The sequence below is a fragment of the Tessaracoccus luoxuelianae genome (genome assembly GCF_055326245.1).
The window spans coordinates 1-57671 of the sequence record NZ_JBUZNO010000010.1 but is presented as its reverse complement, the minus strand read 5'-3'; the positions used below and the strand labels follow the sequence as shown (position 1 = coordinate 57671).

General features: G+C 69.4%; 43 protein-coding genes (1 of these 43 running past the window's edge). 10 read left to right on the top strand and 33 right to left on the bottom strand.

The genetic code is table 11. From position 1 onward, the window contains the following. The 3 genes from ACZK39_RS14225 to ACZK39_RS14215 form a co-directional block, all read right to left on the bottom strand. On the bottom strand, positions 1 to 203 hold the 5' portion of the coding sequence (locus tag ACZK39_RS14225) for a type II toxin-antitoxin system VapC family toxin (RefSeq protein WP_345580393.1). 193 nt of this gene lie to the left of the window's left edge; the window shows 203 of its 396 coding nt (coding positions 1-203); it begins with the start codon at positions 201 to 203; its stop codon lies beyond the left edge, outside the window. After that, positions 200 to 460 carry a type II toxin-antitoxin system Phd/YefM family antitoxin gene (locus tag ACZK39_RS14220; protein WP_459056080.1) on the bottom strand — a complete coding sequence of 87 codons (261 nt, stop codon included), beginning with the start codon at positions 458 to 460 and terminating at the stop codon, positions 200 to 202. Before ACZK39_RS14220 ends, ACZK39_RS14225 begins: the two co-directional genes overlap by 4 nt. 111 nt (positions 461 to 571) lie before the next feature. After that, positions 572 to 2389 carry a phosphoenolpyruvate carboxykinase (GTP) gene (locus ACZK39_RS14215; RefSeq protein WP_459056079.1) on the bottom strand — a complete coding sequence of 606 codons (1818 nt, stop codon included), beginning with the start codon at positions 2387 to 2389 and terminating at the stop codon, positions 572 to 574. 132 nt (positions 2390 to 2521) lie between these two features. Between ACZK39_RS14215 and ACZK39_RS14210 the strand changes: the two genes are divergently transcribed. Then, positions 2522 to 3952 carry a helix-turn-helix domain-containing protein gene (locus ACZK39_RS14210; protein WP_463613674.1) on the top strand — a complete coding sequence of 477 codons (1431 nt, stop codon included), beginning with the start codon at positions 2522 to 2524 and terminating at the stop codon, positions 3950 to 3952. Between the two features lie 28 nt (positions 3953 to 3980). Here the strand turns inward: ACZK39_RS14210 and ACZK39_RS14205 are convergent, their stop codons facing one another. Together ACZK39_RS14205 and ACZK39_RS14200 are read right to left on the bottom strand one after the other, a co-directional pair. Next, entirely contained in the window at positions 3981 to 4409 is a 429-nt protein-coding gene (locus ACZK39_RS14205; RefSeq protein ID WP_187720431.1) for a type II toxin-antitoxin system VapC family toxin, read from the bottom strand. Next, positions 4406 to 4693: a type II toxin-antitoxin system Phd/YefM family antitoxin gene (locus ACZK39_RS14200; RefSeq protein WP_226965871.1), complete on the bottom strand. Its 288-nt coding sequence runs from the start codon at positions 4691 to 4693 to the stop codon at positions 4406 to 4408. Before ACZK39_RS14200 ends, ACZK39_RS14205 begins: the two co-directional genes overlap by 4 nt. A 120-nt stretch (positions 4694 to 4813) precedes the next feature. Here ACZK39_RS14200 and ACZK39_RS14195 point away from each other — a divergent pair, with 120 nt between their 5' ends. From ACZK39_RS14195 to ACZK39_RS14185, 3 genes are all read left to right on the top strand, one after another. After that, positions 4814 to 5305, top strand: coding sequence for a DUF456 domain-containing protein (locus ACZK39_RS14195; RefSeq protein WP_463613673.1), 492 nt, complete (start codon positions 4814 to 4816; stop codon positions 5303 to 5305). A 22-nt stretch (positions 5306 to 5327) separates the two neighbouring features. Next, positions 5328 to 5945 carry a phosphatase PAP2-related protein gene (locus tag ACZK39_RS14190; RefSeq protein ID WP_463613672.1) on the top strand — a complete coding sequence of 206 codons (618 nt, stop codon included), beginning with the start codon at positions 5328 to 5330 and terminating at the stop codon, positions 5943 to 5945. A gap of 61 nt (positions 5946 to 6006) precedes the next feature. Then, positions 6007 to 6891, top strand: a complete 885-nt coding sequence (locus ACZK39_RS14185) for a 2-oxo acid dehydrogenase subunit E2 (protein WP_463613671.1) — start codon at positions 6007 to 6009, stop codon at positions 6889 to 6891. A gap of 71 nt (positions 6892 to 6962) precedes the next feature. On the opposite strand, the gene ACZK39_RS14180 is transcribed toward ACZK39_RS14185, so the two are convergent. The 4 genes from ACZK39_RS14180 to ACZK39_RS14165 form a co-directional block, all read right to left on the bottom strand. Next, complete coding sequence (locus ACZK39_RS14180; RefSeq protein ID WP_463613670.1) at positions 6963 to 7889, bottom strand: peptidoglycan-binding domain-containing protein; 927 nt, start codon at positions 7887 to 7889, stop codon at positions 6963 to 6965. 96 nt (positions 7890 to 7985) lie between these two features. After that, positions 7986 to 10391 carry a glycoside hydrolase family 2 TIM barrel-domain containing protein gene (locus ACZK39_RS14175; protein ID WP_463613669.1) on the bottom strand — a complete coding sequence of 802 codons (2406 nt, stop codon included), beginning with the start codon at positions 10389 to 10391 and terminating at the stop codon, positions 7986 to 7988. A gap of 4 nt (positions 10392 to 10395) precedes the next feature. Next, positions 10396 to 10971, bottom strand: a complete 576-nt coding sequence (locus tag ACZK39_RS14170; protein WP_463613668.1) for a TetR/AcrR family transcriptional regulator — start codon at positions 10969 to 10971, stop codon at positions 10396 to 10398. A 36-nt stretch (positions 10972 to 11007) separates the two neighbouring features. Further along, on the bottom strand, positions 11008 to 12267 hold the full coding sequence (locus ACZK39_RS14165; RefSeq protein WP_463613667.1) for an MFS transporter: 1260 nt from the start codon (positions 12265 to 12267) through the stop codon (positions 11008 to 11010). A gap of 472 nt (positions 12268 to 12739) precedes the next feature. Between ACZK39_RS14165 and ACZK39_RS14160 the strand changes: the two genes are divergently transcribed. After that, positions 12740 to 14497, top strand: coding sequence for an HNH endonuclease signature motif containing protein (locus ACZK39_RS14160; RefSeq protein ID WP_463613716.1), 1758 nt, complete (start codon positions 12740 to 12742; stop codon positions 14495 to 14497). Here ACZK39_RS14160 and ACZK39_RS14155 read toward each other — a convergent pair. The 16 genes from ACZK39_RS14155 to ACZK39_RS14080 form a co-directional block, all read right to left on the bottom strand. Then, positions 14483 to 14779, bottom strand: a complete 297-nt coding sequence (locus ACZK39_RS14155) for a WXG100 family type VII secretion target (RefSeq protein ID WP_459056070.1) — start codon at positions 14777 to 14779, stop codon at positions 14483 to 14485. The genes ACZK39_RS14160 and ACZK39_RS14155 overlap by 15 nt on opposite strands. Before the next feature lie 80 nt (positions 14780 to 14859). Further along, complete coding sequence (locus tag ACZK39_RS14150) at positions 14860 to 15435, bottom strand: hypothetical protein (RefSeq protein WP_463613666.1); 576 nt, start codon at positions 15433 to 15435, stop codon at positions 14860 to 14862. Further along, positions 15428 to 16096 carry a hypothetical protein gene (locus ACZK39_RS14145; RefSeq protein WP_463613665.1) on the bottom strand — a complete coding sequence of 223 codons (669 nt, stop codon included), beginning with the start codon at positions 16094 to 16096 and terminating at the stop codon, positions 15428 to 15430. The genes ACZK39_RS14150 and ACZK39_RS14145 overlap by 8 nt, the downstream gene beginning before the upstream one ends. Continuing rightward, positions 16093 to 17373, bottom strand: a complete 1281-nt coding sequence (locus ACZK39_RS14140; RefSeq protein ID WP_463613664.1) for a hypothetical protein — start codon at positions 17371 to 17373, stop codon at positions 16093 to 16095. The genes ACZK39_RS14145 and ACZK39_RS14140 overlap by 4 nt, the downstream gene beginning before the upstream one ends. Continuing rightward, positions 17370 to 18866 carry a hypothetical protein gene (locus tag ACZK39_RS14135; protein WP_463613663.1) on the bottom strand — a complete coding sequence of 499 codons (1497 nt, stop codon included), beginning with the start codon at positions 18864 to 18866 and terminating at the stop codon, positions 17370 to 17372. The genes ACZK39_RS14140 and ACZK39_RS14135 overlap by 4 nt, the downstream gene beginning before the upstream one ends. A gap of 64 nt (positions 18867 to 18930) precedes the next feature. Beyond that, complete coding sequence (locus ACZK39_RS14130; protein WP_463613662.1) at positions 18931 to 23334, bottom strand: type VII secretion EssC family protein; 4404 nt, start codon at positions 23332 to 23334, stop codon at positions 18931 to 18933. Further along, positions 23331 to 24050, bottom strand: coding sequence for a hypothetical protein (locus tag ACZK39_RS14125; RefSeq protein WP_463613661.1), 720 nt, complete (start codon positions 24048 to 24050; stop codon positions 23331 to 23333). Before ACZK39_RS14125 ends, ACZK39_RS14130 begins: the two co-directional genes overlap by 4 nt. Before the next feature lie 8 nt (positions 24051 to 24058). Beyond that, a complete protein-coding gene (locus ACZK39_RS14120; RefSeq protein WP_463613660.1) occupies positions 24059 to 25681 on the bottom strand; it encodes a serine/threonine-protein kinase in 1623 nt (540 codons plus the stop codon). A gap of 1 nt (position 25682) precedes the next feature. Beyond that, positions 25683 to 26975, bottom strand: a complete 1293-nt coding sequence (locus ACZK39_RS14115) for an FHA domain-containing protein (protein WP_463613659.1) — start codon at positions 26973 to 26975, stop codon at positions 25683 to 25685. Then, entirely contained in the window at positions 26957 to 27754 is a 798-nt protein-coding gene (locus ACZK39_RS14110; RefSeq protein ID WP_459056061.1) for a PP2C family protein-serine/threonine phosphatase, read from the bottom strand. The genes ACZK39_RS14115 and ACZK39_RS14110 overlap by 19 nt, the downstream gene beginning before the upstream one ends. Next, a complete protein-coding gene (locus ACZK39_RS14105) occupies positions 27751 to 29001 on the bottom strand; it encodes an FHA domain-containing protein (RefSeq protein ID WP_463613658.1) in 1251 nt (416 codons plus the stop codon). Before ACZK39_RS14105 ends, ACZK39_RS14110 begins: the two co-directional genes overlap by 4 nt. Further along, entirely contained in the window at positions 29001 to 31406 is a 2406-nt protein-coding gene (locus tag ACZK39_RS14100) for a transglutaminase TgpA family protein (RefSeq protein ID WP_463613657.1), read from the bottom strand. Before ACZK39_RS14100 ends, ACZK39_RS14105 begins: the two co-directional genes overlap by 1 nt. Continuing rightward, positions 31403 to 32623, bottom strand: a complete 1221-nt coding sequence (locus ACZK39_RS14095; protein ID WP_463613656.1) for a DUF58 domain-containing protein — start codon at positions 32621 to 32623, stop codon at positions 31403 to 31405. The genes ACZK39_RS14100 and ACZK39_RS14095 overlap by 4 nt, the downstream gene beginning before the upstream one ends. 3 nt (positions 32624 to 32626) lie before the next feature. Continuing rightward, positions 32627 to 33592 (bottom strand): AAA family ATPase, encoded by a 966-nt coding sequence (locus ACZK39_RS14090; RefSeq protein ID WP_463613655.1) that lies wholly within the window; start codon positions 33590 to 33592, stop codon positions 32627 to 32629. Between the two features lie 40 nt (positions 33593 to 33632). Further along, positions 33633 to 39704, bottom strand: coding sequence for an Ig-like domain-containing protein (locus ACZK39_RS14085; RefSeq protein ID WP_463613654.1), 6072 nt, complete (start codon positions 39702 to 39704; stop codon positions 33633 to 33635). A gap of 224 nt (positions 39705 to 39928) precedes the next feature. Next, positions 39929 to 40474 (bottom strand): N-acetylmannosamine-6-phosphate 2-epimerase, encoded by a 546-nt coding sequence (locus ACZK39_RS14080; protein WP_463613715.1) that lies wholly within the window; start codon positions 40472 to 40474, stop codon positions 39929 to 39931. 166 nt (positions 40475 to 40640) lie between these two features. On the opposite strand from ACZK39_RS14080, the gene ACZK39_RS14075 reads away from it, so the two are divergent. Together ACZK39_RS14075 and ACZK39_RS14070 are read left to right on the top strand one after the other, a co-directional pair. Next, the gene (locus ACZK39_RS14075) at positions 40641 to 42158 is read left to right on the top strand and encodes a DUF1593 domain-containing protein (RefSeq protein ID WP_463613653.1); all 1518 of its coding nucleotides are present in this window, start codon (positions 40641 to 40643) and stop codon (positions 42156 to 42158) included. Positions 42159 to 42345: 187 nt separating this feature from the next. Continuing rightward, positions 42346 to 42951, top strand: a complete 606-nt coding sequence (locus ACZK39_RS14070) for a GNAT family N-acetyltransferase (RefSeq protein WP_463613652.1) — start codon at positions 42346 to 42348, stop codon at positions 42949 to 42951. Between the two features lie 13 nt (positions 42952 to 42964). On the opposite strand, the gene ACZK39_RS14065 is transcribed toward ACZK39_RS14070, so the two are convergent. Beyond that, positions 42965 to 43540: a TetR/AcrR family transcriptional regulator gene (locus ACZK39_RS14065; RefSeq protein WP_463613651.1), complete on the bottom strand. Its 576-nt coding sequence runs from the start codon at positions 43538 to 43540 to the stop codon at positions 42965 to 42967. A 4-nt stretch (positions 43541 to 43544) separates the two neighbouring features. Further along, a complete protein-coding gene (locus ACZK39_RS14060; protein WP_463613650.1) occupies positions 43545 to 44342 on the bottom strand; it encodes a CPBP family intramembrane glutamic endopeptidase in 798 nt (265 codons plus the stop codon). A 176-nt stretch (positions 44343 to 44518) separates the two neighbouring features. Between ACZK39_RS14060 and ACZK39_RS14055 the strand changes: the two genes are divergently transcribed. Beyond that, a complete protein-coding gene (locus ACZK39_RS14055) occupies positions 44519 to 45700 on the top strand; it encodes an MFS transporter (protein WP_459056045.1) in 1182 nt (393 codons plus the stop codon). A gap of 242 nt (positions 45701 to 45942) precedes the next feature. Here the strand turns inward: ACZK39_RS14055 and ACZK39_RS14050 are convergent, their stop codons facing one another. The 5 genes from ACZK39_RS14050 to ACZK39_RS14030 all read right to left on the bottom strand — a co-directional run bounded on the left by ACZK39_RS14050 (position 45943) and on the right by ACZK39_RS14030 (position 52595). After that, positions 45943 to 47268, bottom strand: a complete 1326-nt coding sequence (locus ACZK39_RS14050) for a serine hydrolase domain-containing protein (RefSeq protein WP_463613649.1) — start codon at positions 47266 to 47268, stop codon at positions 45943 to 45945. Between the two features lie 182 nt (positions 47269 to 47450). Next, complete coding sequence (locus tag ACZK39_RS14045) at positions 47451 to 49073, bottom strand: alpha-amylase family protein (protein WP_463613648.1); 1623 nt, start codon at positions 49071 to 49073, stop codon at positions 47451 to 47453. Between the two features lie 219 nt (positions 49074 to 49292). Next, a complete protein-coding gene (locus tag ACZK39_RS14040) occupies positions 49293 to 50684 on the bottom strand; it encodes an ABC transporter substrate-binding protein (protein ID WP_182783306.1) in 1392 nt (463 codons plus the stop codon). Positions 50685 to 50747: 63 nt separating this feature from the next. Next, positions 50748 to 51671 (bottom strand): carbohydrate ABC transporter permease, encoded by a 924-nt coding sequence (locus tag ACZK39_RS14035; protein ID WP_182783305.1) that lies wholly within the window; start codon positions 51669 to 51671, stop codon positions 50748 to 50750. A gap of 12 nt (positions 51672 to 51683) precedes the next feature. After that, complete coding sequence (locus ACZK39_RS14030; RefSeq protein WP_463613647.1) at positions 51684 to 52595, bottom strand: carbohydrate ABC transporter permease; 912 nt, start codon at positions 52593 to 52595, stop codon at positions 51684 to 51686. A gap of 256 nt (positions 52596 to 52851) precedes the next feature. On the opposite strand from ACZK39_RS14030, the gene ACZK39_RS14025 reads away from it, so the two are divergent. Together ACZK39_RS14025 and ACZK39_RS14020 are read left to right on the top strand one after the other, a co-directional pair. Beyond that, complete coding sequence (locus ACZK39_RS14025) at positions 52852 to 55113, top strand: alpha-galactosidase (protein WP_463613646.1); 2262 nt, start codon at positions 52852 to 52854, stop codon at positions 55111 to 55113. Between the two features lie 61 nt (positions 55114 to 55174). Next, positions 55175 to 56182 (top strand): LacI family DNA-binding transcriptional regulator, encoded by a 1008-nt coding sequence (locus ACZK39_RS14020; RefSeq protein ID WP_463613645.1) that lies wholly within the window; start codon positions 55175 to 55177, stop codon positions 56180 to 56182. 137 nt (positions 56183 to 56319) lie between these two features. Here ACZK39_RS14020 and ACZK39_RS14015 read toward each other — a convergent pair whose 3' ends face one another. After that, positions 56320 to 57555 carry an integrase catalytic domain-containing protein gene (locus ACZK39_RS14015; protein WP_463612408.1) on the bottom strand — a complete coding sequence of 412 codons (1236 nt, stop codon included), beginning with the start codon at positions 57553 to 57555 and terminating at the stop codon, positions 56320 to 56322. Between the last annotated feature and the right edge of the window lie 116 nt (positions 57556 to 57671).

Here is a 57671-nt window from a genome sequence, read left to right as displayed (position 1 = left end):
AGCGGCTCCAGGCCGGCGAGTCTCTCGACGGTGGCCAGCCTGGCCACGCGCGTCCGCGTGTCGGGCGCCGCCAACACGCCCGCCTGAAGCTCGGCGAGCGTCACGACGCAGACGTACGCCTCATCGGGAAGCGCGGCGGTGTCGAGTAGCCGACCCACTTCCCCAGCGATCCACACGCTGGTGTCCAGCAGACCGGCGCTCACCTGATGGGCCCGAGGTCTTCCGTGGAACCCGCGGAGATCCACCCGAGGTCCGACTCAAGGGTGACATCTACCCGCTGGGCGTGCACCAGGTCGATCAGGTCGGAGCGCTTCATTGCGACCGGCCTGCGCCTCGCGGGGCTCCGGATCTCGGCAACCGGCTCCCCGTTCACCGTCACGGTGACGACGTCCCCAGCAGCGACGCGGTCCAGCACCGAGCGGGTGTGGTTGCGGAGGTCCCGGGAGGCGACGGTCGACATGTGCGCAACTGTAGCACTATCGCCACAGTCGCCCGGTTCAGCGCAGCGGGCGCCCCTCCACGGAGGGACGCCCGTGCGTTCCGATGACCTGACCACGCGCCGGTCGCGGGGTCAGAGCCGGGAGCGGAACTCCTCGTGCTGCCGCATCACGGCCGATGGCACCTTGGTGCCCATGCGGGCGAGGAAGACGTCGGTGTCGTCGGCCTCGGCGCTCAAGGCGGCGGCGTCGATCGCGAAGAGCGCGTCCCAGTCCTCGTCGCTCACGCCCGCAGCCTGGTAGTCGATCGCTCCATGGACAGGCACCAGACCGTACGGCGACTCCATCGCCGAGGTCTTCCCCTCGATGCGCTCGGTGATCCACGCGAGGGCGCGGGAGTTCTCGGAGAACCCGGGCCACAGGAAGCGGCCGTCCTCCCCCCGGCGGAACCAGTTGACCTGGAAGATCTGCGGCGCGTTGCCCGTCTCGCCGAGCCTCTCGCCGACGTTCAGCCAGTGCTGCCAGTGGTCCGCCATGTGGGTGCCGGAGAAGGGCAGCATCGCGAAAGGGTCGCGGCGCAGCTCGCCGAGGGTTCCCTCGGCGGCGGCGGTGCGCTCCGAGGCGAGCGTCGCACCCATGTAGACGCCGTGCTCCCAGTCCCTGGCCTGCGCCACGAGCGGGACGTTGGTGGCGCGTCGCCCGCCGAAGATGATGGCGTCGATCGGCACGCCCGCCGGGTCATCCCACGTGTCCGCGATCGACGGGCACAAGTGGGCGGCGACGGTGAAGCGCGAGTTGGGATGCGCCGCCGGGGTTTCGGAGTCGGGGGTCCAGTCGCGGCCCTGCCAGTCGGTCAGGTGCGACGGCGCCTCGTCCGTGAGGCCCTCCCACCAGACGTCGCCGTCGTCGGTGAGGGCGACGTTGGTGAAGACGGTGTCGCCCTCGATCGTCGCGATCGCGGTGGGGTTGGTGGAGTGGCCGGTTCCGGGGGCCACGCCGAAGAAGCCTGCCTCCGGGTTGATGGCGCGCAGCCGGCCGTCCGGGCCTTGCGCCATCCACGCGATGTCGTCGCCGATGGTCTCGACCGTCCAGCCGGGGATGGAGGGGCGGAGCATCGCGAAGTTGGTCTTGCCGCAGGCGCTGGGGAACCCGGCGGCCACGTGGAAGGTGCGACCCTCGGGGTTCGTCGCCTTCAGCAGGAGCATGTGGGCGGCCAACCACCCCTCCTCCTCGCCGATCTTCGAGGCGATACGCAGCGCGAACCCCTTCTTGGCGAGGATGGCGTTGCCCCCGTAGGCCGAGCCGAAGGACCAGATCTCGCGGCTCTCCGGGTAGTGAACGATGTACTTGGTCTCGTTGCACGGCCAGACCACGTCCTCCTCGCCGGGCAGCAGAGGCGCGCCGACGGAGTGCACCGCCGGGACCCACTCCGTGCGCGGGCCGATCTGCGCAAGCGCGGCGGCGCCCATCCGGGTCATGATGCCGGTGCTGATCACGACGTAGGGCGAGTCGGTGACCTGGACCCCGAGGCGGGCGAGAGGGCTCCCCACCGGCCCCATGGAGAACGGGACGACGTACATGGTGCGCCCACGCATCGCCCCCCGGAACAGGCCGCTCAAGGTCTCGCGCATCTCCGACGGCGGGGCCCAGTTGTTGGTGGGCCCGGCGTCATCCTCGCGCTCTGAGCAGATGAAGGTCCGGGACTCCACCCGGGCCACGTCGCTCGGGTTGGAGCGGGCCAGGTAGCTGTTGGGGCGCTTGGCGGGGTTGAGCTTGATGAGGGTGCCTGCCGCCACGGACTCGTCGAGCATCCGCTGGCGCTCCTCGGCGGAGCCGTCGCACCAGAGGATGCGCTCCGGCTGGGTCAGCTCGGCGATCGAATCCACCCACTCGACGATGCGGGAGTCGGCGTTATCGGGTGCGTGGCGGGTGAACGTGGCGGTGGCGGTCATGAGATTCTCCAACCTTGTGGGTGTCGCTTCGGTGCGGGATGAGCTTGTGGCTTCACCATACGGAAGGGGAACCGGGGTTCTACTGGTCAGATTGCTGTGAACTTCGGCAGTTCTTCGCGTATCGTGAACTGCATGGCAGATCTCTCCACGCTGGGGCGGCGCATTCGGCATTTCCGCACCAAGGCCGGCCTGACGCTGGAAGAACTGGGAGAGATCACGGGGACGGCTCCCAGCCAGCTGTCCATGGTGGAGAACGGCCACCGCGAACCCCGCCTGTCGCTGCTGGAGGCCATCGCAGCAGCCCTGAGCGTGACCGCCTCGGATCTGCTGGCCGCCGAGCCGCCGTCGCCGCGGGCCGCGCTGGAGATCGAGCTCGAGAGGGCCCAGGCCTCCCCTGCGTACCGGGAGCTCGGCCTGCCAGTGCTGCGCCCTTCGCGGGCGATGTCCGACGCGATGCTGCGGGCGATCGTCGGCCTGCACCGCGAACTCGACAGGCGCGCCCGGATGGCCATCTCAACGCCTGAGGAGGCGCGGCGAGCCAACACCCAGCACCGGACGATGATGCGGGAGCGGAACAACCACCTGCCTGAGATCGAGCTGATCGCGGAGCAGGCAACCAAGGCGGTGCGGCACACGTCTGGCGCCCTGACCCACCGCACGGTCGCGGAGATGGCCAAGCGGGTGGGGCTGACCATCGTGCACACCGACGACCTCCCCCACTCGGCGCGCGCCGTCGTGGACCTCGAGCACGGCCGCATCTACATCCCGCCGGCCTCCATCCCCGGCGGCCACGGGCTGCGATCGCTGGCGCTGCAGGCGATGGCCAACACCGTGCTCGAGCATGAGGCGCCGGCCGACTACGCCGACTTCCTCCGGCAGCGCCTCGAGGCCAGCTACTTCGCGGCGGCGTGCCTGATGCCCCGCGCCGCCTCCGTCGACTTCCTGGAGCGCGCGAAGCGGGAGCGCAACATCGCGATCGAGGACTTCCGCGACACCTTCGGGGTCACCCACGAGGGCGCGGCGCTGCGGTTCACCAACCTGGCCACCCACTACCTGGGGATCACGCTTCACTACCTGCGGGTCAACGGCGACGGCACCGTCGTGGGTGCCTATGAGAACGACGGTCTTCCGCTGCCCCAGGACGCGACCGGTTCGACGGAGGGCGAGGTGGTCTGCCGCCACTGGAGCGCGCGAAAGGCGTTCGCGCGTGCCACCCGCACCAGCGAGCACTACCAGTACACGGACACGCCTGCCGGCACCTTCTTCGAGTCGACGCAGACCGGGACCGGCGCAACGACGGAGTTCTCCATCACCCTGGGCGTGCCCTATGCCGAGTCGAAGTGGTTCCGGGGGCGCGAATCACAGCAGCGCGAGGTATCGACGTGCCCAGACGCGCGGTGCTGCCGCAGGCCGGAGGATGGGCTCTCGGAGCGCTGGAGGGGGCAGGGGTGGGCGTCGCCCAGGGTGCGGACCCACCTGTTCGCTCCCCTGCCGCAGGGGACCTATCCGGGTGTGGACGATCGCGAACTCTACGAGTTCCTGGAGGCGCACGCGCACGACTGAGCCGTCGGCGTGGCCCACCGACGGCACCTCACGTCTGGGCGTTGGCCAGATCCTCCGGGTACACGACGTCGATCTCGTCGATCGTGGTGGCAAAGTCCCTGCGATTGTTGGTGAGGAACCGGTCAGCACCTGACGCGACGGCAGTGGCCAGATGTACCGCGTCCGCCGCCCGTAGTCTGTAGGTGACAGCCAGCGCGACGGCGAGTCGCGCCGTCGCCTCGTCCACCGGGCGAAGCTCCAGCCGACCGAGGAGGCCGGCCAGCGCCTTGACCTCGGCGGAGTCGGGGTCTTCCCTCAGTGGCTTGGTCAGCACCTCTGGCAGGAGCAGGACTGAGCCGATGCCGACGGGCCCCTCACCTTCGACGGCGAACAACGAGGCCACAGGCACCCCAAGAGGGTGACCATCGGCTGCCGCGTAGATGAGCACATCAGCGTCGAAAGCAGTGAGGAGTGTCATCGGCCGGACCGTGCGTCACGGACCGCATCAACGAGCTCCTCCGCCCGCTCGGGCGAGATGACGGGGCGCTGCATCGGCTCGCTGCGGGTCGAGTCCAGGAGGCCCGCGATCCGCTCAGCCTCATCCCATACCTTCGACGCACGGCGCGCTTTGAGCACGTCCGGACGAACCAGGACGGCGACCACCCGGCCGTGCCTGGTGATCGACACCTCCTCGCCGGCCTCGACACGGTCGAGCTGCTCCGGAAGGGTCTGGCGTGCAGTGCTCACGCTGATTCTCGACATGACGAAATTGTACATCTTTGTACATATTTGTCTTGACCTTGTCCCTAGCCTCGAACATCCTCGCCGGCGATCCTCCATCGCTGCAGGGGCCCTTCGCACGGGCACCGTAGGCTGGAGCGTGTGAGCATTGAAGTCATCGCCGCCATCGCGGCCGTCGTTCTGGTCCTGGTGGGCCTCGTGGGCATCGTCTTCCCCGTGCTGCCGGGCAGCATCATGGTCGGCGCCGGGGCCCTCGTGTGGGCGATCTGGGGCGCCTCGAGTTGGGGATGGGTCGCCTTCGGCGTGGCCGCGGTGTTGCTGGTCGTCGGCGGGCTGAGCAGCTGGCTGCTCACAGGCCGGTCGCTGCAGCAACGGCAGATCCCGAAGTGGCCGATCACGGTCGGGCTCCTGCTGGGCATCGTCGGGATGTTCGTGCTGCCGGGCTTCGGTCTGCCGGTCGGTTTCGTGATCGGCCTGTTGCTTGCCGAGTGGTACCGGGTGCGCAATTTCCGCCAGGCGGCGGTCACGAGCTGGGAGACGGTCAAGGCCCTGGGGCTCGGGATCCTGATCGAGCTCGGCTGCGCGATGCTGGCGACTGCGGTCGTCGCGGTGAGTGTCGCGACCGCCTGGTGACGGCGAGCGGCAGACTGGGTCCATGGACCACCGGTCAGACCCCCCTCACCTGGCCCCTGCCTGGGCGACGGCGGTGGGACTCGGCGTGGTGGCCGCCGTCGCGACGTGGCTGGCCAACCAGGTGATCGTCGGATCCTTCGCCGACGCTCCCCGCCCCGACGACCTGCTGTTCGAGCTCCTCCCCTACGTCTCCCCAGCACGCTGGCTCACGGTGGTGGCCCTGGCCGCGGGGATAGGCGTCTACCTGTGGGCGACATGGCGCGCGGCGCCGTCGACGTTGCCCGCTGCTGCCACGGCCGTGGCGCTGATGTACCTCCTGCGGGCGGGAATGATCGTCCTGACCCCGTTGGCGCCGGCCTACGGGGAGGGCATCTTCGTCTTCCCCCAGGAGCAGTTCGGCACGTTCCCCTCCGGCCACACGGCCCTGCTCACCCTGCTCGCCCTCCGGGTTCCCGACGATCGGCCGCGACTTCGTCTCTTCCAATGGGCCATGGTCGCGCTCATGGTCGCCGGCCTGCTGTTGGCGCACGGGCACTACTCCATCGACATCATCGGAGGCCTGCTGCTCGCCTACTTCGTGGCCACCGTCTGGCGGCACGGGAGGCTGTTTTCGCCCATCACGAGAGTTACCGGCCCCTGAGCCCCGCCCCTGACCTAGGGTGAGCGGATCAACCGAAGCCGCCACGCCAACGAAGGACGCGATGATCTCCACCGGGGCACGACCCGCCAAGGGGCGGCGTGACGGCCGCCTGGTCGACGACCTTCCCGCGATGCGTCGCGTGGTGCCCCACCTGATGCCCACCCGGCTCGACGCCACGGTCTACTACCCCCAGTATCTGGAGGTGGAGCGGCTGATGTCCTGGCTGGACGACGTCAATCTCCATCGCCCGGCCGAGCAACAGATCCGCTTCTTCCACGTCTTCCTCACCGCGCTGGCCCGGCTCTTCCACCAGCGCCCGGAGCTCAACCGGTTCATCTCCGGGCGGCGCACCTACGAGCACCGCGACATCTCCTTCGCGTTCACGGTGAAGAAGGCCCTCACCGACGAGGCCGACGAGGTCCAGGCGCAGATCACGTTCACGGGACTCGAGACCGTCGACGAGGTGCGCACCATGGTCGACGAGGCGCTGACCCGGGCGCGCAACCACACCCGCAACGAGAGCGACAGGCTGGTGTCGCAGCTGGTCCGGCTCCCAGGCCCGGTGATCGCCGCCGTCGCCAGAACGGCATGGGCGCTGGACTCCATCAACCGGCTGCCGAAGATACTGCAGGATGCCATCCCCACGTACGCCAGCGCCTACCTCGTCAACATGGGCTCACTGAAGGCCGAGGCGCCGTTCCACCACCTCTATCGCCATGGCACCGCGGGCGTGTTCGTCTCCATCGGCACCATTCGTCCCGAGCCGGTGGTCGACGAGTCTGGCGCCATCGTCGCCCGGCGCCGCGTGGACGTCGTCTACACGATCGACGAGCGGGTCACCGACGGCTTCTACCTCGTGCGGTCGGCCCACATATTGCAGCAGATGGTCGACGACCCGGACGCGCTGCTCCACCCCCCGGCCGAGCGAGTGCCACCTGGTCCGTGACTGGGTGGGGGATCTGGTCGCGACTACGCCACCAGATCCGCCGGTCACCGGGCGGCGCCGCTCTCCACCACTCAGGCGAGCAGAGCCGACCAGGTGACGGGCCCGACCAGCCCGTCGACGGGGATGCCCCGCCACATCTGGAACGCCCTGACTGCGGCGTCGGTCTGCGGGCCGAAGTCACCGTCGACCACTGTCTCGTAACCCCAGTAGTTGAGCATTCGCTGCAGCACCTTCACGCCGTCGCTGTCAGAGCCCTGGCTGAGCGTCGGCAGCAGTGAGGCCCAAGTCGTGTCGTCGACCACCCCGGTGACCGCCAGCCCCTGTTGGGCCTGCCACAGGCGCACCGACCGCTCCGTCGCGGGCCCGAAGTCGCCGTCGGCCAGCGTGCGGATCCCCCTCCACGCGAGCAACTCCTGCAGTGCCGTCACCACCGTGCCCTGGTCACCCCGATAAAGCGGGTAGTAGCGCTCGAACACCTGCGGCGCCGCGGGCGGGGCATCACCCACCGGCTCCTCGACGATGGGCTCGACGGCTGCCTGGGTCGCGGCGGGCGCGGGCAGATCCGGGCTGGATGCGACGGTGGTCGCGGGCGCGGCGACCGGCTCGGGCTCTGGCTCTGACTCTGGCGACGGCTCCACGGACACGAAGACCGTCGTCACGGGGGCGGGTGTCGCGACGGCGGTGTCCGCGGCCAAGTCGGAGTCACCGCCCAGCATCATCATCACCATGCCGACCCCCGCGGCCAGGACGAGCACCACGAGACCCACGACGATGGCCGCCGTTGCCCGGCCAGTCTTCACGGGCTCCGGGGGCGGTGGTGTCGCGGCGGCGTACGCCCACGGCTGCGGGTAGCCCTGAGGCGCCGGCGGCGGGGTCTGTGGGTAGACGAACCCGGGGCCCTGGCCGGGCGATGGCTGCTGGCCCTGGGGCAGTTGGGCGGAGGGCTGCTGGCCCGGCGGACCGAACCCCGCCTGGCACTGCGGGCACAGCTCGCCCACGGTCGGATTCCCACACGATCGACAGCGCCTCATCGTCGCCCCCCTGCTCCCGAGCATCATGGCACACGCTCAGCCGCCCGGCTGGGCGAGGGTGATTCAGGCCACCGTCAGGGTCAGCCGCACCGGCTCCAACTCGTCGGCCGACACCGTCACGGTCACCTCTCCCGCCCCGGAAGGCCGCACCACGGCCAGTGCCCGGCCGTCGAACGTGCGCCACGTGTCGGCGTCGAAGCGCTCGGCCGTCTTCGGGTTTGCGCTGCACATCCCAGCCAGCACCCCGGCCCCCTCCACCTCGACGGTGACCGCCCGGTCCGCCGTCGTGACGAGAACGCCGTTGTCATCGCGCAGTTCGATGGCGACGAACGCGAGGTCGGCGTCGTCGCTTCGCAGGTCGGCGCGGTCTGCGGTCGCGGTCAGGCGGGCGGGCGTCGTCGCGGTGGCGATGCTGGTGCGGCCCGCCTCCTCGCCGTCCCGGTATGCGACGGAGGTCAGCTCTCCCGCCCGGTAGACGGTCTCCAGGGTGGCCATCATCGGGAGCTTCTCCCCCATCGTCGCCCGCGACACCTCCACCCCGTCGAGCAGCAGCGCCACCTCGTCGGCATCGGCATAGACCTCGACGATGATTGGCTTGCCCTCGAAGCCCGGCCACGTCCACGACGAGACCGAATCGCTCCAGCCCCACGGCGACTGCATCGTGATGGTGTGCCCGTGGTGCTCCGGCCGCTGGACGGCGAGGTAGGGCTCGGTGCGGAGGCCGAACACGATCTCGCGGTAGTAGGAGACGGGGCGCCGCCAACCGGTGATGTCGAGGTCGCCGCACCACGCCGTCAGGTACGGGTACTCGCGCTCCAGCCCCGGGACCGCATCGGGGTCTTCGGCGTACGCCGTCGCGCCGATCCCCACCTCGCCGAGATAGTCCCAGCCGGTCCAGGTGAAGTCACCGATCACGTTCGGCGCATCCTTGACCATTGGCCACAAGCGGCCGATCTGGGACGGGAAGGTCTCAGACCCCACGATCACGCGGTGCGGGAACAGGTCCTCGTCGATCGCGTAGCGCGACTCCGCATAGTTGAGCCCCAACACGTCGAGCGGGGCGCTGGACTCCGCCGTGCGCCGACCGGCCGACGCGCTCGCGCTGACGATGGCGAACGGCCCGCCCTCTGCGGCCATCATCTCGTTCAGCCCGCCGGACTCCTCGGCGATGGCGGGCACCTCGTCGATCACGGCGAGGAACGGGTTGATGCCGTTGGTGACGAGGCGGGTGGGGTCGAGGGCGCGGACGTGTTCGGCCATCCGCCTGGCCCAGCGCGCGCCGTGCGGGGTGCCCACCTCGGCGATCTCGTTGCCGATGGAGTACATGATCACGCTCGGGTGGTTGCGGTCCTTGGCCACCATCGCCTCGAGGTCGGCGGCCCACCACTGCGGGAACTCCGCCGCGTAGTCGTACGGGGTCTTGAACCGGGTCCACATGTCGAAGGCCTCGTCCATCACCAGCATCCCAAGCCGATCGCAGGCGTCGAGCATCGCAGGCGAGGCGGGGTTGTGGGCGGTGCGGATGGCGTTGAAACCTGCCTCCTTGAGCAGCTCGACGCGGCGCTCGTCGGCCCGCCCGATGGCGGCGGCGCCGAGCGGGCCGTTGTCGGAGTGGAGGCACGCGCCGCGGAGGAGCACGGGTTCGCCGTTGATGCGCAGGCCCTTGCGGGGGTCGACGGTGACGGTGCGGATGCCGAACCTCACCAGTGTGGGGGCGCCTTCCAGAGAGACCTCGGCGGTGTAGAGCGACGGGTGGTCCGTGCTCCACAGGCGAGGCTCCTGCACGTAGAATCGCTGTCTGACAAGGGCATTTTCACCCGGGGCCAGCGTCGACGGCGTGGCGTCGCGCTCAACCTCCCCGCCGTCGGCGTCGCGCAGCACGGTCTCGACCACGACGGTGGCCGTGGCCATCCCGGCATTCCGCACCGTGGTCACCACGTCGATCACCGCCTGGTCCTCATCCACGCGAACGGTCGTCACAGCCACACCGTCTGGAACGACATGGACGGGCTCGTCGACATGGAGGACGACCGGCCGGTGCAGGCCCGCGCCGGAGTACCAGCGGGAGTCCTGGCCGGAGCGCACCTCGATGCGCAGCTCGTTGTCCTGGCCGTAGTGGAGGTAGGGGGTGAGGTCGACGAAGAAGCGGGCGTAGCCGTCGGCGCGGTTGCCGGCGAACTCGTCGTTGCAGAACACCTGCGCCCGCCGGTACGCGCCCTGGATCTCGAGACGCACCAGCTTCCCGCGCCAGCTCTCCGGAACCTGGAAGGTCTTCAGGTAGGTGAAGGCACCGGCCGGGTAGTAGGCGCCTGCCCCCTTGCCGGGCGCGTCCGGGTGGCGGTCGGTGTCGCGTAGGGCATCGTGCGGGAGCCGGACCGGGGTGGGCTCGGCGCCCTCGCCGTTGGCCGCGGCGAACGGGCCGAGCGGCAGGCGGTAGGACCAGCCGTCGTTGAAGGGGATCGCGTTCATGTCTCTACTCCTGCTCAGGGGCCGACGGCGGGGTGGGGGGCGCGGGGATCAGCGCATCGAAGACGTCGCGGACGTCGGCGTCGGTCAGTTCGTCGGGCAGCAGCCAGCGCTGGAGGCCGAGTCCCTCCTGGACCGCATCGAGGACGCGTGGGTTGACGCCGTCGATCCGGCGGGCGATCGCGTCGCGGGACCTGCCCATCCATTGGCGCAACAGGTCCGCGTAGCGGTCCTGGCGGAAGGCGAGCACGTACAGCTCGGCCAGCAGGATCTTGGTGCGCGGATCGTCGTCGTCCTGGAGCACCAGTTGAGCCAGTGCCTCGCGGGGATCGCCGTCGGCGGATGCCATGGCCCGGTCGAGGGGTGAGAAGGTCTCGTCGGCGAACCGCTCGAAGGCCGCGAAGAGCAGGTCGTCGCGGCTGGGGAAGTGGTAGGTCATGGAGCCGAGGGGCACGTCCGCGGCCACCGCGACAGTCCGGTACGTGGCGCCTGCCACTCCGTGCTCGGCGATGAGATCGAGGGTCGCGGCGATGATCCGGTCCCTGCGCTCCGGGTCGTGCCGACGCGTCGTGCTGCGCTCCATGGTGTCCCCTCGCCGTCGTCGACTGGCGCGACTCTATCAGAACGTACGTATATGACTCGCCGCGCGGGCCCAGAACAGGACGGGGACGAGCAGCAACGCCAACAGCCCGCCGGACAGCGACAGGAAGGCATAGTCGGTTGCCGCGACCACCACGCCGGACATCACCCCGCCGCCGGCGCCGGCCAGGGCGATAAGCACGTCGACGCTCCCCTGCACCCGCGCCCGGTTGCCGGGCGCCGTCGCGTCGATGACCAGAGCGGTGCCCGAGATCAGACCGAAGTTCCATCCCAGCCCCAGCAGGACGAGGGCGAGAATGAGGGGGCCTAGCGAGTCACCCGGGGCCAACGCCGCGACCCCTCCAGCCGCCAGCAGAGTCAGCCCCGCCGCGACCGCCATCGGTGTCCGCCCCAGCCTGTCCACCAGCATTCCCGTCACTGGCGAGGGGAGGAACATCGCCGCGATGTGCAGCCCGATCACCAGGCCGACGGACCCCAGCTGGTGGTCGTGCGCGCGCATGTGCACGGGGGTCATGGTCATGATCGCCGTCATCGCGACCTGCGTGAGCACCATGACGGTGGCGCCGACGTAGGCGCCCACGGCCACTGGCGGCAACGTCGACGCTGACCCCTCGACGCTCTGGCTGGGGTTCTCGAGCACCTTGGCGAGCAGGTAGGGGTCTGGGCGGAGGAACATGAAGAGCACCAGACCCGCCCCGAGGAAGGCCGCAGCGGCCAGCAGGAACGGCCCGGCAAGGGCCGGGATACCGAGGGACTCGGCGAGGACGCCCAGCGGCTGGACCAGGTTCGGGCCCGCCACCGCCCCGAGCGTCGTGGACACCATCGCGATGCTCACGGCGGTCCCACGCCTGTCGGGGAGGGCCAGGTCCGCCCCGGCGTAGCGGGCCTGGAGCGTGGTCGCGGTACCGGCGCCGTAGACGAACAGGGACGCGAACAGCAGGGGCACGCTCCCGACGACCGCCGCGACCACCACGCCGATCGCTCCCAGCCCGCCCGCCCCGAACCCGAGGCTCAGGCCGGTGCGTCGACCCCACCGGTCTGTTGTGCGCCCGACCAGGAAAGCGGTCAATGCCGCGCCGAGGGTGAACAGCGCCGTCGGGATGCCGGCGAGGCCCTCGGAACCCAGCATCTCCTGGGCCAGCAGCGCCCCGACGGTGACCCCGGCAGCAAGCCCCGCTCCGCCGAGCACCTGGCTGGCGACGACGACGGTGAGCGTCCGCTTCTGGATCCGGGCGCGCTCCGCACCGTCCGGAAGGTTCAACTCTGGGGCGGTGGGCATGGGTGGCTCCAGCCGAAGGATCTTAACGATCGAGCCTACCCCCGCGGAGGTCGCTTGTAGAGGGGGCCGGCGACGGCCACTTCGCCGCGCCTGCGACGCACGAGCCCTAGCGGTGCTGGCGGCGGCTACGAGGAGCGGGCTGAACGCGCGGTGGGCGTATCCGTGGCTCAGGACGCTGCATTGGGCTCCCCACCTCTGCAACTTGCTATCCAGAGGGCGGCAAGTGTGTATATACGCAGAAGGCGCGCTCTACGTAGCAGGATGCAGAGCCCCCGTGGCCGGGGACCCAGTTCCTCACCCACCACCGACCGCCCGCGTCCCAGCACCGGTTCATCGCGGACTGCCGTCAGACGGCAAGTTGACCAGTGCCCGACAGCCTCAAGGAAGCGTTATCGAACTGTGACCAAAGGGGGTGCCGATGGGGGCTCTTCTGGATCCGATTCTGTCAGTGGGGGACGATGTAATAGTGCGTATGAACGACGCGGGGGTGTGGGAGCTTGAGCAGCAGTTCATGGCTGCCGCCTGGGATTCCGCCCGCGCCGCCACAGCCGCCGGCCCGGAGAGCGTCAGCGGCTTCCTCGAGGCCCTGGCCCAGACCGAAGCACACCTGGCCGGGCTCCGGCTGGCCGTCCTGGACCAGGCCCGCTTCATGCCCGAGGCCACCAAGGTCCTCGACGCCGTCACCTCATCCACCCGTCACACCCCCACGCAGGCCAAAGCCACGATCCGGCTCGCCGCGGACCTCTCCGAACGGTTCCGCCTGATCCTGGATGCCCTGCAGGCCGGGCTGATCTCCCCCGCACAGGCCGAAGCGATCACCGACGGGCTGCGCCGACTGCCCGCCCGGCTGAGCCCCGCGGAGCTCGAGCAATGCCAGACGGAGATCCTGTCGTGGGTCGACGAACTGGGCCCCTCCGAGCTGCGGACCCTCGCTTCGCGGATGGCAGAGATCATCGACCCAGACCGCGCCGACGCCGACGAGGCCAAGCGCCTCGCGCGGGAGGAGCGCGCCGCGCACCGGAACAGGTTCCTGCGCCTCGCCCCGGACCACCACGGCTCGATGCGGATCACGGGCCAGCTCCCGCTCGCCGACGCCGCCCTGTTGACGGCCCAGCTCGATGCGTTGATGCCTCCGGCCTCGAAGTACACGGCCACCAGCGAAACACCCACCAGAGACGCCCGCCGCGCCGACGCTTTGGTGCTGCTGACCCAACACGCCGCCAGCGGCGGGACACTGCCCTCACACGGGGTGGACCGCCCCCACGTCCACATCACCCTGGACTACGACACCCTCGTCACCGGCCTCGGCAACGTGACACTGCTCGGCGCGGGCGGCGACCGGCTCTCGGCCAGCGACGCACGTCGCCTGGCCTGCAACGCCGACCTGATCCCCATGGTGCTAGGCACCACCTCACGCCCCCTGGACGTCGGCCGCACCCACCGCCTATTCACCCCCGCCCTCCGCGCCGCCATCGTGCAGAGGGACCAGGGATGCGTATTCCCCGGCTGCACCACCCCACCGGCACCGTGCCAGGCGCACCACATCATCCCCTGGTGGGCCGGCGGGGACACCTGCCTAGCCAACGGAGTTCTGCTCTGCCCACACCACCACCGCCTCGTCGAACCCGACCCCCTCCAATCAGAGGAATCCCAGTGGCGGGTCCACCTCGACCCCGCCACCGGCCTGCCATGGTTCACCCCACCCCGACACATCGACCCCGCCCGCCGACCCCGCCAGCACCAACGCCACCGACTCCAACAACTCAACCTCCAGGCAGGGGCACCACCCTGCCCACACGAGGCGCCGACCCCCCCCGGGCCGGGAACCGGAACCGCCAGACCCGGACACCCACAGCGCCCGCCACAAGCACGCCGAACACAGCCTCGACAACCTCATCGAACGCAGTGCCGCCATCTGGGGCTCCCCCAGTCCATGAACCGGGCACGGAAAGGTCTCGACGCTGACGCGCGTCGATCCCGCTCCACGCCAGCAGCCGCGGTCCTACCGGCGTCCTGCACTGGGGGACCGCTCCACGGCACCCGAGGGGTCGCCATGGCCGACGCCGCCGCGGCTCGACTGGTTCACATCGAGATCGCCTTAGCCTGCAGAACTGCGGACTCGCCGCCGTCACCATCCCGGAAGACAGTCGAGGGCACCGCAACCACGGCACCCTCGACTGTTCTGCTCGGAGCTACCGGCCAGGGCCGGAAGCGATCAACGACCGATTGACTGTGCCATGGACTGATCGGTCTCCTGCATGGTCTGAGCCATCTGCTTCAGCGAGTTGGCGATGTTGTCCAGCGCCGAGATGGTGTTCTTCGCCGACGTGCTGTAGTCGGTGAACATCGACTGGAAGGCGCCCGACGCGGCATCCGTGACGAAACCGCTGGTGACCAGGTTGTTGATGCGGTTAGCGAGGTTGGTGAGCTCGCTCTCGATCTGCTGCCGGCCGTTCATGAGCGCGGAGGCCTCAGCCTCCATCTCGGCGTAGCTGACGTTGAGGTTTGCCATGGTGTTTCCCTTCTTCTTTGGCGGGGAGGTGTTGTTGTTCTGCCGCCACCGGGTCCCCTTGTCTGTCCGGTGACGAGGTATTACAGGGTGAGGAACGCTGCCATATCCGGGTCGCGGATGAACCGCGCAAGCGCGGGCAGTGACGCGGGGAGCTCCGACAGTTCGGTGCCCGTGAACCAGAGACACACGTCAGCTTCGCCAATTTCCTCCAGAGTCAGGCTCGTGGCGACAGCGCCCAAGAGGTAGACGACATCGGAGGCGCCTTCCTGCTCCTCACGCGCCATGAACAGACCCACGTCGACCGAGACCGCATCGACCTGGATGCGGGACTTCTGCGCGCCGAACGGCTTCACCACTTCGCCGGCGATGGACTCCATCAGGGCTTCGGGTCGCCCAGCCGGCTGCTCCCCTACCGTCGCCCAGACGTAGACGGGCTGCGCTCCCGGGAGGACCATCAGGAACTGTGCCACCGCGATCGGGTGCAGGCCGACCGTGGCGGTCTCGACCAGCATCGATCGCCAAGCGTCCTCGGTGCCCGCCTTAACCAGGTCTTTTTCGCGCAATTCATCGAGGATCGCCTCCACCCACTCGTGGCGCTGTTCAAGGCCCAGGTCAGCCGGTACGAACAGCATGAGGGGCTCGATCTGATCAGCCACGGGGTTCCTCCGTCCAGCGGATCGTGCCCACCCAGGCATCAATGAACTCCTCGACGGCGTCGAGCGCCTCGTCGGCGTCCGCGCCTCCAGGGGCGGACACGCTGGCCTCAACGCTCATCCAGTAATCCGCGGCGTCGGGGACGCCGATGATGTACTGGAGGTGCCGGGTCCGTTGACCTGCCGCGACGGCAGAGCCGAGCTGTGTCCGGTCCGCCTGCTCGACCAGTTCCTGAGGCACATCCTCCAGCGCCGTGGCCAACCGGCCGGCGTTGCTGGAATCCGTGACGCGCTTGATCCCCACCATGTCGATGGGCTCAATGAGCGAGACACCCTCCTGGGTCATCATCGCCACGAGGTAGTCAAGAGGCTCGACGGTGGCGCCGCCGATCTCGAACGACACCGGGCGCACCGCGATGAACGGGCGGACGGGGGAAGTCATGGCGTCGTCGACGGGGAGGTACGCAACCAGTGCACCGTCGCCGGCGAGGCCGGTCATGGCCCGACGAAGCTGCTCGGTCAGATGTCGACGCGCGGGGTCCGCGGCCTCCCGGGGAAGCCCTGCGAGCATCCCGGCGACGATGGTGTCGACCGACTCCGCCACGGGGCTGGTGAGATCCACCTGCGCCCAGCCGGGCGGAAGCATCGCCTCGAACGTTCTCATACTCGTCCTCCCATGGTGACGCCGCTCTGATCGGATGTGGTGAAGCCGTAGGGGCGCCCTTCCCCCTCTGCGGTGGCGCGATCGAGCGTCCGACGCCCAGCCTTATCCACGACCACTTCGGTAGTAATCTCGGCCGCTCTGATCAGCCCGTGCCGGATGGCGGTTGTCGTGCGTTCGACATGACGGGTCACGAAATCGCTCGGCAACGGTGTCCCCTTCGGGAAGGTCGGTCCGCCAAAGCGCTCACCCAGATCATGTAGCCCGCGCCCGATCCTGGTCTGGTAGAGCAACTCGGGCCGCCCCTTGCCGCCGTGGCTGAACGTCTTGTTGGCGAGCCGGGCACTCTTGCCCCTGACGTAGTGTGACTTGCCGACCGCCTTACCCAGGACGAACCCCGCGCCAATCATGGCTACCGCTCCGACGCCGCCTGCGACATCACCCTGACGGAACTGCTCGATGGCACCCAGCCCTTGTCTGGCGATGGAGATCCCGCGAGCAACCCTGGTAAGGACGGTCAGGGCTTTCAATACCCCGCCGGCTACAGTCCCGAGGCCGGGAATGAACATGAGAACGAGCGCCACGATGTCGAGCACGAGGCAGATCGTGTCGATGTTGTCCCAGATCCACTTCGCGGCGGCCGCCGCCGCCTCCCCGATCTTCGCCCCGACGTAGCAGATCTTGTCCCAGAGAGTGTCGTCGAGTCCCGAGACCTCCATGGCGGAGCGGATCTCCTCCGAAGCACTCTTGTTCGCGTCGTTGACGCGCTGCGCCGCAGCCCGAAGCTGCTGCTTGGCCGACTCCAGGCCGGCATTTGCTCTGTTCGCCGCCACGTTCGCCTGCTGCGACAACACCAGGGCGCGCTGCTGGGAGGACGGTTCGGGGTCCCGCGCGAGCAGGCGGGCCTGGGAGTGCTGCTGAGACGCGTGGGTGTATGCGTTGCGCGCCTCCGCGGCCTCACCGACAAGGCGGGCCGCAGTCTGCTGCTCGGTGCGCAACACCTCAGCGAACTTCTGGGTGGCGGTGGCCATGAGGCGGTACCGCAAGGCCACCTTCCCCATGGTGCCGTGGACTTCGCTGCTGCGCTCGGCGAGCGCGGAGAACGCCTGGCTCTCCAGTTCGTTCCCGTTCTCGGTGAGCCGTCGGATGTTCGCGGCTGCCGCGTCCAGCGTGGTCGCCGTGGAACGAAGCGTCTGCGCCCCGCTCTCCAGCGCGTCCGGCGAACCGTCGAACTCGGTCGACATCCCTACCGGGGACAGGTCCAGGCAGATGCCACTCATCGTCCCTCCTCCCCTTCATGTGAATTGAGAACGTCGCGGGCTGCTTGGCGGGCGCCACTGCGCTCTGCCCCGACCGAACTCGTGGACGGGGAGGCCGCAGGGTGTGCTCCGGATGCCGTGCCGGCCATCGCGCCCAGTCCGCCCATCATCGGCGCAGCCGCCATCCGTTCATGCTCCTCAGCCGGTACAGCTGTCAGATCCGGCAGCGGCGCACCGTCGGACATCTGAGCCCGAACCTCGAAGCCGGTCGGCTTCGTCAGAGCGGGCAGCGCATCGGGGGCACCAGGGGCCGCCATCGCATCCGACGCGGGGTTGGCCCGGGGCTCAAGCGGCGGCAATTCCAGCGGTGAGCCAGCACCACCCGCGGACCCGCCTCCTCCGCCCTCACCCAGCGAGGGAAGCGGTGCCAGGTCCGCAAGCTCCGGGGTTGGGGTCCCGCCCGCTTCGGGGGTCAGTGCTTCCAGGTCGGTCGGCGACACCGCTGTGTCGCCCACGATCGGGGTCTCCGCGACGTGGTCGGCAGCCTCGGCAGCGTCGGCAGCGTCGGCGGAGTCCTCCAGCGACTGAGGGTCCCCATCGGTGCCATCGGTCGGTTCCACCGCCGCTTCGCCGTCCACGCCGGAGATCGCCTCCGCATCGCCTGTGGACTCCCCCGACTCGCCGGAAGGCTGCCCCTGCCCGCTTCCAGCCGGCGAGCCGTCGACGCCGGGTGGGGGCTTCCCAATCGACCCGCCCGACGAAGGCCCGCCAGCGAAAGGCGCACCGCCTTGGTGACGGCCGCCGTTCGGTTGGAGGGCTGCGAGAATGGTGGCGATGGCCGCCACGGTGATCACGCCACCGGCACCCAGCCCGGCCACGACGAGTGTCACGACGGCGTCGACCGACTGTCCGGTCAGGGCTGACCAACGTGATGCAAAGTCGCGGATGAGTATCTCGAACTTGGGCGGGATGGCCGTCGTCGTCGCCGGGGGCACCGACCAGCCAGGAAGTCCCCCTGGCTCCGTTGGAGCTGCTTCCTCAGCCGGCTGGGCCGCGACGGGTGCCGCGGGCGATGCATCTCCGACAACCGCCGGACCGGGGAAGCTGGACCCCGTCGCACTGTCCGGATGCGGCAGGGGCTGTGGAATCGGCTGGGTCGGGCCCGAGGACGGGGTCGTGGCGTCGCCCACTGGGGTGAGGGTCGGCGTCGGGGCCGGTGTGGGCGCATCCGGCTTGATCTGGTCGGCCAGGTCCGCGTCGGCGTCGATGAAGGCCTGGTTCACCGCCTCAATCGAGTCCACCAGTGACTTCAACATTTCAAGCAGCTTGATGCGACGCAGCGTCCACGCCTGATCCGCATCGCGCAGCGTCTGCGCCAACGGACCATTGGTTCCAGCAGCGTCTGCCAGACCGTCTGCGAATCCCGACGACGCCTCAAGCTGCTGGTAGCTCGCCCGGCCATTGTTGATGCAGGACTGAACCACCTCATCCCTGATGACGAGTGTGTTGCTCATGTCGCCTCCCTGGCGCTCATCCTCACAGCCGGTGGCTGCATCCGTCGATGGGTTGGCCGACCCATCACTCCACCACCGGCAGCTGCACCTTGTGCGCCGAACCGCCACGGACCCAGTACCCGCGGCCCGCAGGGAATTCCTGCGCACGGCCGCGAGGCAACGGGGTGCGCAGCAGGTCACCGTCGCTCTGCTCCGGGGTGAGCAGCATGCCGGCCCGCGAGGCCCGGATCTCGGTCAGCATCGACGAGAAGCCGGTGAACGACGCCGTCTCCCCCGCCCCCACGAACAGGTGACCGTTGCGGCGGGAACTCTTGATGGCCTCCGTGAGTGCCATGTCGCACGTCGAGCCCGCAAGCTCAGGGAACTGAGCCACGAAGATCGCCACCTTGGGCTGCCCCTCGACCGTCTCACTCGCCAGGTAGGGCTTCAGCTGCGTTTCCACGTACTCCTTGATCCGGTCCGGTCCGCTCACCACCACGGTCCAGATGGGCAGCTGCGACAGTGTGGTGGACCGGGCGGAAAGCAGAACCCGGGGCACCCCGGGCAAGGCTCGACGCAGTGACTCGGCGAGCCAGCTCACCGTCGAGCTAACTCCGGATTTCGGCGGCCCGGCGACCATCAGCACACCCTGAGGGTCGAACCCGATCGGTGCCAGAGACGCATCCTCCAAGCCCAACGTGGGTCGCCCCCCAACGGTGACGGGAAGATCCGACGACACCACGATGTCGGGTAGCTTCCGCACCGGTTCGGGCCTGGCCGGCTGGTACTTCGACACCATCGCGGCCAGTAACTCGATCTCCCGAGCCTGACCCAACGGAGACGGGTCCTGCCCCAGAACGGCCAGCTGCAGCTCGTTGGGGGACTTCGCATTCATGCAGCGGCCAGGCGGACTCGCCGCGTTGAGGACATCCTTGGGAACCCCGAGCGCCACGTAACCGTCCTCGTCGGGCATGCGAAGCACGATGCGGTGCTGGAAGGCGCCCTGCATCGACGACGGGATCACCGCGGACCTGTCGGCCGTGACAGCGAAATGGATGCCGAATGCACGCCCCTCGCTCACGAGGCGCTGGAAGCGGGCGAACGTGGCCTGCCGTTGCAGGCCAGAATCGTATTCGCTACGGAAGGCCCCGAAGCCGTCGACGAGGACGAGGATGCGGGCTTCGTCGGCCTTGCCCGGCAACTCGCGATAAACCCGCAACGAGTCCGCACGCACGGCCGTGAACCGGGATGCCCGCTCGTCGAGGAGTCGGTCGAGCATCGCCATGAGCCGGGCGATCCGCTCGTCGTCGTCGCCCGAGATGATGGCCCCGACGTTGACCAGGGGCTCCAGCATGCTCAGTCCACCGCCTGCGAAATCGAGGCCGTAGATCTGGACAGGGCCGGACCGCGGCGTGATGGAGGCTGCGATCGCGAGGGAACGCAGAGCAGTGGTCTTCCCGGATCCACCTGCCCCGTAATAGACGATGTTTCCACTCTCGTCGGGATGGAAATGATCCACGTGCTGGCTCTGAGCGTCGGGGTCATCCACCACCCCGAGGACAAGGTTGTAGTCGGTGCGCTGGTTGAGCTTCATCAGGTCGTACCCCACCGAAAGCCGCTCCAACCACGGCTTGCGCGGAGGTGGAATGCGGGCGTCCACCGCCGCTTGAATCAAGGTGTCGACCACCCGGTCGATGTCCTTGTCGACGGCGGCGCCAACGCCCCTGGGTCGCGGGATCTTCCATGCGGTGTCGACACCGAAGTCCACCTCGATGACGTCGATCGGGGGAGCCGGTGGTTCATCCGGGGTGCGGGCGCCGGGGAAGGCGGCCTGGAACGGGATGAGGCGCCCTGGGCCCACGCGGGCCACTCCCCTGCCCGGCGTGGAGGGGTCGATGTCGGCCGCGACCGCGCTGCCGAGGACGTCGGTGGAGTCGTGCGCATCGTTCATCCGCAGTGCGATCCGTAGGTTCGTGTTAGCGCGCAGCGAGTCCTTGATCACGCCGGCCGGACGCTGCGTGGCGAGGATGAGGTGCAGGCCGAGTGAGCGTCCGCGTTGGGCCACGTCGATCACCCCGTCGACGAACTCGGGCACCTCGCCCACCAGCGCCGCGAACTCGTCGACGACGATGATGAGGCTGGGCGGGCAGTCGGGGTCTCCGGTCTTCTCGAAGTCCACGAGATCCTTGACCCCTTTGTCGTGGAAGAGGTGCTCACGGCGCCGGATCTCGGCCCGCAGGCTCCGCAGCGCCCTCCTCACGAGGTACGGCGACAGGTCGGTGACCAGCCCGACGGTGTGCGGAAGCCCGATGCACTTGGCGAAGGCCGCGCCGCCCTTGTAGTCGATGAACAGGAACGTGACCCGATCCGGGCTGTAGGCGTGGGCCATACCGAGCACCCACGCTTGGAGGAACTCCGATTTACCGGCTCCGGTGGTGCCCCCTACGAGTGCATGTGGCCCCTGGGCACGAAGATCCAGGGCGAACGGCTCCGAGCCCGCATGCCCGACGAGGGCCCGCAGGTCGCCCGCGCGTTCGCGGGGCTGCGCCGGAGCCGAGCGGTCCACCAGTGAACCGTTCTCCTGCCAGCGCGCCACCACCTGCTTCGCGTCGACGGCTTCCGCCTGCCCCAGCAGCCCCACCACTGAGACCATGCGTGGGAGGTCCGAATCGTCACTGACGGGAGCGGACGCATCGACCACCGGTGCCAGGCTGCGGGCGGTGACGTGGGCCGTTTCAAGATCCAGCGATTCGGTGCTCACGCCCGCGACAATCCGCTCCTGGCGCACCATGCCGACGGTGGCGCCCTCGTCGGTGCCGATCTCGAGGAAGGTGCGGCAGGCGGCCGGGAGCCCCGAGCGGAGCTGAGACACCCACAGGACGTGGACACCGGCGTCGGGACCTCGTTCTGCGATGCTCGCCAGCCTCTCAGTGGGCACGGACGCGTCGTGTACCACGAGGAGGAGGGAGGGCGTCACCGGGGACGCGACCCGTTCCTGCTTCTCGACGGGTCCGCGCAGAGCCGGGTGCGTGTCGGTGCGTGCGTCGATGAGCTCGTCGATCTGATCGAGCAGTGCTCGGCCGCGCGCGTCGTCGGAGGCGAGTAGCGGGCCGGCCACAGGGCTGTGTGGGGAGGCGCAGTGCGGCAGCCATTCAAGCCACCGCCATTCCTCCTTCAAAGCGCTCGATGTGACACAGGCGATGACCACCTCGGCCGGAGAGTGCAGTACGGCTGCCTGCATGATGGCCCCCCGCGCCACGCCCACGACCAGGCCTGCGGGGCCGGCGATGCCAACCCCGCCGACGGAGCGCAGGTTCGCCACCACGGGGACGTCCAGCAGGTGCCGGTGCTTCTCTGCGAGTTCACGCTGCCGCTTGACGAGCTCGGCGACGCCGCCGCGACCCGGCCGGGCGATTGCGACGACGGGCGGCATGGTTCCCATGCCAAGCCTGACCTGCAGGAACTCGGGGTGCTCGGGCCGACGGCACCACAGGTGCCCCTCGCGGTGGAGGGCCGATCCCACAAGTGCTGACACGGACGGGAAGAGTGCGCGCAACTGCTGCGCCTCGAGCTGTCGCGCCTCCAGGATCTCAGCCTCCAAGAGCCGCATCGCCTCGTCGAAATTGGCGAGTTCGGTCTTGTGCTTGCGCTTGGAGTCCACGGAGTTGCCGATCCATGAACCCAACATGAGGATCGGGCTCATGGCCACGAAAAGCAGGGTCAACGGCGACCGGGTCACTGCGTACATGGCCGCGCCCATGACGACGGGGGCGATCATGGCCAGCCATGGGAACGCGGCCCTCCGGGCTGGCTGGGGGACGTCCGGAAGCCCGATCTCGTCCTCCTTGGGGCGGGTCTGGACCACTGGCGGCCGAAGGTAGCGCACCTCCACCTGAGTGTCGGCGATTGCTTCGGGAAGCCCGTGCGGCATGACCTGCAGGGAGCTGTCACCGAGCACGACGGTGTCGCCGGGTTTGATGACGGCACGGGTCACCTTCTGACCCGCGATCACAACACCGTTGGCGGAGTTCTCGTCGACGATCTCGATCTGGCGGCCGACGATGATCCGCGCGTGACGCTTCGACGCCTTGGAGTCCTGCAGCCTCACCTGGCACTCCGGGCTACGCCCCACAAACGAGGTCCCGACCTTCAACGCAACCTCGACGCCCCGGTCTGGACCGCCCACAACTCGGAGCACCGCGCCGACAGGGGCGCGATGGTCGCTTCCGCCCTCCTCCACCACAGTGAGAGTGGAGCCCGAGCAGAGGCCTGATTCGGCCAAGGGAGTCTCTGGCGAGAGTGTCCGGGGGGCGAGGTAATCGCCCTCTACCCTCAGTGTCGGGCGACGCCCGGCCACCTCGACGGGACGCTCCATGCCTGCGCTCGCGATGGCAGTGGCGACGTCGCTGGCGGTGGCGGTGCCGTCGGCGACGACGGTCACCGTCACAGGCTCGTGCCGATTCCGGACCAGCCGCACCCGGACCTTCATGCCGTGCCTCCCTCATTGTTGCGCCGTTGTTCGGTCTCCAACGCGGGCAAATGGTCCGGCGTCACGATCCTGGCGTTGACGGCGTAATCCGCCAGGGCCGACCGGCGGCCCCGCGCTTGCGTTCCTGGCCCGCCCTTCAGCCCCCGTACGCCCGCCCTGTCGAGCTTGTCGCAGACGTTGTCCAGCTTGCGGTTGAACCTGGTCTGCGTCCAGCCGAGGCGCCGAGCGGCCTCGACGGCCGTAGGAACCTGCCAGGCGCCCGTTCCGGCGCGGCGGAGGAGCGGCTCGGCGACGGCGAGGATCACGAGCATTTGGGCGTCGGTGAAGGTTCGCGGACCGATGGTGGTGTCGCCATCGGAGGGTTCCTCCGGCTGGTGGTGCAGCTCCCAGGCCGGCGCATCGACGGTCAGGTTGAGTTCGTAGCTGTAGGGGCCGGCAGCGAACGTGACCACAGTGTGGCCGAACACCAAGGGCATCCGCGCGCCGGGCGTCAGGGTGCTGCGGCTCAGCCCGGCAGGGTCCGACAACACCGCCGCCGAACGGTTGCCCACGTTGCTGATCCACCAGAAGCCGTCTGCGAAGGCCAGCGTGAGGAAGTTGCGGTGCAGGTAGGGGTTGTCGTCGATCACCAGGTCGCCCACCCGGCCCATCGAGAAGTCGCGGCCGGGCATCAGCTCGTGGCGCTCCCCCGCGTACTCCACCTCGAGCGTGCTCATCTCCGCGGTCACGATTTGTCGCAGATCTTCACGGCGGCGGAGGTCGTCCCACTGGCGCGGCGCAGGGTCACGTCCACGCACGTCCGGCCCGACTGTGCGGGGACGGTGACCGAAGGGGCGTCGACCACCTGCAGGGGCGCCGCGTCGGTGAGGCTCAACTCCTCGACGAGATACTTGTCGCCGGCCATCGGATCCGGATTGGTCCAGGTGAAGGTCACCTGACCGTCGGCGACCTGCCCGGCGGCATCCTCGACGGACGGGACTCTGAGTGCCAGCGGATCCTGTGCCGCGGGTGAGGCTTCCGGGGAGACCGTGGCCTGGGTGCCTGCGGTGGCTTCGCCGAGCGCCCCGCTCAACCACAGCCCGCCCAGAGCGAGGCCACCCGCCAGGACAACCGCCACCGCGGCGAGCACGGCTGCCAGCGGACCCCAGCGGCGCGAGGTGCGCCTCTCAGCGGGGGGCGGCTGCTGCGACGGCCGGTCGAGAACGGTCTGATCGGCCGGCTCGGGGATTGCCGGGCCGGTGAAGTCCCGGAGACCCGGCTGGCCGAACCCGCGGCCGTGCTGGGCCACGGGGGCGCCGATCGGCCCCTGCGGGGCCGCGTCGTACTGGTGCCAGGAGTCGTCCTGGGGGGAGGTGACCCCGCCTGACGGCCCGGTGATCCTGCTGGTGCCGCTCCAGTCCTCGACCTGGTCAGGATCGATCAGCATGAACCCGCTGACGCGGGTCCCCGTCTCGGCGAGCTCGGGCTCGTCGTCGGCGTAGTCGTCGCTGTCAGACAACACGTCGATGGGAGTCACGGACTCGTTGAGCTGCCCTTGGACGCCCTGGATGGCACGCGCGAACTCCAGCGCCGACTGGTAGCGCTGTTGCGGGTCGGCAGCCAGAGCCGTCGCGAGCACGCGTTCCAGCAGCTCGGGCACGTCATGGCGTCCGGTGCGCGGCACGTTGAGGGTCCGTACCCGGTGCCGGATGCTCAGGCGGTCGTTGTCGCCGTGCGCCACAACGAGGGGGCTCCTGCCGACCAGCATCGCCCACGTCGTCGCGGCCAGGGAAAACACGTCGCTCCATGGCCCCATCGCGAGGCCCGAGTCGGGATACTGCTCCCACGGAGCCCAGTGCGGGCTGAGCGCGCTGTTCGCGGTGACATGCTGCGCCGAGGCCGAGATACCGAAGTCCGTCAAGGCCGGGCGCTGCGCACCCGTGAACAGGATGTTGGCCGGTTTGATGTCGCGGTGCAGAATGCCCATCCGGTGTGCCGTCTCCACCGCCCCGGCCACCTGCACGGTGATTTCCATGGCCTTCGACGCGGTCAGGGGCCGCCGCCCGATGCGCGCCCCCAGGTGGGCCGTGGCGCACTCCTCCATCACCAGGAACGGTCGGCCGTCCGCAGCGACGCCACCCTGATAGACAGTGACGATGCTGGGGTGGCTCGACAGCTTCGCCATGAGGTTGGCCTCGGCCTGGAAGTCCGCGGACACGCCGCCGTCGATTCCTCGGTGCTGCACCTTGACGGCCACCCGGCGATCGAACTGATCCAGGTACCGGAACACGTCAGCGAAGCCGCCGCTGCCCAACTCCCCCAGGTAGGTGAAGCCCGGCAGGTCCGGAGGTGTGGTGCGCGCCGCCATGTCAGGGGGTCCTGTCGAGATGGATGTAGAGCCCCTTGCCCAGGTCGATCAGGTCCCCGGGCACCAGTGGCACCGGGGTCTCCGGAAGCCTGACCGGCGGCTTTCCGTGTCGTCTCAGGTAGGTGCCGTTACTGCTGCGCAGGTCCCGCGCCAAGATCCGCCACCCCTCGATGAGGATGGCGAGATGGGTGCCGGACACATGCGGATGAGGCAGGGCCACCAGCCGTGGGGTCTCGTCGAGTTTGAGGACGTTGGACTGGGGGTTGCGGCCCGCGATGATGGGGCCCCGGAGCGGGATGGTCTCCCCACCTTCGATCCGGAGCCAACCCAGCTGCGGCCGAGGGGCGCGGCGCGCCTCCCCGGCTACCTCGGATCCGCACACAAAGCACGTGGCCCGCTCGGGCGGGTTCGCGTGTCCACGGTCGCAGAACCTGGCCAGTACCTGGGGCCCCGCGGAGACCGGGGCGACCATCTGCACCTCGACCACCCCTTCGTCGACGACGGTGTCGCCGCCGAGCAGATCGACGGGAGCTACGGCGACGGCGGATGCCTCCTCGGCCTCCGGCCTGATGGCTGCGGCCTCGACGTCGAGGGCGATCGAGTGGTCCCAGAGCGATGCGTACTTGTTCTCTTCCTGAGTCGCGACCACCGGCACTACGAGGTCGTCCTCGGCCAGCGTCTCCTGGGCGGTGGTCAACTCGGACGGTGCAGGAGCCGGCTCCGACGCCTCGGGCTGCGGGCCGGCCTGCTCGCCGACCGCATCCTCGCTTCGCGGGGCCTCCACTGACACCGGCTCAGCGCGCAGCCGTCCCTCCGGATGGGGCCCTGAGGCGAACTCACCGAAATGGATGCCTCCCGCCGGCACGACGCCGTCAGTGATCGGCCCCGAGGGTCCGGCACCCGGCTCGGCGCCCAGGCGCACCCCCTGCGGCGATGCGAGCACCCGCTCGGCCCAGGTGGTGATGCCCTCCCCGGTCAGCGACTCCACACGATCGTCCAACTGGACCTCAAGAGGCACCGGGCCCCGCACAGCGATGTGCCAACGGCCGCCGTCGGCCACGGCGACCGCGAAGGGGGGCAGGTCCAGGAAACCGGCCTCGGAGGTTTCTGCCAGGGTCTTGAGGAACGTGCCCAGTTTCGAGTCCCGGTGCAACCGGCTCCAGATTCGCTCCGCGCTGCTCACCCCGACGGAGGCATCGACGAGCGCGACTCCGCCGGGCCATGCGATGGCCAGCATGCCTCCGGCCTCCCATCGCGGGACGGCCCGCTCCGCCGTCATGACTCGTCCGCCCATTCAGGGACAGTGTCGTCGTCTGGAGAGACGGTCGAATCATCGAGGCCCGACCCTGCGGTGGCCGTCGACACCACGCGGTCACAGTCCACGACCACAGCGGTCACGTTGTCGTGGCCACCGGCGTTCAGCGCAGCCTGAACAAGGGAATCGGCGGCCTCTCGCGGGTCGGCGACGGTGAGCAGGGTGGCCGCGATGAGCTCCGCGGACACGTCGTTGCTGAGCCCGTCGGAGCACACGAGGATCCGGTCCCCGTCCGCGGCCGGGATGAGCCACTGATCCGCGATCGGCTTGCTGAGCCCGGCCCCGAGCGCCCGAGTGATGACGTTTCGGGCCACAGGAGCCGCCCCCGCGGCGGCGGCTCGGGCGGCGGCGGAGTGATCGACGCTGATCTGGGTCAGCTCCCCGTCGCGGAGGAGGTGCGTGCGCGAATCTCCGATGTTGAACACCAACCAGCACGGCATCCCGCCCTGCAGCGACATCCCCACCCCGGACAGCGTGGAGCCCGGGGCGCGCCCGGTGGAGGGCAGGCCCATCACGACGGTGGCGGCACGGTCCACCGCGTCCACCAGATCATTCGATGAGAGCCATTCCTGTGCAGACAGTTCGAGGAAGCTGTCAGCCACAGCGCGCGACGCGGCCTCGCCCTGGCTGTGACCGCCCATGCCGTCAGCAACCATGAATACCGGCGGCACGGTGAGGTAGGAGTCCTCGTTGCTCGATCGCACGAGGCCCTGGTGGGTGACGGCACCGAACCGCACCGCCATCTCGGGCTGGGTCACTGCGACACCTGGAGTGATCGCCCACCGAAGTGGATGACAGCGCCCTCGGGTATGGGATGAATCTCCGCGACCGGCAGGCGCGTCCGTGAGCCGTCCACTTCCACGTGCACGCCGTTGGTGGCACCCGCGTCGTACACACCGACGCCACCATCGGCGGGGACCAGAACGAGGTGGGTCTTGGACAGCCGCATGGACTCGTCAACCACCGGGACGCACCGCGCGAAAGGGTAGGCCGGCGGAGGAGAGGGGTTGCGTCCCAGGACCACGGGCGCGTCCACGGGGATCCGCTGACCATCGTCGAGGACCACTTCAGCGACGGCCGGGTCAGAGTCCACGACGGTCTCGTCGTTGAGGAGCGACGGGGCGGCGGGCCGCTGGGGCTCGGCAACGGCGAAGTCGGGCTCCGAGGAATGTTGGACCGGATGCGGCGCGGAGTAGACAGGCACCTGGTCAGGGAGGTGCGCGGGCTGAGGTGCTCTGGCGGGCTCCTCGCCCTGGACCGGCATCGCCCACGGGTTCGCAGGGGCGAACGGCGATGCGGGTACCGGTTCGGGCTGATCGGGGGCCGCGGGCACCATCCCAGGCATCGGTTCTGGCGACGGGGGCTGCGCGTGCCCGGCCCCACCGAACGACTGACCCGGAGTGGACGCTGCGTGCTGCAGCGGCTGCTGGGCGGCCGGCCAGGACGGCTCGGGCATCTGGCCGGTGAAGTTCGAGGTCCTCGGTGCGGGCGGCTGCGGCATCTGCACCGGCAGGACGCGCGGCTGCGACGGTGGGGCGACGACCATCCCCGCCCCAGAGACGGAGAGGACCTCCACCGAGGCGTTGTGCACCGCGGCCAGCTTGAAGGCGCGGTCCAGCCAGTGCTGCCCGTCGCGATAGCTGACCAGGTAGGAGATCAGTCCCAGACCCAGGGTGGTGATCTCGAAGACGCCCTGGACCAGGTACTTCAGCATCACCATCGCCTTCGCGTCCGCGCCGGTATCGGTTCGGATGTAGCGGAACTTGAGGAAGAAGCCGCCCAGGTTGGTGGAGGCCGTGACGAACAGGACCAGCTGCCAGGCCACCAGAGCGAACACCGCGACGACGCTCACGATTGTGATCGACGAGTTCGCCCCGCCCACGCCTTGGGCGATCGCTGGGATGAAGTTGGCCGCGAGTCCGAATGCTCCGACGATGAGACGAGCCATCACCCGCCGACCCACGTCGACCGGAGCGGCGGTCACGTTCCCGTACTGCGTGCGCATCAGGATTCCTTCTCTTCGGGGACGACGCCGCTTCGGGCGCGTCGAGCTGTGGGGTTGGCTGACGCCGGCTCGTTCTTCGGTGGTGCGGAGCGGCGGGGGCGCAGTGCCCACGCGCCCCACTCACGTGGCGCCCGCGGGGCGCGCTTCAGGCGAGACTGCGGGGCTCGTCGTCGCAGTGATCGGGTGGAGAACAGCGCGGCTGGGCGCGCGTACCACGGCCGGGTGGCCAGAAGCGCGCCCCGGAGGACGTCGACCTCCCCCCACACATGGTCACTCTCCTGCCGGGCGGGCGACCCGGCTCCGAAGATCGACGCGTCGATCCGGTGGGCAACCGGCTCAACCGGGAGGCCGGGGTAGCTCTGCTGCAGGGTGGCGGCGGCCTCTCGCCGCGTCCAGGTGCTCGGGGCCGAGTGGCCAAGGTCGCGGGCCCTGTCGACGATCTCCTCCCAGGCCCCGGCGATCTGGTCGGCAACCTCGCCGCTGGTGCGGCGCTTCTTCGCACGGCTCGCCTTGAGTGCGCCGATGAGGAGGAATGGGCTGGCCGCCAGCAGCAGGCCGCCGGCCGCCGCGCCGATGATTATGAGGATGAGCCCGAGGTTCGACTCGCCGTCGTCCTCCTCATCCACGTTGACGGCGCTCTCGTCCGCCACGATCGGCTCGTCGGGGAGCTTCTCGGGCGGGTTCGGAGGCGGATCCACCTGCGGCTTGGGCTTGGGCTTCGGGCGCGGGACATCGGTCTGCGGCACCTTGTCGCGGTCCGGCGTGGGGTCGAACGCCACCCATCCGGCTCCATCGAGGCTCGCCTCGACCCACACGTGTGCCTGCGTGCCGGTGACGTCCCACTCCTCGGTGGGCGCGTCGCCCTCGAGGGGATGGAACCCCATCACCACCCGGACCGGGATGCCGAGCTGCGTCGCCATCAGGGCCATCGCGGTGGCGTACTGCTCGTCGTCGCCGACCCACTGAGGCTGGTTGAACATCGTCGCGAGGCGTTCGGCGGTGTGCCCTGAGCGCGATTTCCCATCCGATCCGTCGGAGTAGAAGCCCTCGGCCCGCAGCCTCTCCGCGATGAGCTCAAGCTGCCCGTACGCGCTGGTCGCCTCAGAAGTCCAGTCCGTGGCCGCCTTCACCAGGACGTCCGGCACCCGCGACACCTCGGCGAGCGCGGACCGCCCGATGCCTGCTTCGGCCAGTGCCTCCCGCTCAGCCTCGTCTTGGAGAACCACCGCCACCGCGTCGACGATGAGCGCCGTCCCCTCGGCCAGCCGTCCGGTGGTCAGCGCCTGATGGGTGGTCCGGTTGTAGTAGAGGCCGCGGGCCTGGGCCGTGGCCCGGTCGCCGGAGAACTCGATGCTGCTGGAGTCGCCGAACGACGGCACCCACACGTCGTCGTAACCCACGACGGTGACCTCTGCCCTCGCCGGGTCGGCAGCGGGCGTCCACGGCAGTTCGCGCCCGGACCGCAGGTACTGGCTGCTGGCCTGCGAGACGTTGAAAACAGTGCCGTCCCAGGTGTCGAGGACGGCGAGGCGCAGCCGGCTACCCTCCGGCATGCCCGACACGCGGAACAGCACCTCGTCCTTGAGCGACCCCTCGTACAGCCGGTACCGGGTGAGCGGGCTGGCGTACTCCTGCAGGTTCAGCGGAGGGGCGACGTTGTCGCGCAGGACCTGGCGATTGACCCGGTCCCCCGTGAGCAGGTTGACGCCCACGGCCGCCACGGTGGCGAGGGCGATCACGAGGCCCGCGGAGAGCACCTTCGCGGTCGCGCGGGACATCCCGTGGTCGCGACGCACGAGGATCTCGGAGTTGACCGCACGGCTGCGACTCAACCGGTGCGCCGTCAGCCACACCAGCAGGCCGGCCCCCAGTGCGGCGCCCAGCCAGGCGGCCGTGGGTGCGCTCCGCACTCCGAACGCGATGCTCATCGCCAGCCAGCCGAGCGGCAGCAGCAGCGGCCACACCACCGCGCGGGTCAGCCGGACGACGCCCATGGTTGCCGCGCCGAACAGCAGGCCGGCGAGCAGCGGCACGGCCGCCGGGCCGGACAGGTCTCCGGCCGGAGTGGCGACGGTGAGCAGATCCATCCAGCCCTGGAAGATCAGCAGCACCAGCCGGCGGAGGGTCTCCAGCGAGGGGATGACCCCAGCGATCATCGTCTCCGGGAGCACCAAGGGTCCGCCGATGAGGAGGTAGGACCCGAGCAGAGCCGCGAACCACAGCGCGGTGGACCAGCGGAAACGGGCCGCGACGAGTGCGATCGCGGCGCCCACCGTGATGCCGACGAAGGCGGCCGCATACCCGCGAAGACCGCCGAAGGCGGGCTGAAAGGCGACGACCCCCGGGAGCAGCAGCGCCCAGGCGCCCAGGGCGCGGGAGAGCGAGAAGGCGGGCGGGCGCTTCACACCAGGCTCCTGACTGCTGGGCGCAGGTCAGCCAGGCCGGCGATGTCGAGGATCACCAGGTCGCCGACCCTGCGTCGGGCCAGCTCCCCCGAGCCGGAGCACCTGACCGCGAACGGATAGATGCTGGGCGACAGCGCCAGCTGGGCTGCACGGAGATCCGCGGGGCTCGTCGTTCCGGTGACGAACGCCGCCACCGACAGGCCGGGGATCGACCCGTACCTGGCTGTGAGTTCCCGCATCGTGAGGCCCGTGCTGCCGAGCGTCACGCCGGAGAGCCTGTCGAGCATGCCCAGCAGGTTGGGAAAACGGAGCTCCCCCACCGAGGTGTACACGCTGACCTGACGGTCGTCGCGCAGCGCCGACGCGGCGAGCGACCCGGCCACGGACACGGCCAGCTCGAAGTCGTCCTCAGTCTCGTAGTCGGCCGCGACCGTGGACAGCATGACCAGCAGGTGGGCACGCATCGTCTCCTCGAACTGGCGGACCATGAGCTTGCCCGTCCGGGCGGTCGTGCGCCAGTGGATGGAACGCCGGTCGTCGCCAGGGACGTACTCCCGCAGCGCGTGGAACGAGACATCCGAGGAGGATAGATTGGAGGTGGTGACCCCCTCGACGTCCCTCAGCACCCCCACCGCCGCGGCGTCGACGTGGGTGATCCTCGGATGGATGTACAGCTCGGTGGCCGGGGCCAGCACTTTCTGTCGGCTGACGGCCCCGATGGGGTCCACCTGGACCGAGCGCACCGGGCCCAGCGTGATGATCCCGCGACGGCGGGTGGGGACGGTGAACATCTCCTCGTGCTCGTCGCCGACGGCAAGTGCCCCCACCCGGAACGAGGCCACCGCCTTACCGACGGGGAACTCCAGCGTGGCCGGGCCCGAAGACTTGCCGCCCGCCGTCGTGACCAGCACCCGACCCAAGGCCTCGCCGCCCGCCTGGACGCGCGGCCGGTGCAGTTCCAGCAGCACCTCGTGCTCACGGCGCCCCAGAATGGTGACGAGGGCGACGAGCAGCACCACCGCGGCCATGGTCGACAACGCCCGGAACTCCAACCACCCCTCGCTCCAACCGAGCCAGCCCGCGCCCGCGCCGCCCAGGATCAGCGCCCACCCGATGGGGGTGATGCTGGCCACGACGGGATGCCGCGCCGCGCCCCAGGCGAGGGCGCGGAGCCGGCCGGGGAGGCCGAGAGGAAGAAGCCGTGTGAATCGGGACACTGGTCAGCTGGCCATCCGGGCCACGGGCGACTCGACGGCGGCGAGCGCCCGCGCGATCACGTCGGTGTCCTTGGTGCCCGCGAACTCGGCCTCCGGCGACATGATGAGCCGGTGCGTCCAGACCGAGGCAGCGAGCACCTTCACATCGTCGGGCAGGACGTAGTTGCGGCCGTGCGCGGCGGCCCACACCCGGGCGGCGCGCACCATGGCGATGGCGCCTCGCGTGGAGACCCCCATGGACGTGTCGGCATCGTCGCGGGTGGCCTCCACCAGGCGATGCACGTAATCCAGCACCGCCACGTCGACGTAGTTGTCGCGCACGGAATCGATCATCTCGGCCACCGCCTGCTGCGCGATGACCGGAGTGAGGTTCTTGGACCGGTCCGGCTGGGCTGAGCCGGCCAGCACCTGGAGCGCGGCCTCCCGCGCGGGGTAGCCCACGGAGGTCTTCATGAGGAACCGGTCCAGTTGCGCCTCGGGCAGCTTGTAGGTGCCGGCCTGCTCGACGGGGTTCTGCGTCGCGATGACCATGAACGGCCGCTCCGTGGCGTAGCGCTGGCCGTCGACGGTGACGTGCGACTCCTCCATGACCTCCAGCAGCGCCGACTGGGTCTTCGGCGAGGCGCGGTTGATCTCGTCGGCGAGCACGATCGAGCTGAAGATCGGCCCGCGGTGGAACGTCCACCGGCCCGTCGACTGGTCGAACATCGTGATGCCGGTGATATCCGAGGGCAGCAGGTCCGGGGTGAACTGGATCCGGTTGTGGCTGCCGTGGACGGAGGCCGCGATAGCGCGGGCGAGCGCGGTCTTGCCGGTGCCGGGGGTGTCCTCAAGCAGGAGGTGGCCCTCGGCGAGCATGCAGGTCAGCGCCAGCCGGATCACCGGGGCCTTGCCCAGCAGGGCCTGGCCGACGTTGTCGGTGAGCCGCTGGAACATGTCCGCGAAGAAGGCGGCGTGTTCGGGGGTCATGGTCATACGTGTTGTTCGCTTTCTGCCTGTGTGGTGGTCGCTAGTAGTGGCAGTCGCCCGTTGCGTCTTGAGGAGCCGTCTCGAAGTTCTTCGCTATCTCAAGGTTGAGGAACCGCCCCGGCCCCCAGTTGCCGTTGCCGTCGACGCGGAATGTCTGGGTGTAGCTCCCGCTTCCCCCGGAGCCCGCGGCTCCCAGAGTGCACGTGACATCAGAGTTCGGGTACCACGTGGATAGGGTGATGTTGATCCAGTCGCAGCTCTCACCACCCCAAGGGCAGGTCCCCGAGTCGCCGCCATGCGTGACGGCCGCCGTGCCCTTGCCCCGCGTCGTCGCGCACTGCTGCACCGACCCGCTCCGCTGGCCTTCGCTGTTGACCGAGTAGGCGGTGATGCAGATGGTCTGGTCCGGGCCGGTGCCCTCGCGGGTGCTGCCGGACAGGGTCTGGTTGCCGTCGCGGGTGTTCTGCGAGGTGTCCACCACGACGGTGGTGACCGGACGGCCGTTGCTGCTGCCGCCCATGCTCCACGAGAGGTCGACGTTGCCGTCGCCCGCGCGCCCGGCACTCACCGACGGGGCCGCGGGAGGCGCGTAGGTGTTGACGGTGGCGGAGGCGGAACCGCCTTGGGCGGTCTCGCCGTTGACCGTGCTGATGGCCGTCAGCTGCACCGTGACCGTGTTGCCGAGCGGGAATGCCCCGCTGTCGACGATCTGGCCGGTGCTCACCGTGCCGGATGAGCCGCCCGCGCTCCAGCGGTAGCTGATCTCCGCGGGGCGCGCACCGTTGCCTGCCGCGGCCCCGAAGTCGAAGCGCGCACGGGTGCCGTCGCCGGTGGGGGTGAGGCTGAAGCTCGTGGGGGCGCCGGGTGGCTGGAAGGCGCGCACCGCGTTGGACGCGGGCGACCAGGAGCTCCAGAGCCCCGACTTGTTGGTGCTGCGCACCTCGAAGGTCTTGTCCTCGGTGCCCACGGCCATGGTGATGTAGGTCGAGGTCCCGCTGCCCGTGTAGAGCAGCGAGGTGGTTCCACTCTGGCGCATCTCGAAGGTGAAACTGGTGTCCCCGTTGGGGTTCGCCGGAGCGCCCCACGACACGTTCGCTCTGGGGGTCACGCCGGCCGCGGCCGTGTCCTTGACCACGCTGGGAGCGCCCTGGTTGGCCGGCGCGCCGGCCGGAATCTCGGGCGCCGACTCGGGTCCCTGCGGTGCCGTCACCCGGGGGTCGAGCTCGGTCAGCTTGTTGTGCGCCGTGACGCTGAACTGGTAGGCGGTGCCGTTGTTGAGGTTGGCCCACGTCAACGAGGTGCCCGCAACCTCCTGCTGGGTGCGGCCGCTGGCGTCCGCGGGGATGATGCTGACCTTGTATTTCGTCACCGGAGACCCGCCGTCGGGGACGGTGGTGACGGGCCAGGTCAGGTCGATCTGGCGGTCGCCGAAGGTGGCCGTGGGGGCCGCCGGCGTGTTGGGCAGCACGTCGATGAAGATCTCGTTGCTGGGCGCCGAGTCCGGCGAGGGGGTGATGTCACCCTCCGTGACCTCGGCCCGCACCGTGAACTGGTAGGTGTTGTTGTTGGGCAGCGTGTCGATGTCGCAGCTTGTCTGCAGCCCGCAGAACTTGCTCCCACCGCTCCAGTAGACGGTGAATCCCTTCGGGGTTCCCCCCCGCCAACCCGAATGGCTCCAGGTGACCCGCGCGGTCTTCGACCCCAGGGCCTCGGCCGCCACGTTGACGGGCGCCTTCGGGGTGTCCTTGACGGTCAGCGTGATCCTGCCGGTCCGTTCGCGTGCGGCGTCGCGGGTGTCGTCGGCCACCCGGTAGGTGACCACCACGTTCTCCGCGGAGTCCGAGGCGGCCCCGGAGTCCGTGGGGGTCACGCTGACGGTGAGCCCGCTCGCGGACACGGTGGCCGGTCCGGTCACGGCCGGCTGCCCGACGAGGACGACGTCGCCCCCACGGTCCGCGAAGGGGTTGGTGATGACCTCGGACAGGTCGAAGGTCGACGTGGCCCCGACACGTCCCTCGTTCTCGGTGATGTCGGTCACCATCATCAGCGGCCTCGTGGAGGGCGCCACGGTCACCGGCAGGGTCATCTCCAGTGGCTCGGTGGTGCCGTCGTGGACGCTCACCACGATGCTGCCCGACGTCCCGACGGGGGTCTCGGCCGGGACTGAGACGAGGACGGTCTGCCCCACCACCGTCGCCTCCACGGGCGAGGTGACCGACTTCACCGCGAACGCCATCTTCTCGTTGTCACCCGGGTCCGGGTCCTCCACCATCGCACCCAGCGACACCTCGACAGGGTCTTCGCCCTTGGCGACCACGATCGCGCTCGGGCGGAGCTCCGGAGGAAAGAGCCCGGACGATTCCACTGTGATCGGCAGGCTGAGCGTTGCGGTCAGCCCGCGGGGGTCGTCGAGCGTCTCGCCGTCGGTGACCTGGAACGACACCGACGTGGCCCCGATGAACAGCTTGTCCGGCGTGAACGTGATCGTGGTGTCGTCGACAACGGTCAACCCGAGCTGCGGGTCCTCCGTGCTGCCGCCCGGGCCCGCCACCACGGTGTCCACGCCGGTCAGCTTGGCCGAGTGGTCCGGGCGGGTGAGCACGAAGCTGTCGAAGTCGATGGTGAGGGTCTCGCCGCCCTTGACCGTCGCGGGAATCTTTGCACGGTCCAGCTGCGGCGGGATCTGGTCGCGTCCGGGCACCACGATGGCGGCCTTGGCCGTCAGACCATCGCGGTCGGTCAGGGTGTAGAGCACGATCTGCCGGTCATCGGTCAGCGGCACGGTGGCCACGCCGCCCTTCACCTCGCCGGCCTCGACGGTGACCTCGACATCCTCGACCATGCCGTCGGGATCCGAGTCGTTGTCCAGCAGGCGCACCTCGACGGCCTCGAGCCCGTTGACCGAGTTCACGGGTACGTAGTCGTCTCGCGCGATGGGGGCAACGGGCGGCACGTTCTCGTCGACGGTGACCGTGACGACGCCCACGACGGGGACACCCCCTCCGTCGGTGATCGAGTAGTAGAGCTGGTAGACGCCCTTCTCCGCGGGGGTCTCCACCACCACCTTCTGACCCTTGATCTCGGCCACCGGATCCCACCGGTCGTCCACGGGCTTGACCGAATCGGCGACGATCGAGATGGTGTCGCCGTCTGGGTCCACGTCGTTGACCGTCGCGGGGATCTCCAGCCTGGTGCCTGGTCTGGAGGCGATCTCGTCCGGGACCGCCACCGGGGCCTGGTTGCTGGTGGGGGCCGGAGCGATGCCGATCCGGACCATCCCCTCGCCCTCGGCACCGAAGCGGTCCTTCACGCGGTAGCTGAACGTGTCCGTGCCATTGGCCTGCTTGGACGCCTCGTAGACGAGGTAGTTGCCTTCGACTGTCGGAGCTCCCTGCTTCGCCGAGTACGCGCCGATGAGCTCCACAGAGTCTCCGTCAGGGTCGATGCCGTCCATGGGGATGGCCACCCGAACGGTGGAGCCGGTGAAAGTGCGGGCCTCAACGGCCCGCGGCACGGGCTGCTGGTTGCGGTCGTCGAAGTCGCGCACCGTGATTCTCACGGTGGAGGAGGCCACGTTGCCCTGCTCGTCGGAGATCGTGTAGATCGCCTCAGCCGAACCAGCCACCTGGCCGGCGCGGAAGCGCACCTGCTCATCCGAGACGAAGAACTCGCCCAGCTCCGCGGCCGTGCGCACATCTAGCTCCGGGCGCAAACTAATGGCCATGTCCGAGGGTGAATAGTCGTTGGCGAGCACGTCCACCGAGACGATGTCGCCCACCCGCACCACTGTCTCCTCGGGGAGGGCAACCGGAGGCTGCACCGTGGACTTCACCGTGAGCGGCACCACCAGGACCTTGGCCGAGGTGGAGGCCCGCCCGTTGCTGACGGTGTACTCGAACGTCTGGGGAGCTGTGATTCCGGCCGGTGACGAGACCCGGAGCAGCGAGTGCCGCACCACCTCGACGGTGAGGCCCTCCGATGACCCCATGGACACGCCTTGGATCACGAGAACCCCGCCGGCCGGGTCGTAGTCGTTGGCCAGCGGCTCCACCACCACGGACCCGTTCGGCGGCAGCAACGCGAGGTCGTTCTCAGCGGCGGGGCGCTCGTCGGCATTCGCCGGGTCGATGACGTCCACCCGGATCCGACCCTTCGCAGTGTGGGGACCGTCGCTGATCGTGTAGATCAGCGTGTGGCTGCCGGGTTCCGAGGCGGTGAACTGGATGCTCTTCTCCGCGTAGTCGGGTGTGGCCTCCACCTCCGGGGCCGTCGGGCCCACTTCCACCAGCTTGAGGTCGTCAGCGTCGGCGTCCGTGTCGTTCGACAGGGGCCGCAGCGTGATCGCCTCACCAACAGTGGCTACGTAGTGGTCGTTGTTGGCCACCGGCGGCACGTTGGAGGCTCCGGGCGACACCTGGACCACCAGTTCGCCGGCCGCGCTGGCCGTGCCGTCGCTGACGGTCACGTTCACGACACGCCGCCCTGGGCCGCCGGTGCCCAGATCCGTCACGGACACGTAGCCGTCGGGCCGCCAGGTCACGTTGAGGCCATCTTCCCCGACGGCGTTCTCGAGGAAGATCGGGTCGCCGTCGGGGTCAACCCAGTCCGGCAGCACCGAGTAGTCCCCGTTGGACCGCTCCGACAGCTGCAACAGGCTCGGCCGCTTGCGCTCCGGGGCCTGATTCCCGTCGGCGGGTCGGATGTTCACGCTGACCGTGGCCACGTTGGACAGGTCGATGCCGTCGAAGGCCTGGTAGGTGAAGCTGACCGATCCGCTCCGACCGGCCGGCACCTCGATGCGGGCCGCGCGGCCATCCTTGGCGAGCGTGACGCCGACGTCCGAGGGCACGTCCTTGATGACGGCGGTCAGGACGTCGCCGTCGATGTCCAGATCGTTGAGGAGGATAGGCAGCGTGGTGGCGGAGCCGGCCCGCGCCCCGAGTTCGTCGTCGACGGCCTCGGGCGGGTGCTGTTCCTCAGAGAACTCCTGCACCTGCGACAGCTCCGTCTGGTCCGTCTCCTCGGACTCCTGGTTGTCCTGCTCGTCCAGCTGCGCCGAGATGAGATCCCAGTTGTCGACCCGCAGCATCGACTCGAGCGGCAGATAGGTGGCGCCCGTCACGACGTCGTTGATGACGATCACTTTGCGGTTGGTCCGGAAGACCGGCGCCTGGGCGGCGGCCAACTCCGGGAACTGGGCTGCCTGGTCCAGTTCGGGCAGGCCGCAGTCGCGCACGTAGAACCCGGACTGGCCCCACAGCCCGTAGGCGCATCCGTCGAGGGCGACGGGTGCGGCCGGCATGCCGGTGGGGACGTCCTGACTGGTGACCGCGCCGCTCCCGGCGTCCACCTTCAGGAGCGCGCTCGGGGTAGCCACGACCACCACGGAATCCGCCTCTGACGGCTGCTGAAGCACGCCGTCGGCCAGCGCGGGGTCGTCGATGGTTGTGCCGCCGACGGTGAGCCTGGTCCCGTCGAGGACGACGAGTTGGTCGCCCAACGCGGTGAGCTGAGCGTCAACTCCGACGCCGCCTTCGATCCCCCAGTCGAGCACGGTGACCGCGGCCTCCTGCCCGGCACCCTCGACGGTGCGCACCGCGCCGTCGGCGGTCAGGACGTAGCCGGTGCCGTCCACACCCACAGCCACCCTCGGCTGATCCAGATCCTTGAGGGTGGGCTCGGCGGACGGGCTGAATCCGGCGGCCGTGGCGGTGGTGGAGGTCCACACTGTGCCCTCGGACGGGTCGGCGAACAGCACCTGATCTGCCCCATGTTCCACCGCGAGACCGGTCACGGCGGTCTCACCTGTGAACGCAACCGTGGCGGTGTCGAGGGGCTGAACAACCTCGGGACTCTGCACGAGAACGTTACCGGCCGCCTGCGACACGTCGAAGCCGGCGTAGGCGGATCGCAGTCCTCCGTCGAGCGTCTGGGAGGGGTAGTTGAGGTGCCCGATGAGCAGCTTGCTCTGGTTGGTCACCCAGACGCCGCCGTCGTTGAGGTCCACCTCAGCGGCCGGGACACCTTTGTGGACGAAGGCCAGGAGGCCGAGGGCTACGGTCAGAGCGCCTACGACGACGGTCTCGGCACGACGGCGCAGCGGCACAGCCATGAGACCCAGCCTCCCCAATGAAATGATCGACCGGCCGTCCGCTTTTCGGCGAACTCACCGTGCCGGGAGGAACACTAGGGGGTTTGTGTTTCAGCCCTGAAACCGGTCCGTGTACGCAAGCGTACGTGCTAGTGAGCGGCGAATGTCCGCCTAACTTTCGTTAGTGTCTGAGCACTCTCCGACCTCAAGGTGAGGGCGACCGAACGCCCTCTCCGCCGTTCTCCTCAGCGCCGCCCGGTGGCTGCGTTCACGGCCTCTGCGAACCAGCGGGTCAGCGTCGCGGGGTGCGTGATCGCGGTTCCGACCACCACCGACCAGGCCCCACGCCGCATCGCCTCGGCCGCGTCGTCGGGAGTGTGCAGGCGTCCCTCGACGATCAGCGGGCGGTCTGCCACGGCGAGCATCTCATCGACCGCCTCCCAGTCCGGGCCGTCGGTCTTCGGCCGCTCACCCGAGTAGCCCACCAGCGTGGTGCCGATCAGGTCGGCGCCCGCCTCCTCGGCCGCGACAGCATCCCCCGCCGACCCGCAGTCCGCCATCACCAGCACCTCGGGGAAGCGTTCCTTCAAACCCGCGACCGTCTCCGCCAGCGACAACCCGTCCGGCCGCGCCCGCCGCGTGCCGTCGAGCGCGACAACCTCGCACCCGGTCTCCGCGACCTCCACGCAATCCGCCAACGTCGGGGTGATGAAGACCCCGTCCTTGCCCACCTTCACCAGGCCGATGATCGGCACCTCGACGGCGGCGCGGATCGCACGAAGATCCTCCAGACCCGCCGAGACCGCCTCCCATCTGCAACCTGCTATCCATAGCGCGCTTAGTGTGCATATACACAGAAGGCGCGCTCTACATAGCAGGATGCAGAGCCCCTCCCGCCACCCAACCAGCCTCGCGAGTCTGCATACCTATTCGCTATCGGAGTGTTATGCTCAGGTGGTGCAGCACATCCCCGCCCAGTCGTCGGTCCCGCGCGCCTCGCTACCGCGCACGATCATCACCACCGACAGCGAAGCCGACGACATCAACTCGTTCCTGCGGCTCCTCTACTACGCCAACGAGCTGGACATCGTCGGACTGATCTACAACTCGTCGGTCCACCACTGGCAGGGCGACGGCCTCCACACCCTCCGCGAGGCGCAGGAGGCGGGGGTGCTCACCAGCTTCATGGGCGAGACCGCCGGCAGCGAGGCCCGCTCCGACGATGCCCTGACCTGGCGCTGGGAGCCTATGGGCTGGATGGAGCGGATCATCCTCGAGGACTACGCCCAGATCTACCCGAACCTTCTGCGGCACGACCAGTCGTACCCCTCCCCCGCCGACCTCTGGGCCACCGTCGCGGTCGGCAACATCGCTTTCGAGAGCGACTTCAGCGCCGACACCGAGGGGTCCAACCTGATCAAGGCGGCCCTCCTCGACGACGACCCGCGCCCGCTCTACCTGCAGGTCTGGGGCGGGACCAACACGATCGCCCGCGCACTGCTCAGCATCGAACTCGAGCACATCGACTCAAGCGACTGGGCGGAGATCCGCGCGGCCGTCGTCCGCAAGGCGGTCATCCTCAGCATCGGCCAGCAGGACACCGCCTACGCCGACTACATCGCCGAGGCGTGGCCCGACATCCCGCTGCTCGACTTCGACGGAGCCTTCGGCGGGTTCACGTCGTTCTCCCGCCGCTTCGCGTCTCCCGAGCTGATGCCCTACTACAGGGCCGAGTTCTGGGCGCACAACATCAAGTACGGACACGGACCGGTGCTCGCCCACTACGGCCTGATCGGCGACGGCACCTACTTCGAGGGCGAGGGCGACAACCCCGGCTGGCAGCCCGGCATGGCCAAGGACCCGTCGCGATTCAAGATGTTCGATCTCATCGGCGGCTTCGAACGCCTGGACTGGACCGGCGAGGGCGACACCCCCGCCTTCATGTGCCTCATCCCCACCGGCCTGCGTTTCCTCGAGGATCCGAGCCTGGGCGGTTGGGGCGGCCGGCTGGTGGCCACAGAGGCGAACCCGCACACCTTCGTCGCCGGGGAGGACCACAACCCCCACGCCGGGCTCGATCAGCGTCTGCACACGGTCGCACGCTGGACCGCCGCCTTCCAGAACGACTTCGCCGCCCGCGCGGACTGGGGCATCGCACCTGACTACAGCGGCGCGAACCACGCGCCCGTGGTGTCGGGCCCGGCAGACGCGACCCTCGCGCCGGGCGCGTCGGTGACCCTCTACGCGACGGCGACAGATCCCGACGGCGACACCCTCACCGCTCGGTGGTGGGTGTACGCGGAGGCCGGCACGCTGAGCGACGAGCCCACGCTGGAGCCGGACGGCTTCGAGGCGACGATCACCCTCCCGTCGACGGCGGAGCCGGGTCAGCGCGCGGTGGTCGTGGTGGAGGTGACCGACGACGGCACGCCGGCTCTCACGAGGTACGCCCAGGTGGTCGTCACCGTCGGCTGAGTCCCGCCCACCCGTCGGCCCCCTTCGCAACACCCAACCCCGCTGGCCCCACGTCGCACACCGCCGTCGTCCTCGCAGCCCGTATACGGTGTGCGAGGAGATCCCAGGTGTGCGAAGAGGGCCTTCCCAGGCCCCGCCCGGCTCGACCGCCGGTACACCACGGCCAGCAAGCGAAGGAATGCGGAACATGAACTGGGTAGAGCTCGTCGGCTACATCGCCTCGGCCTTCGTGGTGCTGTCCTTCGCGATGAGCTCCATCGTGAAGATCCGCACCGTCTCGCTGGTCGGGTCCGTGTTCTACGTGGCCTACGGCGTCCTGATCGGCTCGGTCCCCATCATCCTCGCCAACGCCACCATCGTCGTCCTCCACTGCATCGCGCTCTACAAGGAGTTCAGCAGCAAGTCAGACCTCGGCGCCACGCCCATCACCCCGGACGCGCCCTTCCTCGTCGACTTCCTCCACTCACACCTCGACGACATCCGCCGGTCCCAGCCCGAGTACGAGCAGCGCCCCGCCGACACCGCCTTCGTCCTCATGCGCGAGGGCATGCCGGCCGGAGCGGTGCTCGGCACGCGCGACGGCGACACCCTCCACCTCACCTTGGACTACGTCCTCCCCGCCTACCGCGACTCCCAGCTGGGGCGCTGGATCTACGGGTCGAGGACCAGCGCCCTGCGCGCCCACGGGATCCGGGAGGTGACCGCGTCGCCCTCCACCGACGTCCACCGCCACTATCTCGAACACGTCGGCTTCGAGCGTCGCGGCGAGTCCCTGGCCAAGACCCTCGCCTGACAACCGGGCGCCCTCAGGCGCTGAGCAGGCCGTCGACGACCCACTCGCACTGCCGTCGGACCTCATCCTCTGGCACGGGGTCGTACAGGAGCTGGCTCGCCATCCCCTGCATGAACGCCAGCACCCCCCACGCGACGGCGTCCGCGTCCACCGAGCCCGGCACCTCGCCCTCGGCCCGGGCCCGGTTCACCAGCCCCTCGATCGCGACCCGCAGCTCCCGGTCCGACGACGCCACCGCGTCGGCGATGGCGGGGTCGAAGGCGGCCCGCTCGGCGAACGCGGCACCCTGCAGCTCGGCGGCACGACGGGGCCCGTCGAGGGGCAGAACCGCGACCATGAGGTCCACCAGCCAGCCGCTCAGCGTCGGCCTCCCGGGCTCGGACAGGACAGGGGCGGACGCCGTCGCCCGCAGCCGCGCGAACATCGCGCGCAGCATCTCGTCCTTGGTAGGGAACGCCTTCTGCACCGCCCCCACCGACATCCCCGCCTCCGCCGCGACCGTCCGGAAGCTCACCGCCGCCATGCCCTCGCGCACCAGCATCCGCAGGGCGGCGTCGGCGAACTCGGTCTGTCGCGGAGTCAGCTGCACCGGGTCAGCCTGCCACCGCGACACGCGGCCCGTCCACAGGGAGCGCCCGCCACAGCCAGGCAGCGTAGGCGGTCAGAATCACGACGATCACCGTCAGCCCCACCAACCCGCGGTCGGTGAAGTCGTCGACGACGGTGAACGCCACCGCGTCGTAGACCACGTGCCACACGATTCCGACCCACAGGCTGCCCGTCAGTGCGACGACCTCGGCCAGCACGAAGCCCACCAGGCAGGCGAACGCGAACTGCGCCAGCAGGTGGGGCAGCGGTTGACCGGTGAAGACGTTGGTCAGATGCAGGGCACCGAAGATCGCCGAAGAGGCCACGATGGAGCGGCGCGCACCGAGCTGGCGAAGGGCGGCCAGAAGCAGGCCGCGGAACCAGATCTCCTCGTTGAAGCCGACGGCGACCGCCAGCAGGGTTGAGGCGGCGAGTGTCGCGGGGACCAGCCGGATCTCCGAGGTGGCTATCACGATCACCACCACGGCAATCAGCGGGAGAGCCCAGAAGACCCGGTTCACGCCCTCGGGCCGACGGAAGCCGTAGTCAGCCATCGGCGGACGGGACCGCCACATCACCAGCAACCCCAGAATGGCGGAGAGCCAGACGAACGCGGCCGGGATGAGTAGCGCCGTCGCGCCGTGCAGCCCCCGCGCGTCGACGACCCCCATGCCGACGGCGGTCAGCAGCACCCCACCCAGCCCGACGGCGGCAGCGATCCGCCACGGGTGGCGGGTGTCCCAGCTGGCTAGCGGACGGGCCGGCGCGGCGGGATCGGTTCTGGGTGCGAGATGGATGGACACGGGACCTCCTGGAATACGAATGTATTCACAATACGCCCGTATTCCGTTGCGTCAAGCCCGAGGCCGAGTCCCCGGCCCCCGGGGGGGGTCGAGCACATCTCCTTCGAAGTCGCGGACCACCGCGTCGCTACTTGGCGGACCGGGCGGCCAACGTCGAGACGCGCGAGGATGAACGCATGGACGCCCTGCATGCCACCGCCACCCCGCGCACCTGGCGGCGGGTGGCGCTGGCCATGCTGGCCGCGGGCTGGGGCGCCAACCAGTTCGCGCCGATGCTGCTTGTCTACCGGGACGAGCGAGGGCTGTCCGAGCAACTGGTGACGGGCATGTTCGCCGCGTACGTCGGGGGCCTCGTGCCCGCCCTGCTCGCCGCTGCGTGGATGTCGCAGCACCAGGGCAAGCGCCTGATGGTGCGGATCTCCTCGGTGCTGATGCTGCTGGGCAGCGCCCTGTTGCTGCTCGGCGCCGACTCCCCCGGGCTGCTGTTCGCCGGGCGCATCGCGTCCGGGATCGGGGTCGGGTTCGTCATGGCGCCCGGCACGGCGTGGGTGAAGGAGCTGTCCGCCGGGCTGCCGCTGGGGACGGGCGCCCGCCGTTCCACGGTGGCGTTGACGGCCGGCTTCGCGATCGGACCCATGGTCGCCGGCCTCCTCGCGCAGTGGTTCCCGGCACCGCTCCAGCTCGCCTACGCGGTGCACCTGATCGTGCAGGCCGTCGCCGCGGCCATCGTCTGGAACGCGCCCGAGCTCGACACGTCCGGCCAGCCCACCCCGACGGTCGCGGCCGCCGCGCGGCACTTGATGCACGGCTGGTTCTGGAAGCTGATCGTGCCCTCCGCGCCCTGGGTGTTCGGGGCCGCGACGGTCGCCTTCGCCGTGACCCCAGCCCTAGTGGGCCCTGTCCCTGGCCTGCCCCGCGTGGCCGCCGCGGGCCTGACCGCAGGACTCACCCTCGGGACCAGCGTGATGGTGCAGCCGTCGGTCCGACGCTACGCCCACCATGACCCGGGCCGGACGCCACCGCTGGGCATGGCCGTGCTGACCCTCGGCATGATGGTCGCGACCGCCGCCGCGTTGTTCCCCCACCCCCTGTGGCTGGTTCCCGCCGCGGTGGTGTTGGGGGCGGCGCACGGCCTCCTCATGGTCGGCAGCATCACGATCGTCGAGCACCACACGCCGCCGCACCTGATGGCCCCGACGACCGCCGTGGTTTACAGCCTCACCTACATCGGATTTCTCGCGCCCTACGCAGTCAGCACCGCGTCGCTGTTGATCCCCGCGTGGACGTTCCTCGCCGCGGGCGTCGGCGTCGCGGTCCTGACGACGGCCTGGCTCTGGTTCGAGCGCAGGGACGCCTGAAGCCCCCCGGGGGATCCCACACGGATGGGCCCAGTCCACACTCGGACGCATGACAACCGGAGGTTCGATGTCTTCGTTCCGGAACCTCCGGCGCGGCGAGTCAGGCTTCAGCGAGTGCACCCTCCGCAGCAAGGTCTGTGGTGCCCGGACCCAGCGGAGACGGGTCCCTAGTGGTGGCAGCCACGCTGAAGGCAGGGTGGGGTGGGTGTCAGTCCTGGCACGTTTCCGCGCTTCGCGCCCGATCACCCAAGCCGCGACACCAACTCCGCCACCAGTGCGCCCACCCGAAGATCCTCCCCCGCGACATCCGGGCTGAACCCCAACCGCACCACCACCAGGCCAGCCGACGGCACCACGTACATCCGCTGCCCGTCGTGTCCCGTCGCCCAGTAGGCATCAGCCGGGAGCGAACCATCGACGAGCGACCCGTCGGGCAGCTGATTGACCCACCATCCGGCCGCGTACCCCACCTCCTCGCTCTCGGCGACCTCCGTCACCGTCGTGGACGCCGCCATCCACCCCTCCGGCAGCAGCCGGCCCCCCTCCCACACACCGTCCTGCAGCGCGAACTGCCCCATGCTCGCCCAGTCGCGGGGGGTCGCCCAGAGGTAGGAGCTGCACACCGGCGTGCCGGTCGCGTCGGCCTCCCACACCGCCGACGACAACCCCAGCGGCACCAGCAGCCCCCGTCGTGGCAGGTCGGCGTCGACCCCGGCCTGCTCGGTCAGCACCGAGCACAGCAGGTTCGTGCCGCCACTCGAATACTGCTGGTAGTCGCCCGGGGTGTGGGCCAGCGGCAGTCCCGCGACATAGTCCGCCATGTCCTCTTCCAGGTACAGCATCCGGGTGATGGGTGTGCCGAGATCGTAGGTCTCGTCCCACTGCAGTCCGCTCGTGCCGCGCATCAGGTCGTCGACGGTGATGTCGCGGCGGGCGTCGGTCCACTCCGGTCGCAGCGCGTCGTCGTCGACGGCGACCCTGTCGTTGGCCACCATCACCCCGGTCAGCAGGTTGGCCACGCTCTTGGCCATCGACCAGCCGAGCTGCGGGGTCTGCGCGGTGAAGCCGTCGGCGTAGCGCTCGGCCACGAGTTGCCCGTCGTGGAGGACGACGACGGCGCGGGTGCCCAGGTCGTCGCGGGCGGCGGCGTCGAGGTCGTCACCGAACGCCAGGCCGACGGCGGCGTCGAGCTCCGCGGAGGGGGCGGGCGCGGGCGCCGAGGTGAGCGGGTTGGGGCTGGCGGGTGTGGGGTCGCCGAGGTCTGGGGCGCGGTCGGCGAGGGTGCAGCCGAAGCCGGCGGAGTACCAGGCTCGCTGCCCGACGATCGCTCCCAGGACGGAGGTGCGGGCGCCGTCGTCGGTGGTGCTGGTGCGCAGGTAGGGCACGAGTGCGTTGGGCGGGAGGTCGTCGCCGGCGGGTCGGTCCGCGATCCGTGTGAGCGCGCACGCATTGTGGGCGGCGTAGCCGGTGCCGGTGAGGAGGAGCGGGCGCGCGTACCAGTAGCCGGCGGCGCCGGCGATGACCGCGAGTGCGACGAAGGCCAGCAGGATCCGGATCACCCAACGCATGCCCCGAACCTACCAATCCGCACGATGTGGTGGCGCAAGGTGGCCCACCTCCGCAGGCTGAGGCGGGCGAAGCGGCCGCCCTGACAGCCAGCCGAGCGGCCACGAAGTCACCTGGATTCCTCAGAAATCACACCGGCCATGCTGCGTTCTTGACGATGGCGAGGAGCGCCGCTGTTCACGCCTCAGCCCGCGGTGTCCTCAGCGGCGGGCGGGGCGGCGTCCCCCGTTGCGTCGAAGGGGTCCGACCCCTCGTCGGCCATCCACTCGTAGCGCACCGTCTCGCCACCGGATCGCCAGAGCGACGGGGTCGAGGTGTGCAGCCAGTCGAGCGGCTCCACTCCCCCGGGCACCCCGCCGTCGAGCGCCAGGCGCAGCGCCGCCGACAGATCGGCGTCCACCGCATCGGTCCTCGTCGCCGGGTCCACCGACACGAACAACGCCGTCCCGGACCGTGCGATCAGGTCCAGGAACTGACGGTTCTTCGCCCAGTCCGTTCCGGGCGTGCTGGGCACGCAGTCCGCGTCGACGGTGAAGAACCGCCTGTGCTGCGCCGCACGGAACGCCAGCGTGTTGACCCCCACCCGCCGGGTGCGCTCCCACACGAGGCCGGAGGTGTCATCACCCGTGCGCTGCGCCTCGACCAGGCCGGCCGCCAGGTGACCGACCACGTTGCAGCCCAGCACCACCCCGCCGTCGGCCGCCTCCCTGATCGCCCGGTAGAAGTCCACCAGCACCTCGGCGGTGGTCCGCGTCCTGTCGTGCACGTGCACGCCGTCGGCGATGGGGTGCGGGCCCATCGTCGGGCCCCACTGGCCGAGTGCCTCGAAGGTGGAGAAGTCGTGCTTGATCAGCTCGAAGCCCCAGGCGCGGATGCGTCGCACGTCATCGGCGACGCGCTCAAGGGTCGCGGGGTGGCTGGGGTCCAGCGCCCAGCCTCCCTCCCACGGGCGCAGCCCGCCGGCCTCGGGCTCCCACCGATGCTGCAGTGGCCGGAACCAGATCCCTGGCCGCACGCCCTCGGCCGCGATCCTGGCCGCCACCTCCGCCATGTCCGGGAACTCGACGGGGCGGCCCACGTCCCACGGGCCGCCGGAGGCCGGCAGCCCGTCGGCGGTGCCGTCGAGGCTCCACCCGTCGTCGACGACGCCGAAGGGGCGGACGAGATGGTCGCCGACCAGCTCCGCGACAGTGCGGGCGTCGCGGACCACCGCATCGGCGTCGAACCCACGCCCGTAGGCGTAGTACCAGTTGTTGGCCCCGACGAGGGGCCCGGAGGGGCGAGGGTCGCGGCAGAGCGCCGAGGCCAGCTCACCCTGGGTCTCGAACGGCTCACCGCCCGAGACCCACCGGACGACGGCGGCCGTCAGCTCGCGGTCCCCCAGCTCGACGGGGTCCGAGCCGGCGCGCACGTCGAGCCAGAGCGACACCCCGCCGTCGTCCACCGTCCAGAACGCGAAGGATCCGGCGCGGACGTCGACGCCCGCGCCCCAGGTGGTGCGGGCCGAGGGAGAGTGGATGAGCACCATCCACGGGTGGACGGCCTCGGCGCGGAGTGGCTGCCAGCAGGTGTCGCCGTAGGTGCACTCCCACTCGTCGCCGAGAATGAGCGCGTCGGCGGGCATTGGCCGCCGCCAGCGCAGGTGGATCCGGCTCAGCGGCCCGACCGCCGACACGGCGACGGAGAGGCCCTCGCCCTCGGGACGGAGGTCGACGAGGACGCCGGCGGCGGACGGGGCGCGCCAGGCGTCGCAGGACCCGAGCTGAACCCGGACGAGGTCAGGGGCCGGAAGGGTGAGAGTTGGCATCACTTCTCCTCTGGGGGGTGGTGGTTTGAGAAACTGGCGGTTCTCGCGGGGCTCCCCACGCGTGACCTGAGCCTGGGGATCTCCGCGAGCCCTGCCATTTGCTCAACTCAGTGGCCGGGCCGCCGGGAGCGGCCCATGGGGCAGGAAGATCACGTGCGTCAGTCAGACCGGACGAAGGGGCCGGGCGGTCGCCCGCCCGGCCCCTCGTCAATCAGTAGATCAGCCGTTGAACAGGGCGTTGACCTGCTCGTTTGCCGCATCCAGGGAGTCGGCGTCGGCCGCACCGGTGAACACCGCGTCAACCGCCGGCTGCATGATGCCGGTGATCTGCGAGGCGTAGTCGGTGATCGGGAACAGGAAGGTGGTGCCCTCGTTCACGTGCACCAGGAACGGCTCCACGTCGATCCCACGATCCGCGAAGGCAGCCTGCGCCTTCTCGGTGGCCGACGGGATGGCCGGGAAGACGACGCCGGCCTCGCCGACGATGTCCTGGCAGGCAGCCGAGCCGAGGTACTCAACCCACTTGATGGCCGCGGCCTTGTTGTCCGAGCCGGCCCACACGGAGTCAGCCAGGCCGTTGTACATGGAGGCGCGCTCACCGGAGGGGCCGGTGGGGGTGGGGGCCAGGCCGGTCTCGATGCCGGTGTAGCCGAACATCTGGTTGATCATCCACGAGCCGTTGGTGATCATGGCGTACTTGCCGGCGCCGAAGATGTCGCCGGAGCTCTGACCGGTGACGGCCTCGACGGTGGGCATGTAGCCCTTCTCGGCCAGCGAGGCCATCCAGGAGATGGTGTCCTTGAACTCGGCGGCGTCGTAGTTGTACTTGGTGCCCCAGGGGTTCTTGTCGGTCATGGTCCAGTCCGTGGTGCCGGTGTACATGCTCCACTGCGTCTGGCCGTTGCCGCCGCCCGAGCCTCCGTCGAGGCCGAGGCCGTACACCGCGACCCTGTCCTTGTCGAAGCCGGGCTCGTCGCCGCGAACACCGTTGGTGTCGATGGTGAGGTGGGCGATCATCTCCTCGTAGGTGCCGCCGTCCTCAGGGTTCCATTCGAGGGTGGCCAACTCGGCCTCGTCGACGCCGGCGTCGGCGATGAGGGCCTTGTTGTAGAAGATGGCCACGGTGTCGAAGTCCTTCGGCAGGCCGTAGCGCTCGCCGTCCTGGCCCACCCAGAGGTCCGCGAGGCCCTCCTGGTAGCCGTCGACATCCACGCCGTCGGCCTCGAGGGTGGCAGTCAGGGACTGCAGCTGGCCCTGGGTGACGAACTCCGGGTACCGCGACAGGTGGTTGGTGAACACGTCCGGGGCGGTGCCGGCCACGAAGCCGTTGGTGATGCCGGACCAGTAATCGTCCCAGGCGTACTGGGTGATGGTGACGGTGACGCCGGACTCAGCGGCGAAGTCGGCGGCGCACTGCTCGTAGGCGGGCTTCTGGTTGTTGTCCCAGAGCCAGTAGTCGATCTCGCCGGAGGCGGCGCTGGTGTCGATGGCCTCGCCGCCGCCGGTGGTGGCGGTGGGCTCGGTGTCGCCGCCACAAGCGGTCAGCGACAGGGACAGGGCGGTGACTGCCGCGAGGGCGGTGCCGGCCTTGCGGAGGGTGAACTTCGGCATTGCTGTTCCTTTCGGGAAGGGGTGGGGAGAGAGGGCGGACGGAGGGAGGGTGACTACCGCGGGCTACTTGCTGCCCGAGTAGCCGATCGAATCGATGATCTTGCGGGCGAACATGAAGAACAGGATGAGGACGGGGACCGCTGCCACGAGGGTGGCGGCCATGAGGCCGGCCCAGTCCGGCGAGCCGGCGGGGGTCTGAGACCTGAACACGCCGAGCGCGACGGTGAGCACCTTGGTGCCCTCTGAGTTGCCCACCAGAAGCGGCCAGAAGTAGTCGTTCCAGGTGGTGATGAAGGTGAGGATCCCCAGGGTGGTGATGGGCGCGGTGCTCATCGGCAGGATGATCTTGAAGAACGTGCGCCAGGGCCCTGCCCCGTCGAGCGAGGCAGACTCCTCGATCTCCCGGTTGATGCCCAGGAAGAACTGGCGCAGGAAGAAGATGGCGAACGGAGTCATGAGGAACGTCGGCAGGATCATGCCCGGGAAGGTGTTGAGCAGGCCGAGGTTCTTGATCAGCAGGAAGTTGGGGAGGCTGGTGAAGATCGGCGGCACCAGCAGTGCGCCGAGGAAGATGCCGAACACGAGGTTGCGTCCGGGCCAGCGGAGGCGAGCGAAGGCGTAGGCGGCCATCGCGGAGAAGAACACCTGGCCGAGCGTCACCGCACCGGCGTAGATGACCGAGTTGCGCAGGTAGAGCCAGAAGTTCACCGACGCGCCGGAGCCGCCCTCGGCGATGGCCTCCTCTTGGGTGGCGAGCCCGAGCACGCGCTCGAAGGCGCCGAACGTGAAGTCGACGGGTAGCAGGGACGACGGGTCCGACGACAGCGACCGGCTGGTCGACAGTGCGGTGCGCAGCATCCAGTAGAACGGGAAGAGCGAGAGGATCAGGAAGGCGATCATCACCGCCCAGGCGAGGATCCGCCCAGCGCTCATCTTGTTGCGTTTCCTCACCGGTGCGTCGGTGGTGGTGTCAGCGTGATTGGCCATGATGGGACTCCTTTACGCCAGGTCCGACTCGCCGGCACGCAACATCCGCAGTTGGATGGCAGCCAGGACGGCGAGGATGACGAAGAGGATGACGGCCAGGGCGCTGCCGTAGCCGAACTGACCTTCACCGAAGGCCTTCTGGTAGATGTAGTACTGCATCACGCGGGTGACGTTGACGGGTCCGCCGCGAGTGGTCACTGCCACGGTGTCGAACACCTGGAACGAGCCGGTGACCGTGATGACCAGGATCATCGCGAGCACGGGGCGAAGCAGCGGCAGCGTCATCTTCCAGAACGACGTCCACTCGGAGGCGCCGTCGATGGAGGCGGCCTCGTAGATGTACTTCGGGATGGTCTGCAGGCCGGCGAACACCAGCAGAGCGGTGTAGCCCATGTGTCGCCACACGTTGACGAAGGCGATGGTGGGGATGGCCCACGCCTCGTCGGCGAAGAAGGCGATCCGGGAGGCGCCCATCCACTCGATGATCTGGTTGAACAGGCCGATCTGGTAGTCCAGCAGCCAGAACCACAGCATGGCGGCGATGACGTTGGAGATCAGCCACGGCAGCAGGAGGGCGCCGCGCAGCGCGATGGACTTGGTCAGCCGCTGCATCATCACGGCCAGCATGATCGCGATGATGGTCTGGAAGCCGATGTTGAGCAGCACGTAGCCGGTGGTCACCCACATGGCGTTCCAGAACAGCGGATCAACCGCGATCTTCTCGAAGTTCTCGGTGCCGATCCAGGTGGGGGTGCCCAGGATGTTGTACTGCGTGAAGCTGAAGTAGACACCGCGGATGGCCGGCACGAGGTAGAAAACCACGAAGCCGACGGCGGCGGGGGCGATGAACATCAGCGCAGTGCGGAGGTCGCTCTTGCGCTTACGGTTCGTGTCGAGGCTGTGCTCGAGTGTTCGTGTACTCACCACGTTCCCCTCTTTGGGACTGCCCCGGCATCTCTGACGGGGGGTGTGCGGGTTTGCATGATGAAATCTACACGCGTCACATCGGTAGAGCAAGACCCTGTTACAGAATCGTTATCTCCCAAAATTGACGCTTGCGTTCGTCTACAGGGTGGTGCAACCATGTTATCTACATGCGTAGATGATCGACGGACAATGCAGTTCAAGCCACGCCGGTCACTCCCCACAGAACCCGCTCAGATCCAGGAGGATCCCCACCATGAGCCACCGCGTCCACGCGTTCGTCACCCTGTCCGCAGAGGGGGTCGGCGTCGTCGTCGACCTCACCGACGGCAGGCTCCCCGCGCTCCTGCACTGGGGCCCGGAGCTCGGCAGCCTCACCCTCGACGACGCGACCGCGCTGGCGCTCACCGCCGTCATGCCGGTGGCGCCCAGCATGGTCGACGACCCCACCCGCCTCTCGATCCTCCCCGAGCACTGGGCCGGCTGGATGGGTCGCCCCGGGCTCAGCGGGTCACGCGCAGACGGCGCCGCGTGGTCGCCGAAGTTCGTCACCCACACCCTTCTGATCGACGGCGTGGAGACCGACGCCGCGGCCGAGCAGGCCACCCTCGTGGAGCTCGGGCACGGCAGCATGACCGTTCTCGCCGCCGACGACGTGGCCGGCCTCGAGCTGGCCCTCACCCTCGAGCTCACCCCCGGCGGCGTGCTGCGCAGCCAGGCTCGGCTCACCAACACCGGCGACGACGACTACCGCGTCGACGACCTGATCCTCGCCTACCCCGTCCCCACCGTCGCCTCGGAGCTGCAGGACCAGGCGGGCCGCTGGGCCAAGGAGCGGGTGCCGCAGCGCCGCGCCTTCACCGTCGGCGCGCACGTCCGTGAGGGCCGCAAGGGCCGCACCGGCGCAGATGCCGCGACCGTCCTCCACGCGGGCGTCCCCGGGTTCGGCTTCGCCGAGGGTGAGGTGTGGGGCGTGCACGTGGGCTGGTCCGGCAACCACACCCACATCGCCGAGCGCGGCTTCACCGGCGAGCAGTTCATCGGCGGCGGCGAGCTCCTGCTTCCCGGCGAGGTCACCCTCGCGCCCGGCGCCGCCTACGAATCTCCCTGGCTGTACGGCTCCTACGGCGTCGGCCTCGACGAGGTGGCGCGACGCTTCCACCGCTACCTGAGGTCGCGGCCGCAGCACCCGTCGTCGACGCGCCCGGTCACCATCAACGTGTGGGAGGCGGTCTACTTCGACCATTCCCTGCAGCCGCTCCTGGAGCTCGCGGAGAAGGCGGCCGCCGTCGGCGTGGAGCGCTACGTGCTCGACGACGGCTGGTTCGGCGGTCGCCGCGACGACCACGCCGGCCTCGGCGACTGGGTGGTCTCCACCGACATGTGGCCGGAAGGTCTCCACCCGCTTGTCAACCGCGTCAAGGAGCTCGGCATGCAGTTCGGGCTGTGGTTCGAGCCCGAGATGGTCAACGAGGACTCCGACGTGGCCCGCGCTCACCCCGAGTGGATCATGGCCACCGGCTCCCGGATGCCGGTGGAGACCCGCTTTCAGCAGGTGATCAACCTCGGCATCCCCGAGTGCTACGCCTACATCCGCGACCAGATGCTCGCCATCCTGGCCGAGTACGACATCAGCTACATCAAGTGGGACCACAACCGCGACCTCGTCGACGCCGGCACCCACCCGCTCGGACAGGCGGGGGTGCACGCCCAGACGCAGGCCGTCTACCGGTTGATCGACGAGCTGAAGGCCGCACACCCAGGTCTGGAGATCGAGTCCTGCTCCTCCGGCGGCGCCCGCGTGGACCTCGGCATCCTGCAGCGCACGGACCGCGTGTGGGTCTCGGACTGCATCGACCCGCTGGAGCGCCAGCAGATGATGCGCTGGACCCAGCAGCTGCTGCCGCCGGAGATGCTGGGCTCGCACATCGCCTCAGGCACCTCGCACACCACCGGCCGCACGCACGAGCTCAACTTCCGGGCCGCCACCGCGATCTTCGGGCACCTGGGGATCGAGTGGGACCTGCGCCAGGCGTCGGAGTCGGAGCTGGAGGAGCTCAGCGAGTGGGTGGCCTTCCACAAGGAGCACCGCTCGCTGCTGCACGGCGGCGACCTGGTGCGGCTGGACTTCCCGGATGAGTCGCTGACCGCCATGGGCGTCGTCGCGCCGGATCGGTCCCGGGCCATCTACTCCTACGCGGCGGTCTCCACGCACGTCACGAGCCTCCGGGGGCGGCTGCGGATGCCGGGGCTGGATCCGAAGCGCCGCTACCGGGTGTCGCCGGCGCTGGTGGGCCGGGTTCCGTCGGGGCTGCGCCCGCCGTCGTGGTGGGGCGTGAAGCGCGACATGACCACGGAGACCGTGGACCTCACCCACGGCCGCCCGCCGAAGTTGGTGCCCGTGGCCGACGAGGCCGGCGTGGTGCTGCCTGGCAGCGTGCTGTCCTCGGCCGGGTTGATGGAGGCCTCCGTCCATCCGGATCACGCGCTCATCTACCTGGTGGAGGCCGTCGACTGACCCGTTTCCCGGCGGGGCCGGCGGCCAATACCCTGTGATCACACCGATCCGAAGGAGTGCGATGTCCAGCGAAGCGGCTCGCGTCACGCGTGGCGCCACCCGCGACGACGTCGCACGCCTCGCGGGGGTGAGCTCAGCGGTGGTGAGCTACGTGGTCAACAACGGTCCGCGTCCGGTGGCCCCCGCCACCCGGGCGCGGGTCCTCGACGCCATCGACAAGCTCGGATACCGCCCCAACGCCGCCGCGCGCTCGCTGATCATGGGTCGCTCGGACCTGGTGGGGCTGATCGTCCCCGACGTCCGGAACCCCTACTTCGCGGCGCTCGCGCAGGCCGTCGAGGTGGAGGCGCGGGCGCAGGGCGTCAACCTGGTGCTGGCGCAGGGGCCGACGGGCCACCTGGATCAGTTGATCGAGTCACTCAGTGGGCACCTGGTGGCCGGGATCATCACCGCGGCGGTGCCTGAGCCGGCCGCCATGGCGGTCGTTCTGCGCAACAAGATCACCATGGTCCGGCTGAGCCTGGTGCCGCCCGACGTCGACGACACGTCGGTGTACCCGGACTTCTACGCCGGCGGACGCGAGGCGGTGCGTCATCTCGTCGAGGTCCATGGGCATCGGCGGATCGCGCTGATCGCGGGCTCGGACACCCCTGACAACCACCGCGTCGTCGACGACCGCGAGCGCGCCTGGCGCGACGTGTTGGGCGAGGCCGGTCTGCCCACCGATGCCCTCCTCCGCGTCAACTGGTCGTCGGCAGGAGGCCGGGAGGCGGCGTCGCGTCTGGTGCGCGACTTCCCGGACTGCACCGCGGTGTTCACCATGTCGGACCAGCAGGCGATCGGACTCATCGCCGGCCTGAACGCACTCGGCCGCACCGTCCCCGACGACATCGCCCTCACCTCCTTCGACGGCTCACCCGAGGCGGAGTTCACCGTCCCACCGTTGACGACGGCCGGGGTACCCATGGGAGCGATGGCCAAGGCGGCCGTCCGTCAGTTGCTCCACCCGGGCGGCGCGGGGCAGGTGTTTCGGCCGGAGCTGATCCTCCGGACGTCCTGCGGCTGCTGAGCCGAAGGTGACCGACGGCTGGGCCTGCGAGGTCCCCATCGCGCAAGCTCGGGGTCCGGCATCCGCCCGTAGTTCCTCATGTCAAGGTAGCCGCGAAATGATTCCTGGTTCCTCACATGGTTTAGCCGCGAAATGGGTCAGGCGGTGCGTGGGGTCTTGATCGCTGTGGTGGCGCTGGGGAGGGTCAGCTTGGCGGTGTAGAGGGCGTCGGTTTTGTCTTTGGCGGCGGCGATCAGGAGCCCTTGGATGCGGGTGATGTCGCGGGTGAGTTCGGCCAGGTTCAGCTGCTCGCGGCGGGCCAGCAGGTCGGCTTGCTGGGCTGGGGACAGGATCTGGGCGGCGAGGAGCCGGTCCAGGGGTGGACTGGGGCGGTCGTAGATGCGTTTACGGTGTCCGGCCTTGTCGGCGCCCCAGCCGACGGGTTTCTTGGTGGAGATGAAGTAGTTACCGCGGTCAGCCACGAGGGGCCACAGCTGGTTGAGGAGCGCGAGTTCGGTGGGGGTGTCGTAGCGGTAGTAGAACCCTCGCCGGCGCACGATGTGGTTGTTCTTGGCTTCGATGGTGGCTTGGTCGTTCTTCCGGTAGGGCCGTGATCGGGTGAAGAAGATGTCGCGGTGGCCGGCCCAGTTGATGACGTCGTGGTTGATGAACTCGGAGCCGTTGTCGCAGTCGAGGCCTTGGATCGGGAATGGGAACAGGTCGATGGCCTGGTCGAGGGCCTCAAGCATCCAGCGGCGGGCGTTGTTGCGGATCGCGATCACCTGGGTCCAGCCGGTGACCACGTCGGTCAACGACACGGAGCGGGCGAACTCGCCCTTCAGGGTGGGGCCGCAGTGGGCGACGGTGTCGACCTCGAGGAACCCGGGCTCGGCTTCGGCCTCGTCGCCGGCCTTGCGGATCTGGATCGAGGTCCGCAGCAGCGGACCCGGCCGGGTGGTGGTGAACCCGCGTAGCCCGTGGGTGGCCTTGAACCCGGCCAGATAGCGGTCGATCGTGGCCCCGGACATCGCCTCCAGTTCGGCACGCACCCCCGGGCTGTAACCGCCCCGCCCCGGGGCGAGCTCACTGTTGGCCTCCAGGTTCGACAGGAGCCTGGTCATGTCCGCGGCCAGGTAGGGGCCGCACTCACAGCCGGAGAGCACCCACACCCGCTCCAGAACCCTGGCGGCATCGGTGGAGTACTTCCTCGGCTTCGCGCGGCGGCGGTCGATCCTGGCCACGTTCGAGGGCCGGGTGCCGGTGGCGGTCAACAGGTGCCGGGCCCGGTCCCGCGACAGCCCGGTCACGAGGCAGAACTCGTCGAGCATCGCACCCTTGACCTTCTTCGTCGCCGCCACATACGCCCGGGCGTACTTGCGTGTCACTTCGATCACGGCAGTCCTCGATAGATCCGATCCCATCGCTCCAGCGTGAACCGCCCTCACGTTCGCGGCTGCAGTTGTGTGAGGAACGATCACCCTTTCGCGGCTGACTTCTCTGATGATCGTCG

What these genes read in the sequence shown, in the direction of transcription:
- ACZK39_RS14220 (WP_459056080.1), bottom strand. Translation starts at nt 460, where the DNA reads ATGTCGACCGTCGCCTCCCGGGACCTCCGCAACCACACCCGCTCGGTG.
- ACZK39_RS14215 (WP_459056079.1), bottom strand. Translation starts at nt 2,389, where the DNA reads ATGACCGCCACCGCCACGTTCACCCGCCACGCACCCGATAACGCCGAC.
- ACZK39_RS14210 (WP_463613674.1), top strand. Translation starts at nt 2,522, where the DNA reads ATGGCAGATCTCTCCACGCTGGGGCGGCGCATTCGGCATTTCCGCACC.
- ACZK39_RS14205 (WP_187720431.1), bottom strand. Translation starts at nt 4,409, where the DNA reads ATGACACTCCTCACTGCTTTCGACGCTGATGTGCTCATCTACGCGGCA.
- ACZK39_RS14200 (WP_226965871.1), bottom strand. Translation starts at nt 4,693, where the DNA reads ATGTCGAGAATCAGCGTGAGCACTGCACGCCAGACCCTTCCGGAGCAG.
- ACZK39_RS14190 (WP_463613672.1), top strand. Translation starts at nt 5,328, where the DNA reads ATGGACCACCGGTCAGACCCCCCTCACCTGGCCCCTGCCTGGGCGACG.
- ACZK39_RS14185 (WP_463613671.1), top strand. Translation starts at nt 6,007, where the DNA reads ATGATCTCCACCGGGGCACGACCCGCCAAGGGGCGGCGTGACGGCCGC.
- ACZK39_RS14175 (WP_463613669.1), bottom strand. Translation starts at nt 10,391, where the DNA reads ATGAACGCGATCCCCTTCAACGACGGCTGGTCCTACCGCCTGCCGCTC.
- ACZK39_RS14170 (WP_463613668.1), bottom strand. Translation starts at nt 10,971, where the DNA reads ATGGAGCGCAGCACGACGCGTCGGCACGACCCGGAGCGCAGGGACCGG.
- ACZK39_RS14165 (WP_463613667.1), bottom strand. Translation starts at nt 12,267, where the DNA reads ATGCCCACCGCCCCAGAGTTGAACCTTCCGGACGGTGCGGAGCGCGCC.
- ACZK39_RS14160 (WP_463613716.1), top strand. Translation starts at nt 12,740, where the DNA reads ATGAACGACGCGGGGGTGTGGGAGCTTGAGCAGCAGTTCATGGCTGCC.
- ACZK39_RS14155 (WP_459056070.1), bottom strand. Translation starts at nt 14,779, where the DNA reads ATGGCAAACCTCAACGTCAGCTACGCCGAGATGGAGGCTGAGGCCTCC.
- ACZK39_RS14145 (WP_463613665.1), bottom strand. Translation starts at nt 16,096, where the DNA reads ATGAGAACGTTCGAGGCGATGCTTCCGCCCGGCTGGGCGCAGGTGGAT.
- ACZK39_RS14140 (WP_463613664.1), bottom strand. Translation starts at nt 17,373, where the DNA reads ATGAGTGGCATCTGCCTGGACCTGTCCCCGGTAGGGATGTCGACCGAG.
- ACZK39_RS14135 (WP_463613663.1), bottom strand. Translation starts at nt 18,866, where the DNA reads ATGAGCAACACACTCGTCATCAGGGATGAGGTGGTTCAGTCCTGCATC.
- ACZK39_RS14130 (WP_463613662.1), bottom strand. Translation starts at nt 23,334, where the DNA reads ATGAAGGTCCGGGTGCGGCTGGTCCGGAATCGGCACGAGCCTGTGACG.
- ACZK39_RS14125 (WP_463613661.1), bottom strand. Translation starts at nt 24,050, where the DNA reads ATGAGCACGCTCGAGGTGGAGTACGCGGGGGAGCGCCACGAGCTGATG.
- ACZK39_RS14120 (WP_463613660.1), bottom strand. Translation starts at nt 25,681, where the DNA reads ATGGCGGCGCGCACCACACCTCCGGACCTGCCGGGCTTCACCTACCTG.
- ACZK39_RS14115 (WP_463613659.1), bottom strand. Translation starts at nt 26,975, where the DNA reads ATGGGCGGACGAGTCATGACGGCGGAGCGGGCCGTCCCGCGATGGGAG.
- ACZK39_RS14105 (WP_463613658.1), bottom strand. Translation starts at nt 29,001, where the DNA reads ATGCGCACGCAGTACGGGAACGTGACCGCCGCTCCGGTCGACGTGGGT.
- ACZK39_RS14090 (WP_463613655.1), bottom strand. Translation starts at nt 33,592, where the DNA reads ATGACCCCCGAACACGCCGCCTTCTTCGCGGACATGTTCCAGCGGCTC.
- ACZK39_RS14085 (WP_463613654.1), bottom strand. Translation starts at nt 39,704, where the DNA reads ATGGCTGTGCCGCTGCGCCGTCGTGCCGAGACCGTCGTCGTAGGCGCT.
- ACZK39_RS14070 (WP_463613652.1), top strand. Translation starts at nt 42,346, where the DNA reads ATGAACTGGGTAGAGCTCGTCGGCTACATCGCCTCGGCCTTCGTGGTG.
- ACZK39_RS14055 (WP_459056045.1), top strand. Translation starts at nt 44,519, where the DNA reads ATGGACGCCCTGCATGCCACCGCCACCCCGCGCACCTGGCGGCGGGTG.
- ACZK39_RS14050 (WP_463613649.1), bottom strand. Translation starts at nt 47,268, where the DNA reads ATGCGTTGGGTGATCCGGATCCTGCTGGCCTTCGTCGCACTCGCGGTC.
- ACZK39_RS14045 (WP_463613648.1), bottom strand. Translation starts at nt 49,073, where the DNA reads ATGCCAACTCTCACCCTTCCGGCCCCTGACCTCGTCCGGGTTCAGCTC.
- ACZK39_RS14040 (WP_182783306.1), bottom strand. Translation starts at nt 50,684, where the DNA reads ATGCCGAAGTTCACCCTCCGCAAGGCCGGCACCGCCCTCGCGGCAGTC.
- ACZK39_RS14035 (WP_182783305.1), bottom strand. Translation starts at nt 51,671, where the DNA reads ATGGCCAATCACGCTGACACCACCACCGACGCACCGGTGAGGAAACGC.
- ACZK39_RS14025 (WP_463613646.1), top strand. Translation starts at nt 52,852, where the DNA reads ATGAGCCACCGCGTCCACGCGTTCGTCACCCTGTCCGCAGAGGGGGTC.
- ACZK39_RS14020 (WP_463613645.1), top strand. Translation starts at nt 55,175, where the DNA reads ATGTCCAGCGAAGCGGCTCGCGTCACGCGTGGCGCCACCCGCGACGAC.